The sequence below is a fragment of the Rummeliibacillus stabekisii genome, assembly GCF_007988965.1.
GTDB classification, from domain to species: Bacteria; Bacillota; Bacilli; order Bacillales_A; family Planococcaceae; genus Rummeliibacillus; species Rummeliibacillus stabekisii.
The window spans coordinates 286,676-344,346 of sequence record NZ_BJVD01000001.1; the positions used below are offsets into that span (position 1 = coordinate 286,676).

56 protein-coding genes (2 of these 56 running past the window's edge) are annotated in these 57,671 nt (G+C 36.1%); 13 read left to right on the forward strand and 43 right to left on the reverse strand.

The genetic code is table 11. The features are described from left to right. Positions 1 to 88, forward strand: partial view of a glycosyl hydrolase family 18 protein gene (locus RST01_RS01395; RefSeq protein WP_147193550.1) — the 3' portion only. 1,175 nt of this gene lie to the left of the window's left edge; 88 of the gene's 1,263 nt are visible here — the last part of the coding sequence; the start codon falls outside the window, past its left edge; it ends in the stop codon at positions 86 to 88. Positions 89 to 499: 411 nt separating this feature from the next. On the opposite strand, the gene RST01_RS01400 is transcribed toward RST01_RS01395, so the two are convergent. The 3 genes from RST01_RS01400 to cyoE form a co-directional block, all read right to left on the reverse strand. Next, the gene (locus RST01_RS01400; protein ID WP_147193551.1) at positions 500 to 3,610 is read right to left on the reverse strand and encodes an MMPL family transporter; all 3,111 of its coding nucleotides are present in this window, start codon (positions 3,608 to 3,610) and stop codon (positions 500 to 502) included. Then, positions 3,607 to 4,071: a MarR family winged helix-turn-helix transcriptional regulator gene (locus RST01_RS01405; RefSeq protein WP_147193552.1), complete on the reverse strand. Its 465-nt coding sequence runs from the start codon at positions 4,069 to 4,071 to the stop codon at positions 3,607 to 3,609. The genes RST01_RS01400 and RST01_RS01405 overlap by 4 nt, the downstream gene beginning before the upstream one ends. Positions 4,072 to 4,219: 148 nt before the next feature. Then, the gene (gene cyoE, locus RST01_RS01410; RefSeq protein ID WP_147193553.1) at positions 4,220 to 5,152 is read right to left on the reverse strand and encodes a heme o synthase; all 933 of its coding nucleotides are present in this window, start codon (positions 5,150 to 5,152) and stop codon (positions 4,220 to 4,222) included. Between the two features lie 257 nt (positions 5,153 to 5,409). Between cyoE and RST01_RS01415 the strand changes: the two genes are divergently transcribed. From RST01_RS01415 to RST01_RS01435, 5 genes are all read left to right on the forward strand, one after another. Further along, a complete protein-coding gene (locus RST01_RS01415) occupies positions 5,410 to 5,631 on the forward strand; it encodes a KTSC domain-containing protein (protein WP_147193554.1) in 222 nt (73 codons plus the stop codon). 224 nt (positions 5,632 to 5,855) lie between these two features. Further along, on the forward strand, positions 5,856 to 5,951 hold the full coding sequence (locus tag RST01_RS01420; RefSeq protein ID WP_084246876.1) for a YjcZ family sporulation protein: 96 nt from the start codon (positions 5,856 to 5,858) through the stop codon (positions 5,949 to 5,951). Between the two features lie 235 nt (positions 5,952 to 6,186). Further along, entirely contained in the window at positions 6,187 to 6,912 is a 726-nt protein-coding gene (locus RST01_RS01425) for an AzlC family ABC transporter permease (protein ID WP_147193555.1), read from the forward strand. Beyond that, the gene (locus RST01_RS01430) at positions 6,909 to 7,235 is read left to right on the forward strand and encodes an AzlD domain-containing protein (protein WP_147193556.1); all 327 of its coding nucleotides are present in this window, start codon (positions 6,909 to 6,911) and stop codon (positions 7,233 to 7,235) included. The genes RST01_RS01425 and RST01_RS01430 overlap by 4 nt, the downstream gene beginning before the upstream one ends. A gap of 151 nt (positions 7,236 to 7,386) precedes the next feature. Further along, positions 7,387 to 8,547 carry a cation:proton antiporter gene (locus tag RST01_RS01435; RefSeq protein ID WP_147193557.1) on the forward strand — a complete coding sequence of 387 codons (1,161 nt, stop codon included), beginning with the start codon at positions 7,387 to 7,389 and terminating at the stop codon, positions 8,545 to 8,547. Positions 8,548 to 8,644: 97 nt separating this feature from the next. Here the strand turns inward: RST01_RS01435 and RST01_RS01440 are convergent, their stop codons facing one another. From RST01_RS01440 to RST01_RS01450, 3 genes are all read right to left on the reverse strand, one after another. Further along, positions 8,645 to 8,830: a hypothetical protein gene (locus tag RST01_RS01440; RefSeq protein WP_066786829.1), complete on the reverse strand. Its 186-nt coding sequence runs from the start codon at positions 8,828 to 8,830 to the stop codon at positions 8,645 to 8,647. A 64-nt stretch (positions 8,831 to 8,894) separates the two neighbouring features. Beyond that, positions 8,895 to 9,359, reverse strand: a complete 465-nt coding sequence (locus tag RST01_RS01445) for a hypothetical protein (RefSeq protein WP_147193558.1) — start codon at positions 9,357 to 9,359, stop codon at positions 8,895 to 8,897. Between the two features lie 114 nt (positions 9,360 to 9,473). Further along, positions 9,474 to 10,931, reverse strand: a complete 1,458-nt coding sequence (locus RST01_RS01450; RefSeq protein WP_147193559.1) for an aldehyde dehydrogenase family protein — start codon at positions 10,929 to 10,931, stop codon at positions 9,474 to 9,476. A 150-nt stretch (positions 10,932 to 11,081) separates the two neighbouring features. Here RST01_RS01450 and RST01_RS01455 point away from each other — a divergent pair, with 150 nt between their 5' ends. Together RST01_RS01455 and RST01_RS01460 are read left to right on the forward strand one after the other, a co-directional pair. Next, a complete protein-coding gene (locus RST01_RS01455; protein WP_066786822.1) occupies positions 11,082 to 11,453 on the forward strand; it encodes a nucleotide excision repair endonuclease in 372 nt (123 codons plus the stop codon). 93 nt (positions 11,454 to 11,546) lie between these two features. After that, a complete protein-coding gene (locus RST01_RS01460) occupies positions 11,547 to 11,789 on the forward strand; it encodes a hypothetical protein (protein WP_147193560.1) in 243 nt (80 codons plus the stop codon). Positions 11,790 to 11,803: 14 nt separating this feature from the next. Here the strand turns inward: RST01_RS01460 and RST01_RS01465 are convergent, their stop codons facing one another. The 6 genes from RST01_RS01465 to RST01_RS01490 form a co-directional block, all read right to left on the reverse strand. After that, positions 11,804 to 13,663 (reverse strand): P-loop NTPase family protein, encoded by a 1,860-nt coding sequence (locus tag RST01_RS01465; RefSeq protein ID WP_147193561.1) that lies wholly within the window; start codon positions 13,661 to 13,663, stop codon positions 11,804 to 11,806. Positions 13,664 to 13,875: 212 nt separating this feature from the next. Beyond that, a complete protein-coding gene (locus RST01_RS01470; RefSeq protein WP_147193562.1) occupies positions 13,876 to 15,849 on the reverse strand; it encodes a thioredoxin domain-containing protein in 1,974 nt (657 codons plus the stop codon). Positions 15,850 to 16,334: 485 nt separating this feature from the next. Continuing rightward, a complete protein-coding gene (locus RST01_RS01475) occupies positions 16,335 to 17,552 on the reverse strand; it encodes an MFS transporter (protein WP_147193563.1) in 1,218 nt (405 codons plus the stop codon). A gap of 239 nt (positions 17,553 to 17,791) precedes the next feature. After that, positions 17,792 to 18,466, reverse strand: a complete 675-nt coding sequence (locus RST01_RS01480) for a toxoflavin lyase-like VOC family protein (RefSeq protein WP_147193564.1) — start codon at positions 18,464 to 18,466, stop codon at positions 17,792 to 17,794. 334 nt (positions 18,467 to 18,800) lie between these two features. Continuing rightward, positions 18,801 to 19,595 carry a class I SAM-dependent methyltransferase gene (locus tag RST01_RS01485; protein WP_147193565.1) on the reverse strand — a complete coding sequence of 265 codons (795 nt, stop codon included), beginning with the start codon at positions 19,593 to 19,595 and terminating at the stop codon, positions 18,801 to 18,803. Between the two features lie 63 nt (positions 19,596 to 19,658). Beyond that, positions 19,659 to 20,066 carry an NUDIX hydrolase gene (locus RST01_RS01490; protein WP_147193566.1) on the reverse strand — a complete coding sequence of 136 codons (408 nt, stop codon included), beginning with the start codon at positions 20,064 to 20,066 and terminating at the stop codon, positions 19,659 to 19,661. Positions 20,067 to 20,249: 183 nt separating this feature from the next. Between RST01_RS01490 and RST01_RS01495 the strand changes: the two genes are divergently transcribed. Then, positions 20,250 to 20,744, forward strand: a complete 495-nt coding sequence (locus RST01_RS01495; protein WP_147193567.1) for a hypothetical protein — start codon at positions 20,250 to 20,252, stop codon at positions 20,742 to 20,744. 148 nt (positions 20,745 to 20,892) lie between these two features. Here RST01_RS01495 and RST01_RS01500 read toward each other — a convergent pair whose 3' ends face one another. The 4 genes from RST01_RS01500 to RST01_RS01515 form a co-directional block, all read right to left on the reverse strand. Further along, on the reverse strand, positions 20,893 to 21,909 hold the full coding sequence (locus tag RST01_RS01500) for an NADP-dependent oxidoreductase (RefSeq protein WP_184117494.1): 1,017 nt from the start codon (positions 21,907 to 21,909) through the stop codon (positions 20,893 to 20,895). Positions 21,910 to 22,153: 244 nt separating this feature from the next. Then, complete coding sequence (locus tag RST01_RS01505; protein ID WP_147193569.1) at positions 22,154 to 22,486, reverse strand: antibiotic biosynthesis monooxygenase family protein; 333 nt, start codon at positions 22,484 to 22,486, stop codon at positions 22,154 to 22,156. Positions 22,487 to 22,654: 168 nt separating this feature from the next. Continuing rightward, positions 22,655 to 25,090, reverse strand: a complete 2,436-nt coding sequence (locus RST01_RS01510; RefSeq protein WP_147193570.1) for a bifunctional diguanylate cyclase/phosphodiesterase — start codon at positions 25,088 to 25,090, stop codon at positions 22,655 to 22,657. Between the two features lie 171 nt (positions 25,091 to 25,261). After that, positions 25,262 to 25,501: a hypothetical protein gene (locus tag RST01_RS01515; protein ID WP_147193571.1), complete on the reverse strand. Its 240-nt coding sequence runs from the start codon at positions 25,499 to 25,501 to the stop codon at positions 25,262 to 25,264. A gap of 129 nt (positions 25,502 to 25,630) precedes the next feature. Between RST01_RS01515 and RST01_RS01520 the strand changes: the two genes are divergently transcribed. After that, positions 25,631 to 25,849: a hypothetical protein gene (locus RST01_RS01520; protein ID WP_147193572.1), complete on the forward strand. Its 219-nt coding sequence runs from the start codon at positions 25,631 to 25,633 to the stop codon at positions 25,847 to 25,849. A 57-nt stretch (positions 25,850 to 25,906) separates the two neighbouring features. Here RST01_RS01520 and RST01_RS01525 read toward each other — a convergent pair whose 3' ends face one another. From RST01_RS01525 to RST01_RS01570, 10 genes are all read right to left on the reverse strand, one after another. Continuing rightward, a complete protein-coding gene (locus tag RST01_RS01525; protein WP_147193573.1) occupies positions 25,907 to 27,619 on the reverse strand; it encodes a methyl-accepting chemotaxis protein in 1,713 nt (570 codons plus the stop codon). Between the two features lie 211 nt (positions 27,620 to 27,830). Further along, on the reverse strand, positions 27,831 to 28,730 hold the full coding sequence (locus RST01_RS01530) for a patatin-like phospholipase family protein (protein ID WP_147193574.1): 900 nt from the start codon (positions 28,728 to 28,730) through the stop codon (positions 27,831 to 27,833). An 87-nt stretch (positions 28,731 to 28,817) separates the two neighbouring features. Beyond that, a complete protein-coding gene (locus RST01_RS01535; protein ID WP_147193575.1) occupies positions 28,818 to 29,630 on the reverse strand; it encodes a metallophosphoesterase in 813 nt (270 codons plus the stop codon). Positions 29,631 to 29,777: 147 nt separating this feature from the next. Next, positions 29,778 to 31,199, reverse strand: coding sequence for a polysaccharide pyruvyl transferase family protein (locus RST01_RS01540; RefSeq protein WP_147193576.1), 1,422 nt, complete (start codon positions 31,197 to 31,199; stop codon positions 29,778 to 29,780). Positions 31,200 to 31,347: 148 nt separating this feature from the next. Then, positions 31,348 to 31,953 carry a hypothetical protein gene (locus tag RST01_RS01545; protein ID WP_147193577.1) on the reverse strand — a complete coding sequence of 202 codons (606 nt, stop codon included), beginning with the start codon at positions 31,951 to 31,953 and terminating at the stop codon, positions 31,348 to 31,350. Between the two features lie 175 nt (positions 31,954 to 32,128). Further along, positions 32,129 to 34,201 carry a catalase gene (locus RST01_RS01550; RefSeq protein ID WP_147193578.1) on the reverse strand — a complete coding sequence of 691 codons (2,073 nt, stop codon included), beginning with the start codon at positions 34,199 to 34,201 and terminating at the stop codon, positions 32,129 to 32,131. A 319-nt stretch (positions 34,202 to 34,520) separates the two neighbouring features. Then, a complete protein-coding gene (locus RST01_RS01555) occupies positions 34,521 to 34,790 on the reverse strand; it encodes a DUF2087 domain-containing protein (protein ID WP_147193579.1) in 270 nt (89 codons plus the stop codon). Positions 34,791 to 34,818: 28 nt separating this feature from the next. Then, entirely contained in the window at positions 34,819 to 35,316 is a 498-nt protein-coding gene (locus tag RST01_RS01560) for a DUF1648 domain-containing protein (RefSeq protein ID WP_147193580.1), read from the reverse strand. A gap of 147 nt (positions 35,317 to 35,463) precedes the next feature. Continuing rightward, positions 35,464 to 36,243, reverse strand: a complete 780-nt coding sequence (locus RST01_RS01565) for a YqhG family protein (protein ID WP_147193581.1) — start codon at positions 36,241 to 36,243, stop codon at positions 35,464 to 35,466. Between the two features lie 31 nt (positions 36,244 to 36,274). Beyond that, positions 36,275 to 37,801, reverse strand: a complete 1,527-nt coding sequence (locus RST01_RS01570; protein WP_147193582.1) for a DEAD/DEAH box helicase — start codon at positions 37,799 to 37,801, stop codon at positions 36,275 to 36,277. Between the two features lie 203 nt (positions 37,802 to 38,004). On the opposite strand from RST01_RS01570, the gene RST01_RS01575 reads away from it, so the two are divergent. Beyond that, positions 38,005 to 38,349, forward strand: a complete 345-nt coding sequence (locus RST01_RS01575; RefSeq protein WP_147193583.1) for a hypothetical protein — start codon at positions 38,005 to 38,007, stop codon at positions 38,347 to 38,349. Positions 38,350 to 38,723: 374 nt separating this feature from the next. On the opposite strand, the gene rnz is transcribed toward RST01_RS01575, so the two are convergent. The 4 genes from rnz to RST01_RS01595 form a co-directional block, all read right to left on the reverse strand. Next, entirely contained in the window at positions 38,724 to 39,671 is a 948-nt protein-coding gene (gene rnz, locus RST01_RS01580; RefSeq protein ID WP_147193584.1) for a ribonuclease Z, read from the reverse strand. 3 nt (positions 39,672 to 39,674) lie between these two features. Beyond that, entirely contained in the window at positions 39,675 to 40,922 is a 1,248-nt protein-coding gene (locus RST01_RS01585) for a DNA polymerase IV (RefSeq protein WP_147193585.1), read from the reverse strand. Positions 40,923 to 41,020: 98 nt separating this feature from the next. Next, on the reverse strand, positions 41,021 to 41,851 hold the full coding sequence (locus RST01_RS01590; RefSeq protein WP_147193586.1) for an MBL fold metallo-hydrolase: 831 nt from the start codon (positions 41,849 to 41,851) through the stop codon (positions 41,021 to 41,023). Positions 41,852 to 41,941: 90 nt separating this feature from the next. Then, positions 41,942 to 42,283: a hypothetical protein gene (locus RST01_RS01595; RefSeq protein WP_147193587.1), complete on the reverse strand. Its 342-nt coding sequence runs from the start codon at positions 42,281 to 42,283 to the stop codon at positions 41,942 to 41,944. Between the two features lie 114 nt (positions 42,284 to 42,397). Here RST01_RS01595 and RST01_RS01600 point away from each other — a divergent pair, with 114 nt between their 5' ends. Further along, positions 42,398 to 43,024, forward strand: a complete 627-nt coding sequence (locus RST01_RS01600; RefSeq protein WP_147193588.1) for a LysE family transporter — start codon at positions 42,398 to 42,400, stop codon at positions 43,022 to 43,024. Here the strand turns inward: RST01_RS01600 and RST01_RS01605 are convergent. From RST01_RS01605 to mce, 5 genes are all read right to left on the reverse strand, one after another. Next, the gene (locus tag RST01_RS01605; protein ID WP_184117495.1) at positions 43,021 to 44,397 is read right to left on the reverse strand and encodes an amino acid permease; all 1,377 of its coding nucleotides are present in this window, start codon (positions 44,395 to 44,397) and stop codon (positions 43,021 to 43,023) included. The two genes, RST01_RS01600 and RST01_RS01605, sit on opposite strands and share 4 nt — an antisense overlap. Before the next feature lie 179 nt (positions 44,398 to 44,576). Next, complete coding sequence (locus RST01_RS01610; RefSeq protein WP_147193589.1) at positions 44,577 to 45,047, reverse strand: chemotaxis protein CheW; 471 nt, start codon at positions 45,045 to 45,047, stop codon at positions 44,577 to 44,579. A gap of 13 nt (positions 45,048 to 45,060) precedes the next feature. After that, complete coding sequence (locus RST01_RS01615) at positions 45,061 to 46,182, reverse strand: M20/M25/M40 family metallo-hydrolase (RefSeq protein ID WP_066786748.1); 1,122 nt, start codon at positions 46,180 to 46,182, stop codon at positions 45,061 to 45,063. A gap of 235 nt (positions 46,183 to 46,417) precedes the next feature. Next, positions 46,418 to 47,974, reverse strand: a complete 1,557-nt coding sequence (locus tag RST01_RS01620; RefSeq protein WP_147193590.1) for an acyl-CoA carboxylase subunit beta — start codon at positions 47,972 to 47,974, stop codon at positions 46,418 to 46,420. Between the two features lie 3 nt (positions 47,975 to 47,977). After that, positions 47,978 to 48,391 (reverse strand): methylmalonyl-CoA epimerase, encoded by a 414-nt coding sequence (gene mce / locus RST01_RS01625; protein ID WP_147193591.1) that lies wholly within the window; start codon positions 48,389 to 48,391, stop codon positions 47,978 to 47,980. A gap of 226 nt (positions 48,392 to 48,617) precedes the next feature. Between mce and prli42 the strand changes: the two genes are divergently transcribed. Beyond that, positions 48,618 to 48,713 carry a stressosome-associated protein Prli42 gene (gene prli42 / locus RST01_RS15910; RefSeq protein WP_150284233.1) on the forward strand — a complete coding sequence of 32 codons (96 nt, stop codon included), beginning with the start codon at positions 48,618 to 48,620 and terminating at the stop codon, positions 48,711 to 48,713. 39 nt (positions 48,714 to 48,752) lie between these two features. Here prli42 and RST01_RS01630 read toward each other — a convergent pair whose 3' ends face one another. From RST01_RS01630 to RST01_RS01665, 8 genes are all read right to left on the reverse strand, one after another. After that, positions 48,753 to 49,241: a DinB family protein gene (locus RST01_RS01630; RefSeq protein ID WP_147193592.1), complete on the reverse strand. Its 489-nt coding sequence runs from the start codon at positions 49,239 to 49,241 to the stop codon at positions 48,753 to 48,755. 90 nt (positions 49,242 to 49,331) lie between these two features. Beyond that, positions 49,332 to 49,634, reverse strand: a complete 303-nt coding sequence (locus RST01_RS01635) for a hypothetical protein (RefSeq protein ID WP_147193593.1) — start codon at positions 49,632 to 49,634, stop codon at positions 49,332 to 49,334. A 181-nt stretch (positions 49,635 to 49,815) separates the two neighbouring features. Further along, on the reverse strand, positions 49,816 to 50,256 hold the full coding sequence (locus tag RST01_RS01640) for a BrxA/BrxB family bacilliredoxin (RefSeq protein WP_147193594.1): 441 nt from the start codon (positions 50,254 to 50,256) through the stop codon (positions 49,816 to 49,818). 75 nt (positions 50,257 to 50,331) lie between these two features. Continuing rightward, complete coding sequence (dacB, locus tag RST01_RS01645) at positions 50,332 to 51,783, reverse strand: D-alanyl-D-alanine carboxypeptidase/D-alanyl-D-alanine endopeptidase (RefSeq protein WP_147193595.1); 1,452 nt, start codon at positions 51,781 to 51,783, stop codon at positions 50,332 to 50,334. A 108-nt stretch (positions 51,784 to 51,891) separates the two neighbouring features. Then, entirely contained in the window at positions 51,892 to 52,626 is a 735-nt protein-coding gene (locus RST01_RS01650) for an SDR family NAD(P)-dependent oxidoreductase (RefSeq protein WP_147193596.1), read from the reverse strand. 190 nt (positions 52,627 to 52,816) lie between these two features. Beyond that, the gene (meaB, locus tag RST01_RS01655) at positions 52,817 to 53,899 is read right to left on the reverse strand and encodes a methylmalonyl Co-A mutase-associated GTPase MeaB (protein WP_147193597.1); all 1,083 of its coding nucleotides are present in this window, start codon (positions 53,897 to 53,899) and stop codon (positions 52,817 to 52,819) included. Continuing rightward, a complete protein-coding gene (gene scpA, locus RST01_RS01660) occupies positions 53,892 to 56,042 on the reverse strand; it encodes a methylmalonyl-CoA mutase (RefSeq protein ID WP_147193598.1) in 2,151 nt (716 codons plus the stop codon). Before scpA ends, meaB begins: the two co-directional genes overlap by 8 nt. After that, positions 56,039 to 57,671, reverse strand: partial view of a methylmalonyl-CoA mutase family protein gene (locus RST01_RS01665; protein ID WP_147195064.1) — the 3' portion only. Its footprint extends 32 nt past the window's final position; only the last 1,633 of its 1,665 coding nucleotides appear in the window; its start codon lies beyond the right edge, outside the window; its stop codon occupies positions 56,039 to 56,041. The genes scpA and RST01_RS01665 overlap by 4 nt, the downstream gene beginning before the upstream one ends.

A 57,671-nucleotide genomic window follows, 5' to 3' on the forward strand; every position in this document is an offset into this window, starting at 1 on the left:
AGGAATTGGATCATGGCATCTTGGCTTGCCATTTACACAATCAGCCGTATTATTTAATGAATTCTTCCGCATACGAAGAATTTTATAAAAGAAAAAAGCAGGGAGTCATTTCCCTGCTTTTTTCTATCTCAATTTTCTCATTAACTATGAAGGGAAATTCTGAATAATATCATTTATAACCGCAATAATTTCAATAATTAAAAGAACAAGTACAGCGGCCAGAAAGATAACTAACATTCTATTTTGCTTGTTGAGCAAAATGAGAATCAGAATGATAATAATCAGCACGACAAGCAAGAGTAAATACATATTCCCCCTCCCTCAAAACTAAAATAAAAACCTACTACTCTAACTATCATATGAAGGGTATATAATTCTTGTTGATTATTTTTAAGACTTTAACCTTTATTATTGAATAAAAAAATTGGATACAGAATTCTGCTCAATTCTGTATCCAACCAGATCTTATTTTATTAGAGAAAGAATCAGAGATTTAGTCCTATTTTTTTATAAACGGCCACCAGTTAGCTTTTCCAAATGTTTTAGCAAGCACTGGAATAAACAACGGTAAAATCACTAGTGCATACAATACTAGGCCAATTAAGATAACCGTTGCTATTTCTAGCAATGATAGAACACCCGCTGGCATCATAGCAGCAAACGTACCTCCAAGAATAACGGCCGCAGAGATGATGACAGTACCCATTTTGCGCATGGACTCTAGCATTGCTTCACCTACTGATCGATCTTTGTATTCATTGAATCGGTCCATTAAGAAGATACTGTAATCAATGCCGAGCGCAATTAAAATTACAAATGCGAAGAATGGGACTGCCCAGCTAATACCGTCATAGCCAAGCAAATTCACGAATATAGATTCTGTAATAGCCATTGAAGTATAGTAAGTTAGGATTAATGAAGCAATCAAATAGAGCGGCATAATAATCGATCTTAGTAATAAAAGAAGGATTAATGCAATACCAGAAAGCATAAGAATGACCGTCCTCGTATAGTCCGCATCTGACATTTTGCCCATATCGTTATAGGTGCTTGTAATACCTCCTACTGCCACTTTAGCATTTTCAAGCTTTGTATCTTTTGTAGCATTGTCCACTGCTTTTTTAATAGGATCAATTTGCGCAATCGCTTCGTTTGAATAAGGATTTTCTTTAAAGACAACATCCAATGTCATAGTTTTGCGGTCTTTTGACATATAGGCATTAAGAGATGGTTCAAACTCTTTACTGTGAATCGTTTCTTCTGGTATATATACGCCTGCCATATCATCCGGCGATGAGGCCAACCCATCTAAATAACCTTGAGCCCCTTTGAGCCCTTTATGGACTTTATTTAAACCAGTAGCACTTTTATTTAGACCATCTGTCAATTGACTCATCTGTCCGCCTAAATTTGAAAATCCATTTAATAATTGTTGTTGGCCATTTTTCAAATTAGAAAGCCCACCTTCAAAAGTAGACATATTCCCAATAATTTGGTTTTGACCATTTGCAGCTTGGTTTAAACCACTTTGAAGTGAACTTACTGCTTGGATAAGTTTTCCAAGCCCCTCTGCCATTTGCTTTTGACCATTTGCCATTGGTTCTAAATTAGCATTAGCTTGATTTAGACCAGTTTGTACTTGCCCCAAGCCGCCAGTTAATTTTCCAAGACTTCCGGCTATTGCTGTCGTACTCTGCTGTACAGTAGACACTGTTTGTTTTATTGTAAGGTAATCTTTATTTTGATTTAAATCTGGATTTCCCTTCTCTAAATTAGTAAATGATGGGTTTAATGCTCCCATAGTTTGTGCTAGTTTAGAAAGATTGTTCCCTATTGCTTGATAGCCTTCTTTCAATTTTGATAAACTCTGTGCACTTTGTTGATAGCCCGTTAGAAGCTTTTTGCTCCCATCAGACATAGCAACCAAATTATTTTTGATATCCTCAAGCCCTTTATTAATCTCGCCTGCACCCATTGATCCGTCTCGGATGCCCTTCTCAATCCTTGTTAAACCTGTTTGAACTTGACCCATACCATTTTTTAATTGGTCTGTACCATTGATAAGACCATCAATACCATCTGTGGCTTTTTTCAATTGCGGACCAGACTTTGATAACTCTCCACCTGCAGATTTCAAGCCGTCGCTGATTTTTTTGATGCCTTCGTTGCTTTTCCCCACGCCCTCTTTCAAACCTTCAGCTTGGTTTGCAACTGCTAAATCTTTTATTTTTTCTCCTGTTGGACGTGTAACAGATCGAACAAAGTCAACATCATCATTTTTAGCTACTTCTTTACTGATTTTTTCTGCTAATCCCAAATACTCCGCAGAATCCATTGCTTCATCATTTTTAATAACAATTTGAGTTGGCATAGATTGGCCTGGACCAAAGCTGTCTGCTATAATATCAAATGCTTTAATTGAAGGTACATCATCACCAGCTTCATTCAGTGAATTATAAGAAAGATCGCCATCATAAGCTACTAAAAACGGAATAGATACAGCTCCTACTATTAATAGAGCAATTAACGGTCGTGTTAATGCAAAGCGCCCGACAATCCCCCAGAATTTACTATCCTTGTGTTCAAGTTTTCCTTTGGATGGCCAGAAAATCTTTTTCCCCATGACCGCCATAAAGAATGGGACGACTGTAGCGAGAGCAAGCAAAAGAATAGCTACACCAATAGCAACAGCCGCTGCAGATTGATACAGCTTGAATGTTGATAGCCCAATTGCTGCAAAACCTATCATTACGGCAAGGCCACTAAAGAACACCGTCTTTCCTGCAGTTTTATATGTTGCAACTATTGCCTCTGCAACGCTCTCTTTTTCAGCAAGTTCTTCTTTAAAACGGCTAAAAAGCAAAATACAGTAATCCGTCCCGATACCAAACAAGACTGCTACTAGGAAAATTTGTGTATATTGAGAAATTGGGAAATCCCATTTATCAACAAGGAATGAAACGATTGATTGCGAAACTAAATAACTAAATCCTACTGTAATCAGCGGTATTAATGGTGTAATGATAGATCTGAAAACTAATAGCAATACAGCTAGAATAAATACAACTGTGATGCCCTCTGTTTTCTTTAAACCTTCTTGTGAATTTGTATTAAGGTCTTCATCGATCATCCAGCTGCTCGTATAGTAATGTTCTATTTTCACACTATTTAGTTCTTTATAGAGTGCTTTCATTACCTTTTGAGGGTTCCGGTCACCAACTTCCATGGACAGTGAAGCCATGATTGTTTTCCCATCTTTTGAAACGAGTTGATCTTTTAAAGCTTTTTCATCAAAATGAGTAGTTATATCAGTGATACCCAGTTGTTTCTTATCCTTTTCTAGCTTCTGAATAGCTTGTTTTACTTCTTTTGTGTCCTCTGCGGACATTTTTTTCTTATTATGAAATACAAGTGCTACTTGTGATTTATCATTGTCTTGCATATCATCTAGCATACGCTTTGCCATGGAAGAAGAATAATTGCCCGGAACATCAATACTACCTTTCTCTTTTACAAGATTGGCCATATTTGGTGCTGTCATCATTAATACAGCTGCAATTGCTATCCATGCAATGATGACAAACCATCTTGCTTTTATGATTGCCTTCATTCTTTTACACCTTCTTTATTATTCATATTAATTAAAATATGGGAAAGCTTTTCATATGTATGCATAAAGCTCTCAATTTCTTTCCTATCAAACTTTGTAATGAAATGCTTAACTAGCTGATGAATTTTTTCTTCTGTTTCAAGGTAGAGCTCCTTGCCTTTTTCTGTTAGAGATAAATATACCACTCTCCGATCGTTCTCATCTCGAGTTCTCTCAATTAGTCCCTTATCCGTCAAGCGCGTAATAATTGCCGTAATGGCACTTTTATTGACATGAAAAGCTTCTGCTAGATCTGTTGATGTACAGCGGTCATGCTGAAATATAAATCGAAGGGTATAATGCTGGTCATTCGTCAATTCTTTACTCAGCTGGTCTTTAACAAGTGCCTCCCCCATTCGATTCACTTGGAAAGAAGTTTTGATATATTGGTCAATAAGCTCTTGGATATTGTCATAAGCCAATCTGTTCACCTCGCTATTTAGTTCAACAATTTAACTATTCATCTGTTAAACTATAAAAAGAAACAATAATTTTGTCAATTGTTTTTCAAAATATTACATCCTTGTACACAGCAAAAAAACGGCAAGCCGAATTAGGCATTGCCGTTTTTTAATGGAATTTTAAATACAGTCCAACTATAGAGTATATAATAACCGTTGAAAATAGGATCGTCATATGAAGAAGTGAATAAACAAATAGTAAAGTTGCCCATTTTTTAGGATCTTTTTTATGATACCCATAAATATTCATAACAAGCCAAGCTATGCTTAGTAATAAAGCTACTAGCATTAAACCCTTGCTTAGAGTTCCAAGCAAAAAGCAGCTTGCTGTGAGAAGAATTAAATAAATATTTGTTGTTATATATGTGCGTTTCATACCTTTTGCTACAGGAAGCATAGGAACCCCAGCAGCACTGTAATCGTCTTGTTTACGAATTGCAATTGCATAGAAGTGCGGCATTTGCCAAATTAAAGTGATTACAAATAAACCAAGAATAGCCGGATGCATAATGTTTGGATGGATTGCTGCCCAACCAATTAACGGAGGCATAGCTCCTGAGATGCTACCGACTTCTGTATTATAGACTGTATAGCGTTTCGTCCAAATAGTATAAGGGAATACATAAAAGAAAATTCCCGTAAAGCCTAGCAATGCTGCAAGCGGTGTCGCCAAATAAAGCGCGAGCAACCCAACAATCGTTGATCCAATAGCAATAAACCACACTGTACCGATTCTAATATCTCCAGTCACTGTTGGCCGTTTTTGGGTGCGTTGCATTATAGCATCTATATCCCTATCGTAGATATTGTTAAAGGCCCCTGCTGCAGCAATAACTAAAGCAGAGCCAATGATTGCTGAAACTATACGAAGCCAATGATCAAATGGATTAATTTTATACGTATATAGCGCGAGCGTTAAACCGGCAACCATTGGAATTAAATTCGACTTAATTATCCCTGTTTTTACTGTCTGCGCTAAAATTTGCATGAAAGAAGGCGGCGTTTCTGCTTCTCTCTGTTTATATTTATGTTTGCTCCCCATTATTCTATTTTCATTCCTTTACTAACTAAAATAAACTATATATAAGAATAGTAATGACAACAATACTTTTATTGTAACAAAATTCGCCTTTGATATATATCTTTTTATTTTAATTCACAAGAATGCCATGAATCTATTTCAAACTTGATTATTTTTTCTTTTGTCTGTGACACTCAATAGAAAAAAACCGCTTTAAATTATTTAAAAATTCTGTTATCTTATTAATAAAAGATATAATGATTAAGGAGGTATTCATAATGCGATGGATAAAGATAGATTCCTCAAAATTAGAAGCAGTTGGATATGACGAGGGCGCAATGATTTTACGGATTCAATTCATAAAAGATGGCGTCTTTGAATATTATGGTGTTCCACCATTCGTTCATAAAGACTTAATTGAAACTAATCATCCTGAAAGAATTTTTAAACAATACATTAAAGATAAGTATCGTTACGTTCGACTTCAAAACCAATCCTAATCATTCACCCAAGCAACTTTAACTCGCACTACATAAGATAAAGTACAGTCAGTGGGATGTGAAGGCATGGGGTTTTGTATTATTGTATCCTAATAATTCGCCCCAACAGGAATAATCATAAAAAATGCTTCAAGCATTTAAGCCTGTTTTCTACACATTTACCCAATGAGTGTAAAGCAAAATGCATATTATATTAATACCTTTTCATAAGGAGGTGCATAAATATGGGCTTTACATTACTAGTTGTTCTATTCATCTTGTTAATTATTGTCGGAGCTTCTTACATGGGTTACGGTTACGGCGGCGGTGGAGCTTGTTAATCATTCCAAAAGCATCCACAATAAATAGGAGTGTAGTCGTTTAACTGTGCTTACAAACTAAACAGATCATATTAAGCAAATATGACACTCTAAATGGAAAGGAGAGCGATGAACGCTCTCCTTTTTGTTTTTTCAATAACTTGAAAATTTTCAGAAGCGCTGGAACGAAAAAAGTGCTATAAAACATCCATAAAGTTATGTATGATAAAGAGAATATAATAAAAGGAGTGATTCGTTGAACAGTTCGGTAGAGAATGTCCAATATGAGCAAGTAAAACATCCTTTCTTGCAAGGTATACGAGACTGCATTCCTACACTGTTAGGATACATAAGTATTGGGGTGGCATTTGGCATTGTGGGCTCAGCATCCCAATTAAACATGATAGAAATTGCTTTATTGACCATATTGGTCTATGCAGGTTCAGCACAATTTATCTTTTGTGCGCTTGTTCTGAGTGGGACTCCACCTCTCGTGATTATTTTCACGATTTTCATAGTAAACCTTCGACACTTTCTTATGAGTCTTTCTGTTGCGCCCTATTTTACGAAATACAGCTACCTGCGCAACATTGGATTTGGCTCATTGTTGACTGATGAAACTTTTGGCGTCGCAATCACCAAGTTAATGCAGACAAAAGAAATGAGTGGAAGATGGCTGGATGGGCTTAATATTACTGCCTATGCAGCTTGGATTGTATCATGTCTTGGAGGTGCACTGCTTGGCAAATGGATTACAGCGCCTGAAAAGTGGGGGCTTGATTTTGCTTTAATTGCAATGTTTGTAGCGCTTCTCGTATTGCAATTGCAAAGCGTCGGAAAAACAAAGCTCACAAAAAATTTATGCTTAATCGGGATTGTAGCAATTCTTATGTATATATTCTCCTATTTTATGCCATTACATTTGGCAGTTATACTTTCAACAATCTTCGCAGCTGCTATTGGGGTGGTGATGGATCGATGAGTATGAATATAATGATATGGACAATTATTGGCTGTGCAATTGTTACATGGCTCCCAAGAATTATTCCATTTCTTTTTGTAAAACACGTAAAGCTTCCTTCCATAGTAATGAAATGGCTCTCTTTCATTCCAATATGTATTTTAAGCGCGCTCGTTGTAGAAAATTTGCTTGTACCTGGCGATGGAATAACTTCTCTTAACTGGTCTGTTGTATTTGCTTTTATTCCAACGCTTCTTTTGGCAATATGGACAAAAAGTTTATCTGTAACTGTATTAGCTGGGGTTATATCTATGGCAATTATACGAATATATTTACCAGTATGAGTGTTTTCATAGTTTTATTTAGCCAAAGGTATACATTTTATGATATTATTGAAACATAATGTTTTTAGCAGACAAAACAAAAGTAATGAGGAGTCTATAGGCATTCAATTATTCGAATCTTTAAACTTCTTTTGGTTAAGGGGGCAGATTATTGGAATTACTACTTCAATTAGTGATTATTATACTCGCAACAAAAATAGCGGGAGCCATTGCTGTTCGATTTGGACAGCCAAGTGTGCTCGGGGAAATAATTGTGGGGATTATTATCGGACCAGCAGTTTTAGGATTGATTGGCAATATCGATGATAATGAATTATTACATACCTTTAGTGAACTTGGTGTTATATTTTTAATGTTCTTCGCTGGCGTTGAAACAAATATTAAAGATTTAACCTCTAATACAAAGTCAGCATTGACTGTAGCGGTTTTCGGTGTTGTGCTACCTCTAGTAGGAGGTTATTTAATCGGTGAGAGCTTTGGCATGGATCCTACACATTCATTATTTTTAGGTATTGTGTTGACAGCTACTTCGGTTAGTATCTCCGTACAGACTTTCCGTGAGCTCAATCAATTAAAAACACGAGAAAGTGCTACAGTGTTAGGCGCAGCCATTGCTGATGATATACTTGGCCTGATTTTACTGGCAATCGTTATCAGTATTACTGTCGGGGGAGATGTATCCATCCCAACAGTGTTATTGAAGCAAGTAATTTTCTTTGCGGTCATTATTCTTGCGAATTGGAAAGTTGTGCCCGTCATTTCTAAAATTGTAGCAAAATTTAAATCTACAGATATTTCGCTAGTTTTTGCAGTTGTACTTTGTTTTGCTTATTCATATTTCGCCGATTTCATGGGTATTAGTAATATTATCGGTGCATTCTTTGCAGGTCTTTCTCTAGCAGCAGACAAATCTCGTATAGAATTTGAAGAAAAGCTTTTACCATCAGTAGGTGTTTTATTTATTCCTGTATTCTTTGCAAGTATCGGACTTTCTGTTTCCTTTAAAGGAATTGGTGAGCATATAGGGTTGATTGTTATTCTATGTGTTGTTGCTGTTCTAACGAAAATTGTGGGCGCAGGTATCGGTGCACGAATTACTGGATTTAATACAATATCAGCGATTTTAATTGGTATTGCCATGGTTTCTCGAGGGGAAGTCGCATTAATAACATCCAGACTTGGATTTCAAAAAGGGCTATTTTCTGAAGAGTACTATACTCCTATGATTATCGCAGTTGTATTTACAACTGTTGTCACACCACCTTTATTAAAATGGATTATTTCCATTAAAGAAAAAAGAACTTCAATTTAAAACCATTCTAAAAATGCTAAAACCCAAGAATAGCTATATTCTTGGGTTTCTATCATTCTTAAGCTGAAAATACTAGGTAAAGAAGCGTATAAGATGTTTAAAATTGAATATCTGATGCGTGTTCTTTTAAATAAAATTCCACTAATCTTTTAAGATCTTTATGTTTGATCTTTACATACTCTTCCCCATCAATTTCTTCAATGGGTAGTTCTGAGATCGCCTCTTCCATCGTTTTGCAGAAATATGCTGTGCCGTCTACCATAAATGTCCATTTCTCTTGCAAAAGACCCACTCCTTCTATGCTCCTGAAGCTTATTATATAATCTCTATAAAGCCAGGTCAAAAATTTATTGGAGCTCTAATAGTCTTATTTGATCAAAGTTGATAAAGCAACTCGCCAATAGCTGGTATTGGTCAATCAAAACAATTCTTGGATTCTCTCTTTTGATCGTATGTAAGTAGTTTTTGGTCGCAAGAGTTAGCCCTTCAAAAAACAAATTATAACGGCACAAATGTTTTTCTATCTCTTCATCTCCACTATATTTTACTATATAAATTGTATGATCCGTTTGTGAAATACGATAAGAAATAGTAGTACCAATAGATTCGACCTTCTGTGTTTCTTTTGTTTTCACAAGATTGATTAATGCTTCGCCTAGTTTGAGTAGAAAAGTGCCATGTACTGCTGATTCAAATACTGCATCTGTTGTATTCTCCTCGTTAAAATAAATGATGATATTTTCATAGAAGAAATCTGCATAATACGGTGTTTTTAAAAGCTCGAGATTACCGGGTACAAATTGAATTTCCACTAATTATCAACTCCATATTTTCTATTATATGCATAATTTTTCTCCACTCAATACCATTTTATCTTAATTCAATAAGAAAAGCCGCCTGAATGTTTCATTCAAGCGACTTCTTTTTTAAAATGGATATTCTCGCGGTTTTGTTTGAACAGAAATCCATTTTTGATACGTAAATTCTTCCACAACACTTGGATTACCGAATCGACCTACACCACTGTCACGCATACCTCCAAATGGTACTGTTGGTTCGTCGTTGACAGGTTGATCATTGACATGAGTCATACCAAATTCCAAATATAATGCATAATCTGTTGCTTTTTCTATATTACCGCTGAATATAGAAGAGCTTAGCCCATATCGTGTGTCATTTGCCATCTCAATAGCCTCTTCATCGCTATCAGCTTTGATAATCGGAGCAATTGGAGCAAATAATTCTGTTTGTGCGAGTTCACTGTCATTTTTAACATGTCCGAAAATAGTTGGTGTTAACACGTTCCCTATTCTTTCACCTTTTAGCAATACTTCAGTACCTGCATCAATCGCCTTTTGGATATTATCAACACCTTTTTTTACTTGACCTTCGTTAATTAACGGTCCAATGATTGTTTTAGGATCCCTCGGATCTCCATAAGGAATATTTTTAACTCTTTCAACGAATTTTTCTACAAACTCATCATACAAATCTTTGTGAACAATAATGCGGTTGGTAATCATACAAATCTGGCCCGAATGTAGGAACTTCCCAAATGCTGCCGCTTTTACTGCTTGGTCAATATCTGCGTCCTTTAATACTACAAATGGTCCGTTTCCTCCTAGTTCTAGAGCAACACCTTTCAAAAGGCCACCTGCAATAGAGCCAATCCGTTTGCCGACTTCTGTAGAACCAGTAAAACTAATTAGTGCTACATTTTTGTTTTCGATCATTGTATCGCCAATCGTAGAGGATTTCGTCAAAATTGATTGGAAAACACCAGCTGGCATTCCCGCTGCTTCGAATGCCTTAGCAATCAATGAACCTGAGCAAAGCCCCACTTGCAAGTCTGCTTTATGAACGACCGCATTACCAAGCGCAAGTGCTGGAGCAATCGTACGCATTGATAAATACATTGGAAAGTTAAAAGGAGCAATGGATGAAATGACGCCAAGCGGTAAACGATAGGAATAATTGACCTTATTCTCAATAATAGAAGGCGTTTCAGTAACTTGTCCTAATTTATCAACCATTTTTAATGACTCTTCCATTACGGCGACCGTATTATTATATTCAATATTACTCTTCAAAACACTGCTTCCTGACTCAATAACTAAAAGATCGATTATGTCATCCTTATTATCTTTGTAATATTGGATTGCTTTTTCCATGACATCACGACGCTTTTGTGAATCTTTTGCCCACTCTTTTTGCGCTTTTTTAGCATTGTCAAAGGCTTCTTCAACCTGGTTTTTTGATGCCAGTTTGACGGTGGTTAATACATCATTGTTGTATGGATTCTCTATATCGAAAGTGTTATTTTCTTCCCCTTCTTCCCATTGACCATTTAAAAAGCTCTTATTAAGTTCAGTATATTTATTCATAGTTGTATAACTCCTTTTTTATAGTCTCCGCATCGATTGTAGTATGTGATATATAAAAGATGTAATACTACAATACAACTAGACGAGTAGCTTTTCTTGCTTAACTGTGCTAGTATAAACTTCTATTAATGTAAGAGGACGTGAATTATTTTGATTAAAATTGAAATGCCAAAACCTGATGTAGTGATTCGCCAGCGTGAACAAAATCCAAAAGAAGGAGAAGCAATCATCCCTTCAGTCTTTGGATTTATAGACTTCCATAAGGTTCCTCGTGATAAAGGTGGATTATTGCTATTCTTTAACGATGCCAACGAGCTATTATTTGTAGGTAAAGCACGCAAAATGCGCCCACGATTAAAAAAGCACTTTGAAGATAATGTATCTCCACTAAAAGATCACCGTGATGAAGTGCACAAAATTGAAGCATTCATCATTGATGATCCAATGGAAAGAGAAATCTACGAAACATATGCAATTAATAAGCTTCGCGCGAAGTACAACACGGATAAAGTGTTCTATTAATCATTTGCCTAATAAAAGAAAATATAAACATTTGAAAATCATTTGAAACATATACACCTCCTAGTACGTAATACGTTAAAAGGAGGTGTTTTTGTGAGAAAATGGATAGTTTTTCTTTTTGCCTTTATCGTTCTATACTTTGTCTACCACTTTACATCTGGTATCCTTCTTACTGCCTGGTATACGCCTAATTTAACGGAGGCATGGCAAGCAAGCGAATCTTTGCCAAGCAATGTTGTATTTTCTGGTCCAGTATTCTTCCCTACTTTCTTGCTTGCGGCGATTGCTGCTGCAGGAGCATTTTTTATAGCAGCAAAAGTAAAAAGGAGCGCATAAAATGCAGCTCCTTTTTAATCTGTATTCAATTCTAAAAAAGGTGGTGGCGGTTCTAAAGGCATTCGTATATCCCCATCTTTTAAGGTCAAAGCATAATAAGGATTTTTTACGACAACAAGAGACTGTACTTGGCTTGGTTCTTTTAGTTTCAAGTTTTCATACTCTTGTATAAAAATTGAATAGTCTAAGCGTACGCTTTCAATTGCTTTTATATCCTCCACTACTCTATCTCTTTCTTCTATTGTCAACCATATTGAGTTATTTAATAACTCTTCTTTAGCCAACATGATAACCCATTGCTTTGCTTCTACAATATCATCAAAAGTACTTAATTTTTTAATAGCTTGCTGTATCTTTGTATGAGCTGCAAGTCTTTCATATTCTACAGCTGAAATACTTTTAAGTATCTCTTCTAATTTATTTCGGACCGTTTGGTTGAGCTGAATTAATATTTCGGGAACCAATTCTATCAAAAGCTCTTCTTGACGTAGCACGGACTTGTACTTTTGTTCAAGTAGTTGTTGAGTTTCGTTCAGTTCTTTCGCTTGATTTATAAAATAAAGGTCTTCTTCCCGTTTGCCGAATAAAAAAGATAAAATAGATCGTCCATTTATCCTTTTGTATTTTTGATCTAGCATATCAAATTGAACAGTATACTGATATCGCATTTTTCGGTAATCTCTTACTTCTTCAAGATAATGTTCTGCCAATTCCTTAAATTTTCCGAAAATACTGTCTTCCTTAAATAAATCCTGTTGTTTTAATGCTTGCACGAGCTGATAAAGTGTATGAATCTCTTTAAATAAGCAACTTAATTTTTCATATTCTGATATCATCTCAGCGACAAATTGATTTTCTTCATACTGAGTATCTTTTAATTCATCAAATTCTTCTATAAAACTTGTTAATGTTTTCAATGATGAGTTATAGGGTTCTCTTTCTTCTATAATTTCTAATTCAGCTCGAAATCTTTTAACCCAATGAGCCAAACGTTGAATAATAAAAGGTATTCGTTTTGAACGATCGCTCGCTGATTGCTCTATTTCTTTATATATCATGTCAATATTGCTTTGCTGCCACTGTTCTTTGTCATTATGAGCGAGTGCTTGATTTGCTTGTAATGCAGATACTGAGACCCTTTTTCTTATATAGTGTTCAATCTGTTGGTCTTCTAAAACCGAACCAGTTGAGCTCATAAAGTTAGAAATAAATAACGGCTTTATATGGTTTGAGCTCTTCTTCATTAAGTTTAACTCCACTTTCTGGATCTCACGATTAGCGTTTACAATCCAGAAAATATCCTCTGCCCGCTGTAAAAAGCTCTCTTTTATATAGGCAGTTCTATTCCCTTTAAACTGTACTAGCGTAGCATCCATAATGGTCACAGTCTTTAAGAGCGGATTTTGAATAAATATTTCAATAAAATCCAACCCTTCACGCAATATATTGGCACCTGAGGTATCAATAGAAGTAAATAGCCCTACATGTTCAATGCCAAAAGAAGCTACTTGTCCATCATAAAAGTGAGCACGTACCTCTTCCTTTTCGGCATATCGAAAAATAGAACTCACTGCTAAATGCGCCTCTTTCAAATGACTTAAAATAGGTCTTTTTAATAAAGTGTTCAAGAGAGTAGTTTTGCCCGTTCCTCTCATGCCAACAAATAGAACTGTCGGATTTTGTACCGCATCATCAATAATATACCCTAATGCTTTTGCTGTATCTTTTATGTATGTATTCTGAGTGAGTAATAGGTGGATTTTTTTTATCTTGCCTATGAATTGGTGGATATCATCAAGGGGTTTTTGAGAAACTCCATGAGTAGGCAAATTTACTTTTAATTTACTCACATTTTGTAGGTCTTTATCCACCATTTTTCACCCCCTCGCTCTTTTTCTACATTATATAGTATACATGATATATCAGTAAATTCGACATTATTTTTCGAAATTTGTTTCTAAATATGTTAATTAAATGATAAACAAACCTATTTTTATGACATCTCATTGCTATAACTTTATACTCATATTAAATCAATAAATTTTTACTAGAATGTATTACTATCAAAAAAACATCACCGATTTTTTTAATCGGCGATGTTAGTATGTCCTAATTTTTTGAGAGCTTCCTCTTCATTATGGATCGCCAGTTGACATGCATAATCCTCGCATATTTGCATTTCAAATGGTCCTTCATCCTTTATATGCCAAACATCAAACGGTCGATAGAAGGAAAAAAGAGCATTCTTTATACCTCTAGTTGGATTGTTGATGTGGATTTCACTTGAAGGCGCTTGGTAGGCAAGTAAAGCTTGAAGCAGCCAAAATGTACCTCCAGGATAACGATTAATATCAGAGGCAAATGTTTGAAGAATCTCATCTCCCAAATTTCGATATTTATCATCTTCCAAGAGCTTTCCTAGTCGAAACATTTGAACGGCAAGCGTACTATTCCCTACCGGATAGGCATTATCGATTGCCGTTTTTTCTCTTACAAGCAAAGGGCTTGCAGCATGACTCGTTAGGAAAAATGCTCCATGTTCATCATCATGAAAATTCTCAATTGTTTGATCTGCCATATGATGTGCTCGTTTAAGATATTCATTTTTACCAGTAGCAAGATATAATTCATTAAGGGCCCATAGATAGTTTGCATAATCATCTAAAAATCCAGGTTGAGAAACTTTTTGTTCTCTATAGCTAACATATAGTTCGTTTTCTTTTACTACGTTTTTTTGTAAAAAAACATCCGCTTCTTGCGCTAATTCAATAAAGGTTTTTTCTTCAAACACTCCACCAGCCTTTGCTAATGCGGCAATCAACAACGTGTTCCATGCAGTCAATATTTTATCATCTACATGAGGATAGACTCGCTTTTCTCTAGCCTTTAATAATTTTAATCGGCATTCTTCTTGCTTTTCTTTTGATAATTTTCTATTCTGTGTATGAATTAAATTTGGTATATTAACCTCTTCGAAATTACCTCCTAGTGTCACATCATAATCCTCTGCGAATGCCTTTCCTATTTCTGGACCAAGGATGTCTATAACTTCATCATAATCCCATGTATTATATTTACCTTCAACTCCTTCGCTATCCGCATCAATTGCGCTATAAAAACCGCCATCTGGATGTTGCATTTCACGTTTTATAAATTTAATTGTTTCATAGACAATCTGTTTGTATTTTTCGTCTTTCGTTATTTGATATGCTTCTGTATAGCACTGTATTAGAAGCGCCTGATCATATAACATTTTTTCAAAGTGTGGTACAAGCCACATCCGGTCCGTTGAATATCTTGCAAAACCAAAGCCGATATGATCATATATCCCGCCTCGATAAATTGCATTCAATGTTTTAGTGACCATCTCCAAAGCTTCTTTTTCTCCTGTCATATTATAATACCTTAGTAAATATAATAGTTGGCTTGGATTTGGAAACTTAGGTTCTGTTCCAAAACCGCCGTAGACTTTGTCGTACCCCTGCTTTAATTGGCCATATGCTTTACCAGCAGCATCCTCATGTATTGCAGACTTCTCAGGTTTAGACAGATCTGAAAGAGCATCCATAATTTGCGCTCCTACTTCATCAACTCTATCTCGTTCTTTATGATATGCCTTTGCGAGATAAGGCAGAATTTCCATCATCCCTGGCCTTTTATACATACTGTATTTTGAAAAATAAGTCCCAGCAAAATAAGGTTTCTGATCTGGTGTTAAGAAAACATTAAGCGGCCATCCGCCAGAGCCAGTCATCATTTGACAAACATTCATATAGATTGAATCAATATCCGGTCGCTCTTCTCTATCGACTTTTATACAGATAAACCATTTATTCAATAAAAATGCAACCTCTTCGTCTTCAAATGATTCATGAGCCATGACATGGCACCAATGACAAGTCGAGTAGCCAATGCTAACAAGGACAGGCTTATCTTCCTCTTTAGCTACGGTAAAAGCCTCTTCTCCCCATGGATACCAGTTAACAGGATTGTATGCATGCTGTAGTAAGTAAGGAGAAGTCTCATTTATCAGTCTATTAGCTTTTTTCTCATTTGGCATTTTTGTTCATCACTTCTTTCATATAAAAAATAGAGAGGCTTTGCCTCCCTTACATAAAGTCTACCCTAATAATCCTATCATTATTCGGTGCATATTTGTCTTCAATTCAATACTATCTACTGATTTCTTTAATGAGATATATGAAAATTAATTTCCAGTTTATTTATCAATATTACAATCTATTTATATTTATTATTGGAGGTATTATTATATGGACTCAACATCTAATTAACACTTCTCATGGTTCGTTTGAATTTTTCAAGATGGGAACAGGAGCTCCTTTATGTATTACTCATCAATATATAGAGTTTAATAACGCCTATGCCCTTTTTACCCTGCTAGTTTTAAGTGAGAGTACAGGCTGAATTCTACATCCTAGTAAAAAGTGAACTGTATTTAAATAGTCAATGATTAGTAAGATTATCTATATCATTATCAGAAAGCCTTATCAAACTATTCAATCCCTTAACGTAGATTTTCCTTTTTCAGTAGTTATTTTCTTTTCTCAATGAATTAAAACCTATCAAACCAATTGTTAGTATAATCCCTCCACCAGCCCAAAATACACTAGTTGTAGAAAGAATTGCTAGGATACTACTCATAATACCCAACGATACTGTGTCACTTGTATAATTAATAGATGATGATATACTAAACACTTTACCTAGCATATTATTTGGTACTTGTTGTTGGATTAATACAATTCTTCCAAGCCCTTCACTTGCCTGACCTATTCCAATAAGAATCGTTGCTAGATAGATCATAAAAATAGATGGTGATAAACCAATTACTAACAAACCACTTCCCCATAGGATAATCCCTATATTAAAAATTATTAATGGTTTAAGTTTTTTCAATGTACCAAGCATAATAGAAGTAGCAAATGCTGCTGCACCAAGTATACCTGTAATAATTCCGAAGGTTGAAATATCTTTCTCTAAATTTTTATCCAAATAAATAGGTAATCCCACACGCCACAACCCTGTATTTATCAGTATGCTTATAAATTGAACAAGTATAATAATAAGAATACTTCTATTTGACTTTAAATAAGCTAAAGTCGATTTAATTTCACTTACTGTTCCTTCTTCACTTTGACTAGTATTAAACTGAGGAACCTGATAGTTAATTAGCAAATGAAATACAGTCGAAATACTCATTAAAATGAATGCTAGAGTGAAAATGTGTATTTGATCAGTAAATTTAACAACTATTCCTACTGAAGCTGGGATTAGAATACTAGCACCACGTTGAATAGAATCTAATAGAGCGTTGCTTCTCTGTAATTTATTATCTGTAACTAGTTCAGGTAACAAAGCACGAAAACTTGGTTCTGAAAAGCAATTAAGAATGCTAATTAGGACGGCTGTACATATTAAAATAAAATAATTTAAAAATCCCCAAAAAAATAGTATTGGAATAGCAAGAATTAATATCGCAATAAGAGAATCAGATATTACTGTTATTTTCTTCTTATTCCATTTATCCGCCTTTACTCCACCATAAATACCAAAAACAATAAATGGTAACGTTTGCGCCATAATTATCAAAGACAAATAGAATGGTGAACTATTAGTCAGCTTTATTGTTAACCAGATGAGTTCCAGACTAAACAATGTTAAAGAGCTTCTTTTGAAGAGTCTTCCAAATAACAAAAAAGTAAAGTTTTTCTCACTTAGAATATCCTTATAGGGAATTTTCAATCGCTAGTATCCTTTCATTGAATAGGCTATATTTGATAAATAGTATTTATCATTTCCCCTTCTTTTCATTTGTAATTTGCATCTTACTTTGATCATCTATAGAATTAGCAAAGATTTGGTTTTTCCCTTCAAAAACTAGAACTAAGGTATACAATATATTAGAAACTACTTCTGATGGTAAAAGTCTTATTGTCTATAAAGATGGTTCTAATATTATAAAACAGTACCGCTTACTATGATTATTCAATATAAAACTTATTGTCATCATTGACCCCAATATTAATTTTAGAATCTAACATTATATCTAAAGGAAACACAGTAGCTACTTTATTAGAGAAAAACCATCTTCTTTTCGGATTTACTAATAATAAATAGACTGGCAAATCTCCTTTTGTCATAAAAGATAATGTATTATCATTCGTTACTTCTTCTCCATCCCTTTCAACAATGGAAAGTTCCCTTAATTGTTTTGCAGCCTGCACTTTATCTTTAACAACTAAGCTTATTTCAGACATTTTTATAATATTTGCTGCAGTAAAAGGAACATGGCTCGATGGATTATCTAATCTTGCAATAAATTCTACAATGTTCCCCGATGGATCTTCAAAATATAAAGAATTTGCTTTTATACTTGCGAAATATACTTCATCTTGATCTTCTTCTTTTAAAAGCGTTACTTTTTGTTTAACCCATTCCTTAGCAGCTTGAAATTGATTTTTAGGGATATCAAATGCAAAATGGTAAAAAGGTTCTTCTGCCTCATGAAAATTGGTAAACTCAACTATTGTAAGACCAAATTTTATTTTAAAGCTACCATTTGTAACGATTTCTATAGGTAATTCTAGAATATCCCTATAAAATTTTTTCATTTCTTCTAGTCTTTTCGTCTTAAGTATTACTTGATTGATATTCAAATATTCTTCCTCCTTTCGATAAATAAAATATAACATTCTATATTTTCAAATAATATTAGACCTAAGACTGAACAAAGTCAGAAGAATATTCTTCATGCAAATTTTAATCCCGAAATAGATGACCAAATAAGAACATATAATTATCCAAAAGCAACTGGTGATTATGTAATGGTTGAAAATATTATATACGATCTAGGTAAGGTGAAATATGTATGAAGAGTAAATATATGTAATTAATTTACAGAAATAAACTCTTCATACTATTTTGCTATGGAACAAGAGGTAAAAAAACAGTTCTTCTCTTTGTATTCCTAATTATTTGTAATAATTCGCCCTAAACCTTTAAGGCCAATTTAACAGAGATATTAATATCTTCTTCAAATAATCCTAAATTATTTATTTTTAATAATTCATTTCTGAGTTCATTTTCGAAGCCAGAAATATTGTCCCCTAAAAATCTTTTAGCGCCATATGAGGTTGAATATATATTCCCTAAAATTGAATCTACTGTCCAACGATATTTGTAAGAAGGTAGATTATGTATTTCTAACTTGAATTTAGAGTTTTCTATTATACTTGCATGACTTTTATCTGGATGAGCGTAAATTGTATTTCCAGCTTTTCTTTTATCTCCATACCATTTACTTATCACCTCTTTCACCTTATTTTCCCATAGAGTGAATCCTTTATTAGGAATATAGTTATCAATGATTGCTACTCCTCCTCCTGGGATAATAAGATTATATAATTTTTCTAACACCTCCTCCCTATTCATCCAGTGAAATGATTTTGCCATTGTTACTAATTTAATATTTGAAACACTCATTTCATAAATAAATTGATTTAAATCACCATTAAAATATTCAATGTTTGGGATTCGAAATTTTTCCTTAAATTCCTTTGCTTCATTTAGCATTTCATATTCCGTATCGATACCAATTATTGAATCAAACCAATCATAAAGTCTAGAAGCTATTTCCCCAGTTCCACACCCTAAATCCAACATATTACCTTGACCATCTAGAGAAAACTTATTGACTAAAAATCTAAATAAATAAGACGGATAGATAGGCCTAAACCTAGAATAATACCAGGCTGTTCCTTTGAATAAATCATCTCCATAATTCATAAACATAACCTCCTTCGTTTCTCGTAATAAGGAAACCTCTTAACCACTAGGAGTTCCCTTGTACTATTTAGATGAATTGATTTGTAAAGATTGAACCTTTAAAGCACATTCCTGAGGTCTTACATCAATAGACGATAATCTTTCTATATCCATCCACACAGGCAAGTACATTCCTCTATCTCTATTTATGTTAGTGTATTCTTCTCCTTGGCCAGTTCCTAAAGTGCCAGAAATGATTTCAGATAGAAAAAAATATTGAGTACCATCATATTCGACTTCTAAAATGCACTCATTAACGTTTACAATTACCCCTAATTCTTCGAAGGCTTCTCTTTTAGCTCCGTCTTTTGGTGTTTCACCAATCTCGATTCCTCCACCAGGGAAAACATAGTAAATAGAATTATCTCTAATTCTTTGAATGAGTAAAACTTTCTTATTTTCTAATATAACAACTGATCCTCTATCTCTCATAAATGACACACCCCTATCATTTATTATTTGTATTTAAACCATACATTTGTTCAGCGCATTTTTAACACATATATATGATTTTTTACCATTTTAATGTTAAACTCATGTAAGAAATTTTTTATAAGGATAATTACTTATAATAGTATATTTTGTATCTGTTGGTGATAGATAGAGGTGATCAAATTGAAAGATAAACTTAAATTAAACATACTACTCTTATTTTGTATCATTCTAACCGCCTGTTCATCTACATCAAATTCAGACACTTCCCCCCCAAGTGTAAACTTAGCTAGTGCTTCTGGAGACATTGTTTTAGGTATTGCACAAGTGGATTGGTCTCAAGATTCATCTGAAAATATGAAAGTTGATGATATTTTCAAATTTGCTGAGAAACAAGAGCAAAACAACTTACAAGCAGGAGTAGAAGAAAGTCTGGGGCTAACACCTGCGAATAAAAAATTTAAAAGCTATTCAGCTGAAGTAGAAAAAATAAATGTATCTTTCTATAAAAACAAAAAGTTATATGTTAAAAGAAGAGCAAATTTTAATCCCGAAATAGATGACCAAATAAGAACATATAATTATCCAAAAGCAACTGGAGATTATGTAATGATTGTAAATATTAAATATGATCTTGGTAAAGTAAAATATGTAGGAAGAGTACATATTTTTAACTAAGTGTCCGTTCCATTTTTCGGCTACATTAAATAGTATTAACTTTAACAGAGATATTAACTCTAGAGAAAGATTCACACACTCTATTATTTGTAAGCAAAAAAGCATTCCCATCGTTGGAATGCTTTTTGCTTACGAGAACCACTTATTATCAGTCTATTTCCGAAACTTTAACCAATTGCTTACCTAAATTTGCTCCTTTAAATAGGTCAAGAAACGCGTCAATAACATGGTCAAACCCTTCTACAATTGTCTCTTCGTATTTGAGCTTTCCTTCATTTAACCATGTTGCAAGTGCGCTATACCCTTCTCCAATTCGGTCGGAGTAATCACCTAGTGTAAAACCTTTCATAAGGGCACTTGTTTTGATAAGTGCTGTTTGAACTCGAGGCCCCATATCCACTTCTACATCATTATAGGATGATATAGCTCCACAAACAGGAATTCGTGCAAATTTATTAAGAAGCGGGAATACAGCATCTGAAATGGTGCCACCCACATTATCAAAGTAGATGTCAATTCCTTCGGGACATGCTTTAGCTAAAGCTGTTGGAACATCTTCTTTTTTATAATTAATGGCTTCATCAAATCCTAGTTCATTCAATAAATATTGACATTTTTCATCTGTTCCAGCAATTCCTATTACTCGTGTTCCCTTTATTTTAGCAATTTGTCCAACAGTCGACCCAACTGCGCCTGCAGCTCCAGATACAACAACTGTTTCACCTGATTTTGGCTTCGCAATATCAAGTAGTCCAAAGTATGCTGTTAATCCAGTCATGCCTATAATACTTAGATTAGCTGTGACTGGTGCTAAATTTTTATCAATTTTTTTTATTTCTTTCTCATTAACAACAGAATATTCCTGCCATCCAAGATTACCTAGTACTACGTCACCTTTCGAAAAACTTTCCGACTTAGAATCCACTACTTGGCCAATAACACCAGAAGTGATTACCTTATTTAACTCAAACGGAGCTATATATGATTTGGTATCCTGCATTCTACCGCGTAAATATGGATCAACCGAAATATAAGCTGTACGGATTAATACCTCCCCAGCTGAAGTTGTCCCGATTGGCGTATCAATAAAATCAAAGTCATCCATTTTCGGCATCCCAACAGGACGTTGTTTTAAAGTAATTTGTTTTTGCATTTGTTGATTCATATTCATCCTCCATTCAATTATTCAATATTTCATTCATATTGTTTTTTAATGCAATATTTTTATCATACGTTAAAATAAAAGTATACTCTTGTCCATTAAGAAGTCAATAAACGTGCTTTGGACATTGATAATCTCTAACTAATTTAAAAATTATCCTTCTAAAAATTTGTTATTCAATATTAACTCCTTATTGAAAAATCATATAAAAAAAGACACTCATTCGAGTATCTTCCTTTCGTTCTTGTTATTCAACAACTGTATAGTTACTATTTTCCATGCTAATAACATACTCAGGTTTTGGGGGCTTGCCGCCATGTTCTTTAATTTGCTTCTTATGGCCAGCAATATGCTCAGGACTTTTCTCCCAAGCTTTCCATGCCTCTTCTGAATCCCAACGAATAATCATCACAACTTCTTCTTCGCCACGCCGGGTATTTTTCAATAACAATTCTCTACTAATAAACCCATCGCGTTGCTCAATTAATGAAGGTCCTTCACCCGGTTTTTTTGAAAAACGATCAATAATATTATTAGCATGTCCTTCAGTTAGAATCCATCTTCGTATTTGTACAAACATTTTTCCGCCCCATTTCTTCTGTATGATTTTTGCATCTTATTCATTTAGAAATTTTTATCTATCAACATTTTTAGTGTATACAAATGTATACATAAAGTCAAATGAATCTATGACTAGGATAATCATCTAGGTGAATAATAGAACAAATATAAAAACCGATTGAAAAGATCAATCGGTTTTATGCGCTTTATGATTTTCTAAAATATCTTGTAACTCATCTGCTTTCACAGGTCGGCTAAATAGGTAACCTTGGAATTCATGGCAGTCATTGTCGCTTAATAAAGAGAGTTGTTCTTCTGTCTCCACGCCTTCAGCTATCACATTTAATTTGAGGCTATGGGCCATATTTATGATAGTCTTTACAATCGCCTCGTCTTTTATTTCTTCATTGATATATCGAATAAAAGACTTATCAATCTTTAACGTATCAAGCGGGAATGAGCGTAAATAACTCAAAGAAGAATAGCCTGTCCCAAAATCATCTAAAGAAAGTTTAACACCCATTGCTTTTAGCTGTTCCATCACAGGGAGCGCAGATTTTGGATTTTGAACAATCGATTCAGTAAGCTCTAATTCAAGATTTTTTGCTGGCAATCCTGTCTCTGATAGTATTGTCTGGACAGTTTCAACGAAATCAGGTTGTTGAAATTGCCTTGAGGAAATATTCACGCTCATTCTTAAATCATCAAAGCCTTGGTCTATCCATTTTTTGGCTTGCTGTGAGGCAACTCGTAGAATCCAATAGCCCATCGGAATAATTAGACCTGTTTCTTCAGCGAGTGGGATAAAATCGTTTGGCGGAACCAGGCCAATTTCTGGATGATTCCATCTGATTAGGGCCTCCACTCCTGTCACCTTGCCTGTATCCACACCAATTTGTGGTTGATAATATAACTCAAATTCATGATTTTCTATAGCTTTTCGCAGACCTATTTCTAAATTCATTTTCTTCGCCATCATATTATTCATCTCAGCTGTGAAGAATTGATAATTGTTTTTCCCTAGCTCTTTTGCTCGATACATAGCTGTATCTGCATTTTTAATAAGAATCTCATGCTCCATTCCATCTGAGGGATACATACTTATACCAATCGATCCAGTAATAAACAATTCATGCTCGCCAAGTAAAAATGGACGGTTGAGCTTTTCCAAAATCTCTTTTGCCAAACTTACGACTTGTTGATGTGTAGTATGCGACACAACGATAATATATTCATCGCCCCCTTGACGTGCAAGCATATCTTTTTTTTGTATACATGTTTCCATACGTTTAGCTACTTCAATCAGAAATGCATCACCTACATCATGACCTAATGTATCATTGATATATTTAAAGCGATCTAAATCGATAAACAATACTGCTAGCATTTGACCGCTTATTGCAGCTTGTTCAATACACATCGTTAAATGCGTATTTAATAGCCTACGATTCGGTAAATTTGTTAGCGGATCGCGATAAACTAATTCCGTTATCTTTTCTTCTGTTCTTTTTCTTTCTGAGATATCGCGCAGAATGCCGCTGAAATATGTTTCATCCCCTTTTTTTAATGCAGAAAGAGACAATTCTAAAGGAAATTCCTCATTATTTTTTCGTAATCCTTTTAATTCTACCATTCGACCAATTACATGTGGCTCTTTTGTTCTAAGATAACGATCCATTCCTTTACGATGTGCTTCGCGATATTCCATGGGAATAATAATTTCAAGCTGCTTCCCAAGGACTTCCTCTTCTTTATAACCAAAAATGATTTCTGCTGCTTTATTAAAGGAAATAATCATACCCCTTGAATTACATAAAACAATAGCATCACTTGCCGTAAGAATTATCGACTGATATATGCTATCTTTGAACTCCAATTCAGTAGACGTTTGTTGAAAACGACGATCTAAATAAAAACCTCCGATAATACAAGCAAAGATGAACAGCATGCCGCCGGCTACTGTATAAGCTAAAACACCACTATCAATAGCTGTTCTCTTAAAATGGAGCATCTCATGGTTTGGTTTCATTTTCATTGCTGCCATTCCTGTGAAATGCATGCCTGCGATTGCACCCGCCATGACTACAGAGCTCATCCACTTTTGCAATTGCATCCCAACTGTTTTAGATTGGAAATAAAAAAATAAATATAAGGATACGACTGAAGCTGCAAATGCTATCAACCATGACAATAGATAAAGAATAGGGTCATATGAAATATCCATCCCCATATTCATCGCCTTCATACCTATATAGTGCATCGATACAATACCGGTTGTGATAAATAATGAACCTATTAGTATATAAATCTTTCTTTTAAGTCCTCGGCTAACAATTAGAAAAGCAACTGCACTTGCCAGGATTGCTAATATAAAAGATAAAGATACCCAAAATACACTATAGGAAACTGGCATAGGCAATTTAAGCGCAAGCATTGCAATAAAGTGCATTGACCAGATGCCTGCACCAAAAGTAGCAGCTCCTACCCACCACCATAGCTGCTTAAGCCCTCCTTTTAACGACATAAGCCTAATAATAATATTTAAGGCAGTGTATGAAGAAATTATTGCTATACCTACAGATAACGCTAAAAGGGCACTATTGTAATGTCCCATCATATTCATATATTAAATCCCTTCTGATAAAAAATTGTTTACTTGTCATAATAATCTATTTATATATGCTAAAATTACACTTTTTTATTATACAGAGTTTTTCACCTTTTGAAATCAAAATCAAATATTTTATATGTAAAAACAAGCAGCAATCATTTGCTGCTTGTCTTGTTTTCCTATTTAATCAAAGCTATCGCGCCAAGCTTTTTCAGCCGCTTTTTCTCTTTTTTCTTCTTCTTTCCGGTAAATCTCTGTTCGTCTGCGCTCATTTTTTTCTTGAAGATGTTCTAACTCTTCTTTCCCTGCAAATTCCATACTAATTTCTGCTTCTTGAATATTCTTCTTTGTATTTTCAATCATACTGTTAATTCGCGCGCTGCTATTTGATCTTCTGTGATTTGAATTATCCTGTTTTGCCATAGTTATCCTCCATTCAAGTGTGTTCACCAGTAGTTTGTTTTTGAATGGATAAGTTATACCTCTTTCGTTCTATTCTCTCTTAAGTCTTACATAAAATAAAAAGAGAATTTAGCAAAAAGGAGTGCATGAATGTATACAGTTCATTTTTTAGAAGGAAAAAACATAATCTTAAGCCAACTTTTAAGGCAACTGCCAAAAGTTGGAGATGATTTGCGCATTAAAGGACGAAAAGGCAAAGTATTAGAGATTATATACAATAACGAAAAGTCGGTGAACGTTAATGTTCATTTTGAGGTGAAAAAGAAAGCTCCTGCTGTCGCTGTACAATTCGGAAAAAAGAAAAAGTAATTGTTGGATGCTATAGTTATGAAAGAAATCCCCCATTTATCTCAATGGGGGATTTCTTTATTCTTTCAATTGAAATTGCATTACATGGTTTTCAAGTTGGCATGCCATCTCATTGGTGGTACCTGAACGAGTGGATACTTCATCAATCCCAGCAGTCGTTTCTTCTGCAGCCGCAGAGATACTGTTCATCGTGTTTTCAATACCGCGAATGGAAGTTGCAAGTTCCTGGATCATCTCTGCTACATGCTGTGCCTGATCCGTTTCCTTTGCCATTAAATTAGATATTACCGTTGTTTCCTTTACAGTTTCAGCAACTGATACTGCTATTTCGCTTAATGCTGTGACAGTTTGACTAACCGTTTCAGCACCTTGTTCTATCTGCTTGGTATTGTCTTCTACTGATTCTAGGACATGTTGAATTTTTTTCATAATATCTTGTACGAGCTTTTCGACTTGTGATGCTTCGCCATCTGATTGTTCGGCAAGCTTACGCACTTCTTCTGCTACTACCGCAAAACCTTTTCCATGCTCACCTGCTCGTGCAGCTTCAATCGATGCATTTAGCGCCAGCAAATTTGTCTGGGAAGCAATACCCGAAATGCTTGTCGTAATAGTTTGGATTTGTGAAGCAGATTCGACTAAATCAGATATTGTCTGGCTTACTTCTTGGGAACCGCCCCTGATTCTCTCCATATCACGGCTGATTTCAATGGCACGTTGCTCACCTTGCTTGGCCACTGCCATTGTTTGATTTGATTTTTCTACAGTTTGATCAGCTCTTTGCTTCATTTCTATCGACTCTTCTGCAAGCGATATTAATACAGTCGAAGCGTTTTCTGTATGGTGCATCCCATCAGTTACAGCTATCGAGACGTCCTCTATATTATGCGCAACAATTTGTACGGCATTATTCATTTCAGTTAACGAACTTGCAGTCTCTTGCGCATTTTCACTCAACTGATGTGATGTAGTATGCATCGTGGCAATCATCTGTTCCAAATTATCGCTCACTTGATTTAGTGTTTGAGCAAGATCGCCAATTTCATCATTACTTTTAATCTGGTTATTGGCAACAGAAAGATTACCTGAAGCAATTTCTTTTGCCTGTGAGATTAATTGGGAAATCGGCTTCGTCTTACGGCGAATTAAGAAGAATGTTACGATTGCGGCTAAAAGCATAGGAATTATACTTACTAGAATTCCTTTACTCACCACACCCCATGTTCTCGTACTAACAATATTTGCATCAAAATCTATTACACTAACAGCAATAATTTCTTGCGTTGGATCATTATCCTTATAGATAGGGGCATAACCAGATAAACGTTTCAGCCCTCCATATGTATACGGCTCTGTATATGTGGAATGTTTCATACTAAGTAGGGTACTCATTGCACTTTTGTCAATGTGAAAGGAATCTCCCGTATGAAAACCCTTGTCCGTTAAATTTTGATCTAATGCTAGAATGTTTCCTTCTAAATCAAGGATATACTGTGATTCAAAAATATCCTTATGTGCTGTTGTCCAATTAAGCTGTTCACTGATCCGGTCCTTTGCTTCTTGATTCCCGGATAATGCTTGATTCACGTCTTCTGGTTTTATTAAACCAGTTGTAATATTAGCGCAGCCATACGCCTCTATGCCTGCCGCTTCATATAGTTTATCGTAAGCAGTTTTATATGTAGCGATTGAAGAAATCACCATCATCACAATCAATATACCAGCAATGATAGAACCTAGTTGAAAGGTTAATTTTCTTGTAAACTTCATAGTTGAATTTTCCTCTTTTCTATTAAACAGCCAATAATCATAATCAATTGGATAATTTCCAAATTTTATTATAACGAAAGTAGTGCTTAAAATATAGCTTTTATGTGAGAAAAGTTTGTGACAACTCATACAATTGTCTCTTTTTCATAAAAAAAGAGAGACTGGATTTCCCAATCTCTCATTTTTTTATATTTTATTTATTAAAATGCTGTTAATGTTGATAAGAATACATGCCACTCCAGCTTTTCAAGAAATCGAATGTGCGTTTCTTACCAATGTCAATTAATATTTCTTTCGTTTCTCCATCTAAAGAAAATTGTGTAGCGCTAAATTTCTCAACTGGTAAAAAAATAATATTTTTTTCATGTACACGGGAAATATAGCGCTCATCATGCGCATCCTTCATCGTCGCAAAAAGCGCCTCAAATAGCTGTAATCCATTTCGAATTTTATGTGGCTCCATATCCTTTCGTGAATTACTTAGCTTAATGCCAATAACAGGTCGCTCCTTATTGACCTCCTCATCAAACAGCCAGATTGGAAAATTGCTGAGCACACCACCATCTACAACAATAGATTCGCCTTGCCCAACATATAGTTTGACAGGCTCAAAGAAAAACGGAACACCACAACTCATTCTTAAAGCTCTCGAGACTAAAAAAGATCCAGGTTCTATATTATAAGTATTCAAATCATCTGGGAACACAATCATTTTTCCATTCGTTAAGTCGGATGCTATCAAGCGTAGCGAACCTTCTGGAAGATCACTAAACGTATAAATGTTTTTTTCTGACAACTTTTCATAAAACCATCTTTCAAGCTCTAACCCTTTGTAAATCCCCATTCGAAAATAGAGATTAATCCATTTCATGAAAGGTAGATTAAACATCATTTTTCTTTGATCCAGAAAAGTACTTACATCTAATTCATCAAGCATGGTTTCAATCTCATTTGCTGTATATCCGGCTGCCAAAAAACAGGCCACAATAGCGCCTGCACTGGTACCTGCTACACGATGGAAATATATATCATTCTCTTCAAGCATTTGAAGAGCACCCACAAATGCAAAGCCTTTAATTCCTCCACCCGAGAAAACGCCATCAACTAGCAAAGTGCAGTCCCTCCTCATTACACTGTAATAGAAGGTAAGTGATTTTAGAACAAATAAAAAAAGATTTTCTTTAACAGAAAATCTTTACTAGCTTAAAAGCTCTATTACAACAATTTCGGGTCGATTAAACAGGCGAAACATTGACCCGCTATTTCCTAATCCACGAGAGATTACTTGAATCATATTGTCAGTTTTATGGACACCTTCAACCCTCGAAGGGAATAATCGATAGCTATGATCAATCAAACCACCGATAAACGGAATGCGGATAATGCCGCCATGTGCATGGCCATTGAATGTTACATCAACTCCACGCTCTGCATAAAGTTTATGGTGTTCTGGACGATGTGCAAGCAAAAGAATAGGTAAAGAATAGTCAATCCCAGCAAGCGCATTATCTAACATTACTTCTAGATCTTTCCCGCCTGCTGGGTCTTCTATTCCGGCGATTTGAAGATACTTGCCGTTATGGTGGAACAATTCATAATGATTAGCTAAGATATGAACGCCCATTTTTTTGAGATGATCGCGAAGGTCAAACCAACCTTCAATTAACTCTTCGTGATTGCCTGTTATGAAATAAACAGGTGCAATGTTTAATAAGGACTTTACTGTGTTAAGACCTCTCACTTCATTGAAAAAGAATCGGTCCACCAAATCACCAGTGATAAAAATTATATCAGGATTTTGACCATTCACATGATCGATTAGATGTCTTTGATTCTTTCCAAATCGGGCATGATGCAAATCTGATATTTGAACAATCCGCAATCCTTCCAATTCACTTGGAAGCTTGTTAACTCGAATCCTATACGTTGATAATTGGAGCCACTGCTGATTTAGATAAAGGAATCCCTCAATCAAACCAAATGCTGCCAAGAGTTTTAAAAAGCGTTTCATCTCTACTCAACCTTTCATGCATTATAGCACTATTGTTCCTCCTAAATAGCTGGACGAAACATGGCCACTATAGAATATGAAATTTCAGCACTTTCTATCACGGAATCGTACGGGTGAATTATTAATTTTAAGAAGCGCTTCACCAGTTTACTTCTTATTGTCAAATAACCTTGCTGCCTTTAATGCTAATTGCACTGATTTACGATTTAACGTAGCCTTTTGTACTTTCACTTCTTGTTGCAGTGTATTGATTTCTTTTTTAAGCTGCGGAATTTGTTTTTGAATTTGTTTTTGAAGCTGAGCAATTTTTTTTTCGCTTTTACTTTTTTCAACAGCTTTTTCTTGTTCAAAAATTCCTGCCCATCGTCCAATCAATTCTTCATGTGAACATGCAACAAATGATTTGACTGCAGGGTAATAATCTACCTTTTCAATTCTTTGATCGAATACTGTATTTTTTACATTTGGATCTTCTTTAAATACATGGTCAAGCCCATTCTCATTCAAAAAGCTTATATAGCGATCAAAGTTTTCTGGCGCCCTTTTACTAACTTTTTGGAAATCTGCTTTCTCCACTACATCCAAAATATTAGTATTATCATCTATATCATTGGCCCATAAATAAGTGAAATCATGATATTCCGCAAGTTCTCTCATACGGCCGTCCTTAGGAATGATAATGCTAGGAGTTCCAGCTAAGATTGCTGCTACATTACCATGAAGACGAGCACCAAAGCTTAGGTCAGCTTGTCCGACAAACTCAAGCCAGGATGGAACATTCGTAAAATAACGGACACGATCTTCTTGATATAGTTGATGTGCTACTTTATAAGGGAAGTTTGATCCTTTACCAGGCAGGTCAGGTCCGCCTAAATAAATCATTCGAAGTTCCCGGAGCCATTGTGGAATATAATAGTGGTCAGGGAAAGCGTGGGCACTGCGGTCAATAAAGTCTAAAACATGTTTAGGAGATTTTGGCGAGTTATTAATCGTTACCATTGAATCCTGCGTGATTGTAGTATTGCGGATCGGCAAATCTCGACCAAAACCAAACATTGATGGGCAACCAATTACTGTATGGTCTTTCCCTTCTGTAAATCCTAATTTGGTTAAATATCGTGCAGTAATATCGCCTCGGACACCAATAATCGAAGATTTATTAAGAACTGCTTTTACAAAATCTTTAACGTCTTGATCAAATTCAAACGACTGATCTAGATTTGGTTCAAAATCAATGCTAAGCCCTACCCCAATTACATAGACAGGTATCGTCAAGCGATTAATCAATTCGGCATATTTCTTAAGTTTCGGTGCGAAGCTTGGTCTGAAAGCATCCGCAAGCGGTATAATATAGCCATCATAATTTGCATTGATATAATCTGCTCTATTTGGATTGATTTTATAGTAATCAGGCGTCAATTTGACGTCCTCTGTAGTTAATGTTCTGAAAATACTATAGGCATACACTAGATTCCCAACGTTGCTGCCAATCGAATTATGGACAATTTCATAAGCCGGAGTAAAGTTTTCATAAGGAGACATACCAGCTCTTATTAAATAATGTTTCATTCTTTTCTCGATCTTCCTTTCAAAAATATGCATTATTCGACATGTTTACTACGTTATCATATATTCAAAGTGTTGTCTAACTAGCTCAATTGCTAGAGGCTTTATTACAACTTAGTACCCAATAAAAAAAGACAGCATTAAATCAAAGTTACTGGTTTAATACTGTCTTTTTTTTTGAGATGCTTTCGTCCAAACCAGCTATCCCATTTTGTTTTAAAATACTCTGTAATTTATGTTTAGTATTTTCATCTGTAACAATACATCTAACTGAAAAAAGCTGCTTTTTTATAACTAATTCGTATCCATTATTAATCTCCTTACTGTACCCGTAATAAGGATGGTTAAAGTCGATAGGTTGGAAGTTAAATGATTTCATTTTTCTCCAAGGAATATATTTGTTTCCTAGTATTATGCCTTTCTCAACTATTGCAAATAGATTAAGAAGATTTTTAATATTTACTAATGGGATAACAGCTAAAATAAAGGTATTGATTGAAAATAAATAACTATAGATTAACGCACCATATGCAAACATTAAAGCTATTACGTATAAGAACACACTTCCTTTTATTCCCTTAAGGGATTGACGAGCATTTTTTCTCTGTGGAAATATTTTTATATTCTCTTGGTCTTGAATGGTTAATGGAAAAATTACAGGACCCTTCAATTTATATACAAGTCGTATAAAATTTGCAGTAAAGTAAAGGAGAACAGCTATTAAGATAAGATAAAGAAATAACATGAATAACATCATAATATTCACCCCTCGTATATGTATTATTTTAATTTTACCTTATTTTCCTTTATATAGAAACTAAAAATCCTCTTATCATTGACTGATAAGAGGAGCTATTTAATTCTAAAATTTATTGACTAAAAAGTAAATAAACTGGCTGAATTGTCAGCCAGTCTATTTATCTTTTATAATATTATGTGCGATCCCAGAAGCGTTCCATCGCAATTGCATTGACAAATTCTTTATGGAAGTTTGGATTATTTGCAGCAAATACTACGCCTGACAAGTTATTATTTTGAGTTGTAGGAATGTAAGCTTTACCTGTTGATGCTACTCCTATTGGTTTATAATGTTTGTAAGCTTCCTGAACGAATATGGCCATTTCGCCATCAAACATAGGTTGGTCTGTCGAAGTACCACCAACAACATATAGTGAATCGACTAAATATGGACTTGAAGTGAGGAACGTTTTATTGACCATAATTGACGTACCGTCATCTCCCTTAACTTCTCCAAGCTTATCACTAATAACATCCACAAATACGCCGTTTTCCTCTAGTGAACTCAACGCCTCAGATACTTCTTTTCCGTTGAATCCATTACCAATTAATACACCTACTTTACGTGTATAAGCTGAACTATTCATATTCGTATATTGACTTAGAGATGGGTAGCTTGTTTCAACTGGGACATGTGTACCACTTGGACGATCTACGCCGAGATTATCAGCAACAATATAGGCCATTTCTTGGTCTACGTTTACAAGTTGATCTACACATTGTTGGCGTACGGACTTGCTTAATACGCTACCAATTTGGAAGCTCAACGCTTTAATTGTATGTTGTTTTTCAATCTCCGTTAAACTATTCCAGAATATTCTTGGTTGTGTATAGTAATCAGTAAATGAATCACTTCTTGCTCTCGTCATGGTTCCGTCCACTTTTTGAGGATAATGTTCATAGCCTCCCTCTTCGATTGGTGTTGTATGAGGCGAACTATTACTTAATGAATTATTATTGTATTTTGCTTCGTCTACATCTATTGGATATCTCATAAAGCCTTGTTGCGAGTTATTATGGAACGGGCAGACCGGTCGATTTATAGGTAAATCCTGGAAATTAGAACTACCCAGGCGATGATATTGAGCACTTTGATAAGCAATTAGTCTACCTTGCAGTACAGGGTCATTAGAAAAATCAATACCTGGCACTACATTTGCCGGATTGAATGCAACTTGTTCAATTTCTGCAAATTCATTATCAACATTTCTGTTTAACGTCATTTTACCAATGAGTTTAACTGGTACAAGTTCTTCTGGCCAGAATTTAGAAGGATCAAGAATATCAAAGTCAAATTTGTGTTCATCCTCTTGTGAGATGAGTTGTACACCTAATTCGTATTCTGGGTATGCACCTTTATCAATTGCTTCTCTCAAATCTCGTCGATGGTAGTCCGGGTCAATCCCACCGATTTTTTGTGCCTCATCTTGCAATATTGAATGGACACCGAGTACTGGCTTCCAAACAAATCTAACAAATGTAGGAACACCTTCCTCATTAACAAATAAGTACGTATTAATCGCCCATGATTCCATCATACGGTAACTTCTTAAGATGCCTCGATCAGACATTACCCATAAAGCCATATGAAGAGCTTCTGGATTGTTTGCTACATAATCCCAAAACGTATCATGGGCACCCGCACCTGTTGGCATACCTGTTCGTGGTTCTGCTTGATATGCATGAATAACATCCGGGAATTTCATAGGATCTGTGTTAATTAATACTGGCATTGCAATGGATGTTAAGTCATAGTTCCCTTCTTCTGTATAGAATTTCACACCTAAGCAGCGTAAGTCTCTGGCTGTATCTTTAGATCCTCTGCTCCCTTGTACCGTTGAAAAGCGTACAAATAAAGGAGTCTTTTTGCCTGCCTCTTGTAAGAATCCCGCTTTTGTTAGGTCTTTCATCGATTCGTAACATTCAAATTCGCCATGCGCTCCATATCCTCTCGCATGTACCTTCCTTTCAGGTATAGGTTCACGCACAAATTTGGTCATTTTTTCAAAATAATAGTAATCTTGTTGCAAAGAAGGACCACGTTCACCTGCAGTTAATATTTCGGCGTCATTTACTACCTTTCTGCCTTGATTCGTTGTTAATGGTTTACCCATATTACTTACTCGATAATTTTCTAATTGTTCGTTTTTACTGTTTTCATTTACATTGGTTTTAATTGATTTATCTTGTGCCACAAAATCACCCATCCTATTTTTATTTTCTTCTACAATCTTGAATTTACCCTAAATTTTGGACAATAAACTTTTTCAATAGATATCGCCTGCCCAATAAATCGCTGTTAATATTAACTAGCTCACTATTTTTTACCCAGCTTAATTTTTCTGAAACGCATGTATACATAAATATTTAACTATCAAAATTTATTTTTTTAAAAATTAATTCTAGTGAAAATACAACCTGTAACTATCCTTCATACAATGAAGGTTTGCTATTATAAACAATTCATGTGTCTGAAACTATAATATAAAAAAGGACATGAGATGGGCTTCATGTCCTTTTTATTCATTATATAGGGCGTTCATCTGAATTGACTGTATATTGGCTGCCATCATTTGTTCTTCGCAGATAGTCATAATCCACCAAGTATCTTCTCAAAATAGCAAAGTCATCATACATTTGCTGTAGGTTTTCATTTACTTCTTTTTCTGTGTATATTTTATTTTTTTTAAAGCGTTGAATGATAATATCTAGAATCTGCAGTTTGTTTTTTTCTTTTTTAGGTATTGTCAGCAGCTGTCCTTTTTTAAAGTAACGCTCTTGGATAGTTTTATTCATAAGCATTTCCCCCTACTCCCTTAAATCTTTACTGGATTTTCTGTTGCCGTATAATACCCACAATTAATGGTATGAGTGTGCATGCAAGAACGGCAGGGAGAAACCATATACCAAACCCCTTCCACCATCCCATCGCAATGGAAACGGACTCAAATGCAATCAGAGAGAAAAGAATTAGGCAAATATTTTTTATTTGGTTGAGCATTTGCCTACTGATTAAGTAAAAACTTATTGCATTTTCTTCGTTTATTCTTGCGGGGTAGTTATGGATTTCCGGGTGCTTTTCAATTGGCACCATAATAAGGAAGATGATCAAGCTTATCCCCGGCAATAAAAAAAGTTCCCATTTTGAGCCCATGCGGTCTACCTTGCCTGCTGCATTGTAATGGGCAGGGACCTGTTCCGGCAAGCGTCCCCATACAAGCACTAGAAAGATAATTGACCCAGCAAAGAACAAATAGCCAAACATATCAAACATTTTTTCATTTTTAGTTTTAGGCAGGTGAATTTTTGGTCTTTTGCCCATGATGTTTCTTCTCACTCCTTTATTATGCTTTAGTTGGAATTTATGTATGTATAAACCAATTATAACACAATTGAATGAAAATTTCGTTTATATTTCAATAATCCCATACGAAAAAGCTCAATACAGCATAGTGTATTGAGCTCCAACTTATTTCAAATAAAAGATACCGCCATTAATAATTTCACATTTAATCTTCGCCGCATACCGTTCCTCTAGTGCCTTTTTTTCGATTTCGTAGCACTCAGGTTTATCTTCTACATCATTATAGAAGTAATCGAGAACTCTTTGATCTCTAACCCATTTTTGTTTTGCTTTCTCTGCCCAATTATGGTCATCGCCTTGGATGATATTATAAAGTAACTCATCAAGTCGTTCTATTCCTCTGAGCGGTTTTATAATATATTGTAACGGAAACGCAGCATCCGGTCTTTCCGACACAAATGACAGCTCTTGAATCTGTTCATGGAATTGTTCGATTACCTCCCCAGTCATTAAATTCAAGCCGAAAGAAAAAAGCATTTCTTTTGTTTGATCACAGTAATAGGAAACTTTATAGTTTACACCGAGAAAAGGTGTTAAAAATATTTGGTCCTGATTATCATCAACAGCTTCATATAAATGGACATATGCACCGAGTTGCTGTGCTACGCGAAAGATTTGATTAAGCCGATAAGAACCAAATCGTACGATCTCCCCTTTTACATCTTCCAAAACTTCTTCGGGATGTGTAATACATGTGAGTTGAGCAGGACAAGGAACACCATTCGTACTCTCAACATATTTCCAATAATAAGGGCGATTCATAATTCGTTTGTCCATGTCGATTGTCAATTGAGCCGTAATATAATGAGGATGCCTTTCGATAATAGAACAGTCTGTTTCTTCAAAAAAATGGCTCAGATATTCGTTCACTTGCGAAGAATACATGCTTTTCTCCTTTCTAAACATTTTCCTAAACCTAAATTGGATGTTTGTAAGTTAAGATATCGTCTAACTCCCCGACAACTTTTTCAAAAACGTCAATTTTCAAATGCAGGAGATCTAATATTTTTTGTTCAATCGTATCTGCTATTGCCAAATTATAGATTTGGACATCGTGTTCTTGTCCTAATCGATGAACACGACCGATTCGTTGTTCTAGCTTCATTGGATTCCATGGTAAGTCATAGTTAATAATATGGTGGCAGAATTGAAGGTTAATCCCTTCCCCTCCCGCTTCCGTTGCAATTAATACTTGCGCCTTTTCCTTAAACAAATATTTCATATAATCGCGTTTACTTTTATTATATTTACCATTAAATAGTACACTGGTTATGCCGTTATTATGCAAGAACCATTGAAGAAAAATCTGGGTTGCACGGTATTCTGTAAAGATAATCACCTTATCCTCGGCACTACGTACAATCTCTAACACTTTTTCAGCCTTAGCATTCGTTTGGAGTGCCATTAATTGTTCTATTACTTCTTCGACGAATGCAATTTCATCTTTCGTATTACAGTTTTTCATCATATTTTCTAGTGTAAGACATGTAGCTTCTTTACTGCTACACATTTCTTTTTGCAATGTAATCATAGAAAAGGAGCCTGCAAAGACAGGTGAGATGTCTTTCAATTGAAGTATTAAATCATAAACTTCTCTTTCCTTTTCAGTAAATTTAACAGGGATATTATGCACTTTTCTTGTTGTCCATTCAATGCCTGTATCCTGACGCCTATTTCGGACCATTACTTGATTAACGAGTTCCTTTAGAAACTCGTCGTTTTCTAAATCATGCTTGCTCGCTTTAAATGATGATTGAAATACATCGAAGTTGCCTAGATGACCAGGTTTTAGAAGTGAGATGAGATTGAAGAGTTCAAATACGTTATTTTGAATCGGGGTAGCAGTTAATAATAGACAAAACTTTTTCTTTAAGCTTTGAACAAATTCGTAGATTTTAGTCTTATGATTTTTAAGTTTATGCGCTTCATCAATAATAATCATGTCATACGCCTCTGCATAGATAGCCTCTTTATGTGGACTTTTTTTGGCAGTATCCATACTCATGACGAGAATATCTGTATGCTCAATGGAAGTGTTCTTTCTATAGGGGATGGCCGGTATATAAAATTTACTCGTTAACTCATCAGACCATTGATTGACAAGAGATGCAGGTGCAAGAATTAGAGCTTTTTTAACAAGGCCTCTCATGAGGTATTCTTTTAATATTAAACCTGCTTCAATTGTTTTACCGAGTCCTACTTCATCCGCGAGTATAGCTTTACCGTTCATCCTTTCGATCACCGTCTGGGCGGCTTCTAGCTGATGTTCAAGTGGTGTTACGTTAGGCAAATATTTCAATGACTTTAAGCCAGTAAATTCAGTGATAAGATTCGTTTTAACAACATCGTAGCACATTTTGTACAGTTTCCAGCTATCCCACTGTTGTGTGTTGAGCCTTTCAGCGAATTCTTCCTCCCAATTAGGCGATTTTTCCACATTCATGCGATCACCTCTTATATTCTTTTGTCTTAACATGTGCCAATATCGCATAAACTATGTTATTTCCTTAATGAAATTAAGCAGGCATTAAACCAATTCCTTTATAGTCCACCTCATATACTAAAGAGAGGAAGGAAGCATAAACAATTATGTATTCATTTCGCTTTGATTATCCTTTGCATAATAAAAAAGGAGGTGTTTTTTGAATGGGTGGAAATAATAATTCAGAAAACAGAAGAAAAAGCAGCAATTCATCCTCTTCCAACTTCAAAAAACATCCGGCCGTGAATGACTATAGCTTAGAAGATTTAACAAGCGGAAAACCATTGGATGTCGTGGTAGCTGCTTTATTACTTTCAGGGAAGTTAAAAGTGGATGGAGTTCAATTATTCCGCGAATCACCAGCACTCATTGTGACATTAATAGGGAAGTTTGGAACTGGTGATGATAATAAAAACAACAATACAAAAAATTTTCCCCAAGGCACTAATGGATGGAACGATGTATTTGATGTTTTTCAACAACGTACACAAAAAGGTGATGATTCTTGAATAATAAATTTTTTGGAAGCGGAGCTTTTTCGAACGCTATCATGCTAGTGGTGTTATTGTTTTTGCTTATTTATGGAACAAATCGAGTTACAAGAGTACCTGTTATAATAGAATCTATATGACTAGACAACAGCACAAACAGTATCCAGTGAAATGAATATACTACTACTAATCCAAGTGATAACAGCCATGGCTTTGGTGAAGCCATTTGCGCGTTTATTCACCTGGAACAATTCCTCCTAAAATTTCAGGCAACGCCCTTTGTCTGGAAACTCAGAAATATACACTCCCACCTTTTTTCGGATACTTTGCCCAAATGAATATTTGGGCTTTTTCCTTTTTTCTGTAACCAACAAACACTCATCTATTCCATTTTATTTTTTTGATGTTTGTTTTAATTCTCCGTGTAGCCAGGTAAATTCATCGAGGTCCTTCACAATATAAGCATTCGGAATAATCTTTCTTACTTCATGAACCATTTTTGATGCGTCTTCAGATAAGTAACGCGCACTAATATGGTTTAGTAGCAAATTTTTAACCCTTGCTTTTTGTGCAACCTTTGCTGCAATTAGATTGGTTGAGTGCCCGTAAGCAGCCGCTCCTTCTTCAAGAGAAGCATCAAACGTACTCTCATGAATCAAAACATCGGCTTCTTCACTAAGTCTGACACTATTTTCAGAATACATAGTGTCCCCTAATATGGTGACCGTAAAACCTTTCTTAGGCTCTTCGGTGACTTCTATACTTCTGACAACTGTCCCATCCTCTAATACAATGTCTTCTCCATTCTTAAGTCTCCCCAATAATGGCCCTTTAGGTACGCCAAGTGCAACAGCTTTATCCATAAGAAGGGTACCCTTTTGCTGTTTTTGCTCAATTCTATAACCATAGCTTGGTACCACATGCTCTAATGGCATTGCCTTAACTATAAATTGCTCATCTTCAAATATAATTCCTTCATTCACTTCTACAAAGCGAATAGGATAACCCAAATGTGTGCCTGTAATTTTGAACGTAAGCAGAATCCATTCCTCAATGCCTTTTGGTCCATATATGGTTAAAGGTCCATCTCCTCCTAAAAAGGAGCGAGATCCAAGAAATCCAGGCAGCCCAAAAATATGGTCGCCATGCAAGTGTGTGATAAAGATTTTATCAATTTTACGTGGTTTAATTGTTGTGTGTAATACGAGGTGCTGGGTAGCTTCTCCACAGTCAAAAAGCCAAATAGTCCCTCTTTCTTCTAATAATTTGAGTGCAAGCGAGCTTACATTTCTTCCTTTTGATGGCATGCCAGCACCAGTTCCTAAAAATTGGATTTGCATCTATTATCCCCTCTCTCGATGATCATCTAAAAAATCTTTGCTAAAGCTTGTTTTTGATTCATAGGTAGTTTTTTTTGCATGTTTAATGCCTTTTGTAATCATATCCTTGCCGAATTTATATTGCAATTCTTCAACAACTTTACGAATTGGCTCCTCTTTTGCGTATTTTTCATATGTAAAAAGAGATAGTTGTTCTACTGTATCTGACTGATCTACTACATTGCTAACTGTCACACCAAGCAGGCGTACAGGATTTCCATTCCAATGTTTTTCAATGAGGGAGAGTGCGATTACTTCAATATCTTTTTTCTTAAAAATAGCGTTTTGTGAAGTTTTGCTCCGTGTATAATTATGCCAATCTGCATCTCTAATTAAAATGGAGACCGTATGCCCTGCTAATTTCTTCGCATCCAACCTTTTAGCTACACGCGTACATAGTTCTTCTATAGCAGCTTGAAGCTCTGAAAGAATCATTAAATCAGAAGGAAATGTCACGGAGTGCCCAACTGATTTAGTGTCGTAAATAGAATTAGGATCGACTTCCCTTTGATCTATTCCTTGAGCTCTATTCTTCAATCGAAGGCCATTTTTTCCAAGATTCGCTTTCAATAAATAATCTTCGCTTCTCGCTAAATCGCCAATTGTTGCAATCCCGATTTCTTTTAGTTTGTTGGAAGTGCTAGATCCAACACCGTGCATCTCAATGACAGGCAAATGCCACAGCATTTTTTCAACATCGCGCTTCCGTAGGATTGTAATGCCCATGGGCTTTTTCATATCAGAAGCCGTTTTTGCTAAAAACTTGTTCGGCGCTATGCCAATTGAACAAGGCAAATCAAGCTCATGCAATATACGTGTTTGAATCATTTCCGCTAGTTGTATTGCTTCAATTCCATGTGCAATTTCCGTTACATCTACATAGCCTTCATCGATCGATACAGGCTCAACAAGGTCGGTGTATGAGCGTAAGATATCGAACATCGCTTTTGACGCATGGCGATATCGTTCAAAGTTTGGTGGCAGTACAATAAGATTTGGACACTGTCTCTTTGCTTCCCATACAGCCATTGTCGTAAAAATGCCTTTTGCCCTTGCTTCATAAGAACAAGTAACGAGTATCCCTTTCCTTTCGCTAGGATTACCAGCAATGGCTACAGGCTTCCCCTTTAATTCAGGATGGTATGCTTGTTCAACAGAAGCATAAAAACTATTCATGTCAATATGAAATATAATCCTTCCACGACCATTCATACAATCCCTCCATCGATCACACGTTCTCTATTTAGTATACCAAATTTTTGAGTTTTTTTTCGATAAAAAAGCAAGCGAGATTTCCGCTTGCTGATGATTTATTGATTAGGCTTTGCATATTCAGCGTAATGATGGACAAGGTGATCCAGACCATCTCTTAATTCTTGACCTGACATTGCTACGCCGTGTCCTGTGATTGCCACTTCAGGCTTTAATTGTATTAACTTTTTTATCGACTTTAATGCTTCAGCAAAGTCTTGCGTCAGATATTTTGGTGGCCCGCTAATTTCCTCTTTTTGCGAAATCACACTTGTCAGAGATTCTTGCTTAACTGTTATAAACGCATCCCCTGCGATTAAGGCACGGTCTTTATCTCTGAAGAATGAGACATGACCTCGCGTATGGCCTGGTGTATGAATCCAGCGAAACTCGGGTAAGAAAGGCACACTCCCATCTGTTGGCAATGCTTGCACATGATTGCCTAAGTTAATCGCATCGTTCGGAAACATAGGCGACATTTTTGCAACTAACCCAGGATCTGAACTAGCATCGGGATGGGGATAATTCATTGCTCCTGTTAGGTAAGGCATCTCCAATTCGTGTGCATATACAGGGACTTCCCACTTTTCGATCAGTTCAATAATAGATCCGACATGATCGAAATGGCCATGCGTAAGAATAATCGCCTTTGGTTTATTCTCTTTGCCAAAACGTTCCTCTACCTCTGCTATAATCTTGTCAGCTTGCTTTGGAACCCCTGCATCTACTAGTACAAACTCATTGCAATTCGGCTCGCCGACTAAGCAAATATTTGCAATCTGTGTTGTATACATATAAAGATCAGGGAGCACCTCGACCCCTTTTCCACTTGCAACGGAAGTAGCAGGGATGAATTTATAATCATTGCCATACTTCATCTCTTGTTCCATACTTAATCTCCTTTCTAATTCTGTTTGTGATCTATTACCCTTTCTTTCAGAAAAGAATCATTGCTCCCACTGCGTCCTTGGACATTAAATTTATTCTTCCTTTTTCCCTTGCTGCTCTTTGTTATCGTTCATTGAGCGGTAAACCATTGTCTTCATACTGCCCTGAACAACATTCTCCAAGAAAAATGAACCAACCAATTCTAAATATTTGTCATCATCGTACATTTTTTTATTTTGTAGTTCCATTTCAGCCAAGCCATCATATGTTGCTAAAAGTGCATACGTGTAATCTTCTCCAACAATCGGCAGTAGAATATCGACAGTGTGATGATAATTTTCATTGCGGTATTTTTTTAATTCCTGTAAGTTCTCAACAGCTTCCTTGAATTTTTCTTGTTTCATTTCAAACGTTTGATAAACATATAGTGGCATTCTATTTTCAACTCCCTTTAATTAATTTCATCATAGATTCCTCTAAATAATAGTTGTAGAATGGACAGCTTTTGAATAGCATGTACTAAACACTTTTCTTGAAGGAGATACTTAATGGGGATTTTTTTTAGCTATATTTTTCTAGGTTTATCCTTAGCTGCACCAATTGGTCCTGTAAATGCGGCACAATTGGACAAAGCGTTGAAATTCGGTTTCTTGCATTCATGGTTCGTTGGTTTAGGTGCCATTCTTGCTGACGGGATTTATATGCTTGTCGTCTATTTAGGGGTTGTACAGTTTCTTGATACGCCTTTTATGCAAACTCTATTATGGTCTTTTGGATGTTTTGTGCTTATTTATACAGGCATTGAGAGTATGGTTAGTGCTGGTAATGTACAAGTTACACCAAAAAAAAATAACGCTTCATTGTCAAAATCTTTCTTCTCTGGGTTTTTTATGTCCATCTCAAATCCACTAACAATCCTATTTTGGTTAGGTATTTATGGTTCGATATTAGCAAAGACCATTTCCGAAAATGATAATATGCACATTGCCCTCTATAGTTTCGCTATCTTTTTAGGATTATTGCTGTGGGATGTGACAATGGCTTTGACTGCTAGTAGCTTTAAAAAATTTGTTGCTGGAAAGCTGTTAGTGGCCATTTCTTTCATTTCCGGATTATCTTTAATTGGATTCGGTCTTTATTTTGGCATTCAAGCCATAAAACTAATGTTCTTCTAAATGCCTTTTGGATAACTATTTACTTTCTTTTTAGTACCTTTTTTCTGAGTGAAATGGCGAATAATCAGCACAATTGCAACAAAGGCTACAAATAATAAACTCATATAAAAACCCATTCTTGTTGACTTATGAAGCAGTGTCCCGCTTATTGCTACAAGAATTAACGCCATGCCAACAAAGCGTTTGATATGATCAAAACTGGTTGCCTTCACGATCTTTGGCAAAGAAATTAAAATAAAAAGCCAATTGTATAAAAGCATAAGACCGGCGGCAGTAGTGATGTATTCATATACACGGTCTGGCATAATCCTTGAAAATATAATAGAAGCTATCAATCCACAAATCGTCAATCCAAGAGCAAATGGGGGCACTTTCAGTTTTCCTTGTTTAGAAAAGATTTTTGGCGCATCTGAGTCTTCAGACATCGTTACTAACATGCTTGTTACTGCAAATAATGATGCTGCCATTGTCGAAAAACCGGCGATAATAATAGCTCCGTTAAAAACATGTGGGAAAAACGATAGCTGGTATGGATCCAGTGCGATAGCAAATGGGCTTTCTTTTGCATTGAATTTTTCCAAGGCCGCTAACGAGGATGCGAGGAAAATGGATATTAGATAAATGGTTGTGAGTATAGCTAACATCACGTTGCCTGATTTCTTAACATCTTCTTTATTTTTTAGCCTGGTGGAGAGGATACCCATGATTTCAATACCGCCAAATGCATAAAAGCCGAATATAAGTGCACCCCATAGACCCATAAGACCATAAGGAGAAAATTCTTTTAAATTACTCGGCATGCTAAAATCATTTTTGCTGCCGCCAAATAAGCCGAATATAACTGCGATGGCCAAAATAATAAACATGAAAATCGCAGCTACCTTAATGACAGCAAATATATTTTCAATTTTTTCAAATCCTTTCGTACCAATCACTACGACTAGCACACCGAGAATTGCATAAATTGATGCAAAAATCCATAAAGGAACAGAAGGAAACCAAAAACGAGTAAGTAATGACAGGGCAGTCAATTGACTACCGGTAATAAGAATTTCTGAAAACCAATAAACCCATCCGCTACTAAATCCTGCCCAATTGCCGTAAGCTATCTTTGCATACGAGCGAAATGAACCTTTTTGTGGATTATGCGCAGACATTTTACCGAGAGCATCCATTACAATATAAGTACCTAAGCCTGCTAAAATGAATGCAATCATAATAGACGGCCCTGTTTTTGTTATACCTATTCCTGACCCTAGAAAATAACCAGTCCCAATTATACTTCCTACTCCAACAAGTGATAGCTGCCACCAGGAGAGCTTCTTTTCCTTTTTATCATCGCTTTGCGACCCAATACGTGAAGGAATTTCCATCAGAATCCCTGCCTTTCTTATCACGCCTATTTTTAGCAATATAATTAGATTTATACGCTTTACTCTTGTTTGCTAAAAGAGGAAGCAGATTGGCTCATATCATCGCTATTGGTTGTATGAACTAAAAAACAAAAAGAGCCATAAGCAATGGAAGCTTATGGCTCAAATAATAATGGTTTTTATATTTGTACTTCTTCTTCTTTAAGGTGTTGCAAGTAAGCTTTAATATCTTTAATTCCTTCCAATGTATCAACTAGCACATCTGGCGAAATCAATGTAATCAATCGATCATCTAGGTTTGCTACTGCCTCAAAGAATTGAGTTTTGGCATAATTAACAAGTCCAACTTGTTTCAGAGCAGATTCTTCAATGTCTAGAATTTCTTTAGCATCCGCCACCATTAAACCAAATATTAATTCGTCTGATTGAATGACTATCACTTTTGCAGTCGATAAATCGGCATTTCTCTGATATAAAATGCGCTCACAATCTAAAATGGGACGCAACTCGCCTCTAATCTTTGAAAAACCAACTAAATATTCAGGAAGATGCGGAATAGGCGTAATATGTTCCGCCTTTTCTATTGCGTCCACACGTTCAACCGGCACTGCATATTCTTCTTTACCACATGAAAAAACGATAACTTTCATATTTGCTTTCCCTCTATTTCACTTTAGCAGAACATTTTACGATTTCTACAAGAAGCTCAGCCAATTTTTCTAGCTCTTCAATAGGCATTCTTTCAGATGTTGTGTGAATATTTTCATAGCCCAATGCCAAGTTAACTGTTGGTATGCCAAAGCCTGCGATTACATTGGCGTCGCTGCCGCCACCTGATTGCATTAATTTTGGTTCACGTCCAATATTGCTTGCAGCTTCTTGTGCAATTTGTACAACTAAATCATCCGGACCAAATTTGAAGCCAGGATACATACGTGCAACTTCTACTTCTGCTTCGCCGCCCAATTCTTTTGCAGCTGTTTCAAATGCTTCCTTCATATGATTTTCTTGTTGAATTAACTTTTCTTCTACAAGTGAACGACACTCTGCTAATACAGATGCTTCATCACAGACAATATTTGTAGCTTTACCGCCTTCAAAACGACCGATATTTGCAGTTGTTTCAGAATCGATTCGGCCCAACTTCATTTTGGCAATTGCTTTTGCAGCTATAGTTATAGCAGATACACCTTTTTCAGGTTCTACACCAGCGTGCGCTGTTTTTCCTTTTAATGTAGCAAAGATTTTTGTTTGGAATGGAGCTGCTGTAACAATGCCCCCTACCTTACCGTCAGAATCTACTGCAAAACCATATTTAGCAGTGATTTTGTTAGGGTCTAATTCTTTTGCTCCTTCAAGACCTGATTCTTCACCAGCTGTAATGATGAATTCGATGTCGCCATGCTCAATATTTTCTTCTTTTAAGCGTTTAGCTAATTCAAGCAGTCCAGCAATTCCTGCTTTATCATCTGCTCCAAGAATAGTTGTACCATCTGAATAAATATATCCATCTTCTTTAATTACTGGTTTAATACCTACACCAGGCACAACAGTATCCATATGGCATGTGAAGTAAATCGGCTGAACATCTGTTAATGAGCCTTTTAATGTTGCAATTAAGTTTCCTGATGCATGACCGTTGCGGCTCGCTGAATCATCTTCAAAAACATCAAAACCTAATGCTTCTAATTTACTAATCAATACAGGCGAGATTTTTTCCTCATGATATGTTTCGGAATCGATTTGAACTAATTCCATAAATTCTTCTACAATACGGCTTGGCATGTTGCAAGACTCCTTTATTTATGTAATAAAAATGGTACTTTAAACCCTTAACTTACTGCGAAGTCAAAATTCCTAATGAAAAATAACTGCCTTAACTGTTAGGATGGGTATGCTTTAAGCACAGTGGAAAAGTAATAGTCCCACTGTGTAAAGTTTCAATAAATAGTTTATCATAATTCAGTCCAAACACCTATGTAGTTGCCTCAGCAGGCAACATTAACATTTAGTTTACTTGTTATAGAGGAATATTGCCATGCTTTTTATATGGCCGTGTTTCTTGCTTGGAGCGAAGCATTTCAAGTGACTGCATAAGCTTTATACGTGTTTCTCGCGGATCAATTACATCATCTACTAATCCGTGTGATGCCGCCACATATGGATTGGCAAACTTTTCTTTATATTCATCTATTTTTTTCGTACGCATCGCTTCTGGGTCACTTGCGCCTGCAATTTCAGAGGCATGGATAATATTAGCTGCTCCAGACGCTCCCATTACTGCAATTTCAGCATTTGGCCATGCATATACCATATCCGCTCCAATAGATTTAGAATTCAGTGCAACATAAGCACCACCATAAGCTTTTCTTAGAATGACAGTTATTTTAGGTACCGTCGCTTCTGAATAGGCAAAGAGAATTTTTGCGCCATGACGAATGATGCCGCCATGCTCTTGTTTAACTCCAGGGAAAAAGCCTGATACATCTTCAAATGTAATGATCGGAATATTGAAAGAGTCACATGTACGAACAAAACGTGCCAGTTTATCGGATGAGTCGATATCAAGCCCGCCAGCAAGTACTTTAGGCTGATTGCATACAAGGCCCACTGATTCACCATCAATTCGTCCAAATCCAACAACCACATTTTTTGCAAATTCTTTCTGCACTTCCATAAATGAATTTGCATCCACCACTTGTTCAATAACTTTCCTAACGTCATAAGCTTTTGTTTGATCAACTGGTACAATGTCTAGTAATTCTGAACGGAAATTATCGTCGTTTGAAGAATCTTCACGTCGTTGAGTTGGCGTTTTCTCTCTATTATTTTGCGGCAAATAACTAAGTAACTGTTTCACCTGTTCAAGTGCATCCGGTTCTTCAGACGCTCGAAAATGAGCATTGCCACTTATAGTATTATGGACTTTGGCACCGCCGAGTCCCTCTGAAGTAATTTTTTCACCTGTCACAGTTTCAATAACTTTCGGTCCTGTAATAAACATTTGGGATGTATTATCAACCATAAATATAAAGTCCGTAATAGCAGGTGAATAAACCGCTCCCCCTGCACAGGGTCCCATAATAACCGAAATTTGAGGGATGACGCCTGAATAAATAGAGTTCCGATAGAAGATATGTCCATAGCCATCAAGCGATAACACACCTTCTTGAATGCGGGCACCCCCGGAATCATTGATACCAATAAATGGAGCACCATTTTTTGCAGCTAAATCCATTACATTAGCAATCTTTTTCGCATGCATCTCGCCAAGCGCTCCGCCAAATACGGTGAAATCTTGAGAAAATACATATACCGGACGTCCGTTAACCTTGCCGTAGCCTGTTACTACGCCATCTCCTGGTCCCTTTTTTTCTGCCATGTCAAAATCAACTGTCCTGTGATGAACAAAGGGATTAATTTCTACAAATGTCCCTTCATCCAGTAGCAAATCAATGCGTTCACGTGCTGTTAATTTACCTTTTTCATGCTGTTTATCAATGCGAGATTCGCCGCCCCCAAGCTCAATTTCTCTTTTTCTATCATATAATTCATTAATTTTGTCATACATATCCATGTGTTAACTCTCCTCCTTTTCGTTACGTTCGACTAATTCATAAAGAACGCCATTCGATGATTTAGGATGAATAAAAGCAACCTTTGCCCCGCCCGCACCGTTCTTTGGCTTCTCTGATAAAAGGGTTGCTCCTTCTTTTCGCATCCTTTCCATTTCATCCTCAATGTTTTCTACTAAAAGAGCGATATGATGTATACCTTCTCCTCTCTTTTCTAAATATTTATATATAGCGCTTTCATTTGTAAGCGGCTCAAGTAATTCTATATGCGTATTGTTTGCATCTATAAATGCAACTCGCACTCCCTCTGACTCTACTTCTTCAATATTTAATAATTTCATTCCTAATACATTTGTATAATATGTAGTACGTTCATCTAAATTTTTAACGGCAATGCCTATATGATCTATGTTTTTCAATGCTGACACCCCTTTTGTATTCTAGTCTATTGTAGCTGAATTATTCAGAAAACTCTACTAATACTTGTTTATTGAATGAGATTTGGTAAAATATTTTTAAGAGATCAGCGAAACAAGTGAAACTTCAATTTAGGTTCTGTTTTCCGTATGTTGAGGGTATTCTGTCTTTGTCCTCTTGAGGTTATGGATTAAAGAATTTATATAGCGGTAAAAAGGAGAGAGAACAATGAGCAATAAAACTATTCAAAAAGTAGTCGTTATATTAATGGCTCTTATTATGGTCATGTCCATTCTAACATTCGGTTTAGCAATGATTCGATAATAAAAGAGCAGACTCTTTAAATAGCAGTCTGCTCTTTTTTTATAGTCCTAGCTTTTGCTTAACTTCTTGTATTTGTAGAATATGCCTTTTTTCATGGTAGCCGACAAAAGGAATCCATTGATCGAGACTCATCAGTCCAAAAGCAGGGTGAGGAAATGCTTTTTGTTTAAGTATTTGTACGTCTACTGCTTTTTCTACATCTTCTAACTGCTGATGTGAGGTTGATAATTTCTCTTCCAGCTCATTTATGTTAGCAAATTTATCAGATGGTAATGCAGTGGCAGGAGCGTTGACTTTAACATCGCGATTAACAGTTGCTTCAATAGGTTTATGACTTACCGTAGCATTCTCCCCTTTTTCAGCATTTTGCTTAATCATCATCGCTATATTTGATTCCAACAAGTATAAATGCTCTACAATTTCCTTAATAGACCATTCTTCTGATGAAGGTTTTTTATTTAAATTTTCATCAGATATGCCACTGATTTCTGTTAATAGTTCTTCTCTTGCTTGGTCATTGATTTTCATTCTGAAATCTCCCTTTATAAGTTTAGATTCACTTCTTTACACTCATAGTTTACTATACTATTACCTCTATACTGAAATAACAGGGCTCCGTTAAATTCTTACTACTTCTAAGATGTCGTTATAGTATTCTTTATGAGCTTCACATTTATGAATCTTTTCGTCTAATATGGCAATTTCTTGATCCATCCCCATTACCAATTCTTTAATAAATAATTGTGTCATGGCGCTGCTGATGCTATCAAAGCTTTCAATTAATAACCGTCTTTTTTGAGATAGAACTCTTTGTTGTTGAATAGATTTCACTGCTTCTTCCGTTAATCGGTGAATCTCTTGCTGTATATCCCTTATCAATAGAGTAGCCACATCATCTGTATATTCTTTTATATCTATCATTCTTTCCCTCCTCTACGATTTTCCGTTATTCATAGAGTATGGAGAGCTTCTAAAAATTATTCATCTTTTAATATATTCTTTCTTGAAGAAATGATAGATCTAAATGAGAAGGAAGCATACCGCCTATTAGTTTATCAAAACAAAAAAGCTTCCAAAAGAGGAAGCTCTTATTACATTTCAATTATACTTCATCACAAAACTCTTCAAAATACGCTTGGATCGAAGTGATTACAGACATAGGATCATGTCCTTCAATTTCATGACGGCCAATTTCAGCCACTGGCTGCCCATCTTTCAGCATCACAAATGATGGAGATGAAGGGATATGGTCGTCACCAAAGTGCATACGTGCTTGTGCAGTAGCTTCTTGGTCTTGGCCTGCAAATACGGTTACTAGATGATCAGGACGTTTATCATAATTAATCGCGTGTACTGCTGCTGGGCGTGCAATACCCCCTGCACAGCCGCAAACAGAATTGACCATAACAAAAGTAGTTCCAGGACGGTTGAAAGCATCCTCTACTTGTTCGGCTGTTTTTAATTCTTCATAACCGTTTCCAGACAATTCACTGCGAGCTTGACGCAGCATATCTTGCATAAATAAATCGTAATCCATATTCATGTGTATTCGCTCCTTTTTTTACATCACTATTACTATAACAGGTGTTCGTCCACTTTTCAAAATGATCGTTTCAGATTATAGAACACGCGCAGCTTCCGTTAGAATATGATCAATTTCCTCTACAGAATCTTCTTGATTTTCGACAAGCAAGCTAAAGATATACATTTTGCCACTTTGTCCAATGAAATAACCACTTAAAGTATTTACACTTTCAATAGAACCTGTTTTGGCAAATACACGCCCATTTGTCAGAGGAGAGGTCAGTCGATTTTGGAGGGATCCCCCTGTTAGGCGATCATTCTTCCCCGCGATTGGCAAACTATTAAAATACGTATTAAACCACTTTTCGTCTTTATAAATCTTATATAATAATTCAGTTAAATCCTCTGCCGTCAAACGATTTTCTTGCGATAAACCCGACCCATCGTCCAACACAGCATTTTTTATAGGGATGTGAGCGGATGCTGCATATTTCTTTATTGTTTTCAGACCAGCAGGAGTACTACCACGTTTTTTCACTTCTTTTCCGAGGGTCTTTACTAAAACATTGGAGATACTATTATTACTCAACTTCATATATGGAATCATTATATCTTTTAAAGGCACCGACTGCTTCTGTGCAATAAGGTGTGCGTTTTTCGGAGGTACGGCTCTGTAAAATGTGGTATCTGTATAGTCTACTTGCTGACTTTTTAATGCCTCTTTAAATAATGTCATTGTCTGTTTTGTTGGCTGTGGAACAGCTATCCATTCTCTTACTGTCTGTTCCCTTGGCAAATTACCTGTAATATACACTTTACGTGTTCCAAATTCCCTTTCGATTTTGAGCGTATTCGGCTGTCCATATGCTACTGTTTTTGCCTCATTACAAATAAGTAGTTCTCCTTTAGCAGGTTCTATGTGCAATGTAGGCTTTTTCCCCTCTTTGTTACCCTTTGCCTCTATTAGGACGGAGGCTGCATCGTAATCTTTGTTAGGTGAAATCATTAATGCTGTGACAGGGGCAGCATAATAATAAGATTGGTCTTCTTTTTCAATGTGCGGAGTAAGCAATTTTTGATCAAAATAGAAATCATCAGCTACAATACGTCCATTAATTTTCTTTAATCCTTGACTATGAAGAAATGCGGCCAGTTCTTTCAAGTCGTTCATAGAAAGAGTAGGATCACCTTTTCCTTGAAGATACAAATCGCCTTGCAAAACACCTTTTTTCACTATTCCATCCATAAAGACATTCGTTTTGAAACGATAATTTTCCCCTAGCTCACTTAAAGCCGCTGCTGCTGTGAAAAGTTTCAAATTTGAAGCAGGTTTTTGTGACCTATCCCCATTATAATTAAATATAATTTGCCCTTCTAAATTACGAATGACCATACTGACATCAGCAGCGGGTAACTCTTGTACTATGGTGCTTCTTAGGTTCCCATCTATTTCTCCATCATTTTCAAAATTAGCACTAGCTATATTTGTGAACGGCATTGCACTAAAACATAGAATAATTAAGAAGAATATATACTTTTTGTACATATTTCCCTCCCCCAATAGAGCTTTAGGGCAAGTATATGAATAAGTAGTGCGAAATATGTCGAAAAAAAGAGTAACTGAGCTTATTTTCTCATTTACCCTTTCAACTTATTAATCCTCGTACATCATTTTCTTCGTCATCCCACCATCTATGGTAACATTCTGAGCTGTAATAAAATCGTTTTTAGGATGAGTAAGAAATATACATGCATTGGCAATGTCGTCAGGTTTACCAACCCTGCCGCTCAAATGCATTGCATGGTCATTTTCGGTTAGTGCCTCATAATCCTCTGTTTCAATCCAGCCTGGAGATATACAGTTGACCTTAATTCCATCTGGGCCGAATGATCGTGCTAAGGCATGCGTCAAAGCCACAATGCCTCCTTTTGTAGCAGCATATGCTTCTGTATTCGGTTCAGACATAAAAGCACGTGTTGATGCAATCGACACGATGGATCCACCATTTTCTTGTTTTCGCATATATTTTGCTGCTTCTCTAGAACATAAGAATACACTTCTCAGGTTGGTATTCATTATGTCATCCCATTCATCAATAGTAGATTCATATGGTGATACAGGCACGAATTTTCCTGCGTTATTGACTAGAACATCAATCTTACCCCAATGGTTTACAGTTTCGCTCATCAAATGGATAATATCCTCTAGTTTTCGCACATCCGTTTGCACAAATATGGCACGGCTACCCAATTCCTTAGCAAATTCTTCTCCTGTAGGATTGATATCAGCCAACACTAAATTTGCATGTTGTCTTGCATACATTAATGCGATAGATCGACCTATTCCTTTTGCCGCTCCTGTAATAACTACTGTTTTCGCTGCGAACATATTTTATTTCCCCCAGTCAATACTATTTTTTTAATATTTAAAATATTTTATTTAGTAGATATCTCTTTTAGATGTTTCCTACTTTAATGTAGATTTTATTGGATTGTTATATTCAATTTACAGAATGAGAACTACGATTAAGCGTTAACAGCTTTTTTCATACGAGAAGCACGAAAAAACCGAGCTAAATTCACTCAGTCTTTTCGTCAGAAAATAGTAAATCAACTGCCTGAGATACAGTTATCTGTCCTTCAGATATTTGTTTTTCAAATTGAGAAACTCGTTGTTTTGTATCATTATTTGCATAAAAAGTGTCGATCAAACGATCTCGAATCATAGCCTGGAACCATTCAGTTGTCTGTTTGGTACGACGGCTTGACCAAAAACCCGTTTTCATACAGGTTTCCCGAAATTCTTCAATCGTTTCTTGTATTCTTGATAATCCTTTGTTTTCAAGAGAGGATACAAGGTGTGTCCTTGTATCCCACCCAGGTGTGGCAGGCTGTAAAAAATGCTGTATTCGTTTGTACTCTGACATGGTTCTTTGCGCTGGACGAAGATTATTCCCATCAGCTTTATGCACAATAATTGTATCTGCTAATTCCATGATGCCTTTTTTCATTCCCTGTAGTTCATCTCCTGCTCCTGTCAGGACAAGAAGTAAAAAGAAATCTACCATACCTCTTACAATTGTTTCGCTCTGGCCGACTCCCATCGTTTCGATTAGTACAATATCGTAGCCTGCTGCTTCACATAATAGCATGGTTTCTCTTGTTTTTTTATGCACACCGCCTAAAGTCCCCGCTGAAGGAGACGGACGGATAAATGCATTGGGCTCACGTGAGAGCTGCTCCATCCTTGTCTTATCTCCGAGAATGCTGCCTCCATTGACTGTGGAGCTTGGGTCAATAGCGAGTACAGCAACTCTATGTCCTTTTTCACAGAGCATTTTGCCGAAAGCTTCAATGAAGGTGCTTTTCCCCGCTCCTGGAACACCAGTTATACCAATTCTAATGGAAGCACCTGTATAGGGAAGCATCTTTTTAAGTAAGTCCTGCGCATCCGATTGATCTTCTGGATGAGCACTTTCAAGAAGGGTAATGGCTTTTGCCAAATGCAGACGCGAGCCTTCCCTTATATTTTCAGCTAGTTCGTCTAGATTCTGTTTGACTTTCGTCTTTTTAACAAACTTCTTTCGTTTGGTTTCCTGCATCCCGTCATGTATCGATTGAACCCCTGGCTGGACAAATAATGCTGATTTTTTATCAGTCATTTACTTCCTCGTACCCTAAATTCTTATAGATAAGTTCAATCATTTTTTGAGATGCAATAGGCAATACTGTACCAGGTCCAAAGATCGCTTGGGCACCGCTCTGATATAAAAATTCGTAATCTTGAGCAGGTATAACACCACCGACAATCACGATAATGTCTTCTCTGCCTAGTTTTTTCAATTCATTAATGAGAGCGGGCACTAATGTTTTATGACCAGCTGCTAGAGACGAAACGCCAACAACATGAACGTCATTTTCTGCCGCCATTTGTGCGGTTTCTTCTGGCGTCATAAATAACGGTGATATATCCACATCAAAACCAAAGTCTGCATACCCAGTAGCAACAACTTTAGCTCCGCGATCATGGCCGTCTTGGCCCATTTTAGCGACTAAAATCCTTGGGCGTCTTCCCTCATTTTCTAAGAATTCCTCAGTCATTTGTTTGATCTCTTCGATAGCTTCCTTATCAGAATAGTTGGAAGCATAGACACCGCTAATAGAGCGGATGACTGCTTTATGTCGTCCTGCAACTGACTCAATTGCATCCGAAATTTCCCCAAGCGTGGCTCTTGCCCTTGCTGCATCTACAGCTACTGTAAGTAAGTTTTCCTCCCCTGTTTCTGCAGCATGAGTTAAGCGATCTAATTCATAGCGTACTTTATTTTCATCTCGTTTTTCTTTCATTAATTGAATTCGATCAATTTGCGATTGACGTACCATCGTATTATCGATATCTAAAATTTCTATAGGATCCTCTTTATCTAAACGATATTTATTGACGCCTATGATTGTTTCTGTTTTAGAATCAATTTTAGCTTGCCGCTTTGCGGATGCTTCCTCAACTCTCATTTTAGGTAGCCCGGTTTCAATTGCTTTTGCCATACCACCTAGCTCTTCAATTTCCTCAATCAACGTCCATGCAGACTTTGTTAATTCGTCAGTCAACTTCTCAACATAATAAGAACCGCCCCACGGATCAATTGTTTTGGTCATTTGTGTTTCATTTTGCAGAAAAAGCTGTGTATTTCTTGCAATCCGAGCAGAAAAATCTGTCGGAAGTGCGATGGCTTCATCTAAAGCATTTGTATGCAGTGACTGTGTATGCCCCATCGTTGCTGCATTGGCTTCAATCAAAGTCCGTGTCACATTATTAAACGGGTCTTGTTCTGTTAAAGACCAGCCAGATGTTTGTGAATGTGTGCGAAGAGCAAGGGTCTTAGGATTTTTAGGGTTGAATGAAGACATCATTTGAGCCCAAATGCGACGAGCTGCACGCATTTTGGCTATTTCCATATAATAATTCATGCCAATCGCCCAGAAGAAAGACAATCTAGGTGCAAAATTATCAATGTCGATGCCTGCCTTCAGTCCTGTACGCACATATTCTAGCCCATCCGCTAAAGTATAAGCTAGCTCGATATCGTTTGTAGCTCCCGCTTCTTGAATATGATAGCCGGAAATAGAAATAGAATTGAATTTCGGCATGAATTTAGAAGTATATTCAAAAATATCAGCGATGATTTTCATCGACATTTCAGGCGGATAAATATATGTATTACGCACCATATACTCTTTTAAAATATCATTTTGGATTGTGCCTGCAAGCTTATCTGGAGTGATGCCTTGTTCTTCAGCAGCTACTATATAAAAAGCAAGCACCGGTAGCACTGCACCATTCATTGTCATGGAGACAGACATCTGATCAAGCGGGATTCCATCAAATAGAATTTTCATATCTTCAACAGAATCAATGGCAACTCCTGCTTTACCTACATCCCCCGTCACACGAGGGTGGTCAGAATCATAGCCTCGGTGTGTTGCAAGGTCAAATGCAACGGAAAGGCCTTTTTGGCCCATTGCTAAGTTTCGGCGATAGAAAGCATTCGATTCCTCTGCAGTTGAAAAACCAGCATATTGCCGAATCGTCCATGGACGGCCAATATACATAGTTGGATAAGGTCCTCTTGTATTAGGCGCGATTCCTGCTACATCATGAAGATGAACTGCGGTTTTAATATCATTGAACGAATAGCTGGTTTTAACTTCAATATTTTCATTAGTCATAAATGTAGATTGTTTTTTTGATGGAAGTTCATCACGCAAAACTTCTTCTATGTGAACAGTTGAAAAATTAGGTTTCATCGTTGAACCTCCTTCAATGTTTCAGCAATATTATTCAACTTTTGAATCATATTTTGGCCTTTGTATAAATATCCGTTTAAACCTTTTGCTTGCCAATCGGTATCGAATTTCCCCGCCACATCCAATATAATAGAGGCTGGTTTTTCTTCCAACAAAACAGGGATTGCAGTCAGAGTATCCTCATCTGTTGCACAGAAAATGACATAATCCTCTTTGCTATTTTTTAACCACTCCTTAGCTTTTTCTATATCTGTTGTAGGCTCTATTACGTTAGAAAGCATACCTGCAGTAGCTAAGACCCCTGTAGCGAAATCTATACGCGGCTTAATCTTTTTCAAATCGCCAAATGGCAAAATTGCTGCTTTGACTTTTGCATCTTTCATTGTTCGTCTTAAACCTTCGAATGGTTCTGAAAGACGTTTGACTTTGTAAAATGTTTCAACTGAAGCCTCTTCATTAGCATCAGCAAAATCGTTTGTGCCAACAAGTATGGTTTTCCTTGTTTCCACTTCAAGAAGACGTTTAGTCATTGTTTCTTCAAGCTCTTTTTCTATTCGGCCACTTTCTACATATTGTGTATAGCCGCCCATTGCTTCAATTTCAACAAACTTTCCCCAAGCTTCTTTAGCTAAATCGTGCGTTAACGATTCGATATAATAAGCACCACCAGAAGGGTCCTCTATCTTGGTAACATGCGATTCTTCGCGTATTACCAAGCCCACATTTCGTGCAATCCGAACTGATTGGCTTGATGGCTTTGTTATAATATTATGAGGGTGTACTGTTAAAAGATCAGCTCCGCCTATAGCTGCAGCAAATGCTTCATTCCCTGCCCGTAGCAAGTTTACGTAAGGATCTAATTTTGAGAATCTTCTAAGAGATGTTTCTGCATAAATCTTTACAGGTTTTGGATTTTCAATACCGTAAGCTTTAGCGAATGCTTTCCAAAGTATTCGAAAAGCTCGAAGTTTTGCTATCTCCATAAAAAATTGTGTATCAATTGAAAAGGCAGCGAAAAATTGATTTTCAAGCTGATTAAAATCTGTTTCTTTTTCCATTTGTTCACTCGCTATTGCAAGAGCTATGGCTAATTCTTGTACAGCGTTTGCCCCTTTGTAATGAGCATCAATTATGTTAGCGCTTACCTTTCGAACATTCTGAAAACCGTTGATTTGACAGTGCTCATTAGATAATACAAAACCTTTGGCTTCTTTATTTTCTATAAAGTTAAAAACATTTAGGATTTCTGGATCTGCAGTCCGTATAAAAAATGGATGGTCATTCAGCAATCCTGCGAGTTTTTTCAGAGCCTCTTCACTCCACTCAAAGCTCACTTGGTCAATCATTAAATATTGATTACCGAATAATACAGAATTCTTTAATTCAGAGATGTATTCATCAATACAATCAGCGTAGGTGGATTGGGCAATCGCAAAAGCACCTTCACTCCTCATCTCTCGGACTGTGTTAGCTTGTGCATCTAATTTTCCATCTAATGTATTCAATAAGTCTTCCATGGTATAAAGCGGTTCAATTGTAATACCTTCAATAGTTTTAGTGAAAAGCGACTCAAATGGCTTCCCTTTTAATGCTATTATCGAGGCTTCTTTCCATTCCTCATAAGATGGT

Bases quoted from the DNA above. Each gene is read 5' to 3' on its own strand.
- RST01_RS01590 (WP_147193586.1), bottom strand. From the start codon at position 41,851: ATGGAACAAGAGATGAAGTATGGCAATGATTATAAATTCATCCCTGCT.
- RST01_RS01620 (WP_147193590.1), bottom strand. From the start codon at position 47,974: ATGGATATGTATGACAAAATTAATGAATTATATGATAGAAAAAGAGAA.
- RST01_RS01510 (WP_147193570.1), bottom strand. From the start codon at position 25,090: ATGAATATGATGGGACATTACAATAGTGCCCTTTTAGCGTTATCTGTA.
- RST01_RS01515 (WP_147193571.1), bottom strand. From the start codon at position 25,501: ATGGCAAAACAGGATAATTCAAATCACAGAAGATCAAATAGCAGCGCG.
- RST01_RS01535 (WP_147193575.1), bottom strand. From the start codon at position 29,630: ATGAAACGCTTTTTAAAACTCTTGGCAGCATTTGGTTTGATTGAGGGA.
- RST01_RS01550 (WP_147193578.1), bottom strand. From the start codon at position 34,201: ATGGGTGATTTTGTGGCACAAGATAAATCAATTAAAACCAATGTAAAT.
- RST01_RS01565 (WP_147193581.1), bottom strand. From the start codon at position 36,243: ATGTATTCTTCGCAAGTGAACGAATATCTGAGCCATTTTTTTGAAGAA.
- RST01_RS01415 (WP_147193554.1), top strand. From the start codon at position 5,410: ATGCGATGGATAAAGATAGATTCCTCAAAATTAGAAGCAGTTGGATAT.
- meaB (WP_147193597.1), bottom strand. From the start codon at position 53,899: ATGACTGATAAAAAATCAGCATTATTTGTCCAGCCAGGGGTTCAATCG.
- RST01_RS01650 (WP_147193596.1), bottom strand. From the start codon at position 52,626: ATGTTCGCAGCGAAAACAGTAGTTATTACAGGAGCGGCAAAAGGAATA.
- dacB (WP_147193595.1), bottom strand. From the start codon at position 51,783: ATGTACAAAAAGTATATATTCTTCTTAATTATTCTATGTTTTAGTGCA.
- RST01_RS01640 (WP_147193594.1), bottom strand. From the start codon at position 50,256: ATGAATATGGATTACGATTTATTTATGCAAGATATGCTGCGTCAAGCT.
- RST01_RS01540 (WP_147193576.1), bottom strand. From the start codon at position 31,199: ATGAAACATTATTTAATAAGAGCTGGTATGTCTCCTTATGAAAACTTT.
- RST01_RS01490 (WP_147193566.1), bottom strand. From the start codon at position 20,066: ATGAGAGATAGAGGATCAGTTGTTATATTAGAAAATAAGAAAGTTTTA.
- RST01_RS01610 (WP_147193589.1), bottom strand. From the start codon at position 45,047: ATGAAAGTTATCGTTTTTTCATGTGGTAAAGAAGAATATGCAGTGCCG.
- RST01_RS01525 (WP_147193573.1), bottom strand. From the start codon at position 27,619: ATGAAGTTTACAAGAAAATTAACCTTTCAACTAGGTTCTATCATTGCT.
- RST01_RS01400 (WP_147193551.1), bottom strand. From the start codon at position 3,610: ATGAAGGCAATCATAAAAGCAAGATGGTTTGTCATCATTGCATGGATA.
- RST01_RS01560 (WP_147193580.1), bottom strand. From the start codon at position 35,316: ATGGGCAAAAGACCAAAAATTCACCTGCCTAAAACTAAAAATGAAAAA.
- RST01_RS01485 (WP_147193565.1), bottom strand. From the start codon at position 19,595: ATGAATTATGGAGATGATTTATTCAAAGGAACAGCCTGGTATTATTCT.
- RST01_RS01505 (WP_147193569.1), bottom strand. From the start codon at position 22,486: ATGTTTGTACAAATACGAAGATGGATTCTAACTGAAGGACATGCTAAT.
- RST01_RS01630 (WP_147193592.1), bottom strand. From the start codon at position 49,241: ATGAAAATCAATGACCAAGCAAGAGAAGAACTATTAACAGAAATCAGT.
- RST01_RS01465 (WP_147193561.1), bottom strand. From the start codon at position 13,663: ATGGTGGATAAAGACCTACAAAATGTGAGTAAATTAAAAGTAAATTTG.
- RST01_RS01420 (WP_084246876.1), top strand. From the start codon at position 5,856: ATGGGCTTTACATTACTAGTTGTTCTATTCATCTTGTTAATTATTGTC.
- RST01_RS01585 (WP_147193585.1), bottom strand. From the start codon at position 40,922: ATGAATGGTCGTGGAAGGATTATATTTCATATTGACATGAATAGTTTT.
- RST01_RS01635 (WP_147193593.1), bottom strand. From the start codon at position 49,634: ATGATAGATATAAAAGAATATACAGATGATGTGGCTACTCTATTGATA.
- RST01_RS01520 (WP_147193572.1), top strand. From the start codon at position 25,631: ATGTATACAGTTCATTTTTTAGAAGGAAAAAACATAATCTTAAGCCAA.
- RST01_RS01605 (WP_184117495.1), bottom strand. From the start codon at position 44,397: ATGGAAATTCCTTCACGTATTGGGTCGCAAAGCGATGATAAAAAGGAA.
- RST01_RS01430 (WP_147193556.1), top strand. From the start codon at position 6,909: ATGAGTATGAATATAATGATATGGACAATTATTGGCTGTGCAATTGTT.
- RST01_RS01615 (WP_066786748.1), bottom strand. From the start codon at position 46,182: ATGCCAAGCCGTATTGTAGAAGAATTTATGGAATTAGTTCAAATCGAT.
- RST01_RS01595 (WP_147193587.1), bottom strand. From the start codon at position 42,283: ATGCCACTATATGTTTATCAAACGTTTGAAATGAAACAAGAAAAATTC.
- RST01_RS01600 (WP_147193588.1), top strand. From the start codon at position 42,398: ATGGGGATTTTTTTTAGCTATATTTTTCTAGGTTTATCCTTAGCTGCA.
- RST01_RS01575 (WP_147193583.1), top strand. From the start codon at position 38,005: ATGGGTGGAAATAATAATTCAGAAAACAGAAGAAAAAGCAGCAATTCA.
- RST01_RS01450 (WP_147193559.1), bottom strand. From the start codon at position 10,931: ATGAATAAATATACTGAACTTAATAAGAGCTTTTTAAATGGTCAATGG.
- scpA (WP_147193598.1), bottom strand. From the start codon at position 56,042: ATGAAACCTAATTTTTCAACTGTTCACATAGAAGAAGTTTTGCGTGAT.
- RST01_RS01500 (WP_184117494.1), bottom strand. From the start codon at position 21,909: ATGAATCAACAAATGCAAAAACAAATTACTTTAAAACAACGTCCTGTT.
- prli42 (WP_150284233.1), top strand. From the start codon at position 48,618: ATGAGCAATAAAACTATTCAAAAAGTAGTCGTTATATTAATGGCTCTT.
- cyoE (WP_147193553.1), bottom strand. From the start codon at position 5,152: ATGGGGAGCAAACATAAATATAAACAGAGAGAAGCAGAAACGCCGCCT.
- RST01_RS01545 (WP_147193577.1), bottom strand. From the start codon at position 31,953: ATGATGTTATTCATGTTATTTCTTTATCTTATCTTAATAGCTGTTCTC.
- rnz (WP_147193584.1), bottom strand. From the start codon at position 39,671: ATGCAAATCCAATTTTTAGGAACTGGTGCTGGCATGCCATCAAAAGGA.
- RST01_RS01555 (WP_147193579.1), bottom strand. From the start codon at position 34,790: ATGAATAAAACTATCCAAGAGCGTTACTTTAAAAAAGGACAGCTGCTG.
- RST01_RS01470 (WP_147193562.1), bottom strand. From the start codon at position 15,849: ATGCCAAATGAGAAAAAAGCTAATAGACTGATAAATGAGACTTCTCCT.
- RST01_RS01570 (WP_147193582.1), bottom strand. From the start codon at position 37,801: ATGAATGTGGAAAAATCGCCTAATTGGGAGGAAGAATTCGCTGAAAGG.